We start from the raw sequence: 57,525 nt of genomic DNA, 5'->3' as shown, positions 1-57,525 counted from the left end.
CGGTGGCCTCCATGCTCTACCTCGACTACTCGCGCAAGGAGAACCAGTGGCACCCCAACCAGTTCGGCGGGCGTGAGAACCTGGAGGCCATCAGCTTCCTGCAGGAGGCGACCGCCACCGCCTACCGCAAGAACCCTGGCATCGTCATGGTGGCCGAGGAGTCAACGGCGTGGCCGGGGGTGACCACCCCCACCGAGTACGGCGGCCTCGGCTTCGGGCTCAAGTGGAACATGGGCTGGATGAACGACACCCTGCGCTACATGCAGGAGGAGCCGATCAACCGGCGCTACCACCATGGCGAGCTCACCTTCTCGCTCGTGTACGCCTTCTCCGAGCAGTTCGCCCTGCCGCTGAGCCACGACGAGGTCGTGCACGGCAAGGGCTCCCTGCTGTCCAAGATGCCGGGCGACCCCTGGCAGGAGCTGGCGAACCTGCGTGCCCTGTACGCCTACCAGTGGTCGCACCCGGGCAAGCAGCTGCTGTTCATGGGCCAGGAGTTCGGTCAGGGCTCGGAGTGGAACGCGGACGTCTCCCTGGACTGGTGGATCCTGGATGACCCGGGCCACCAGGGCCTGCTGCGCCTGGTGAGCGACCTCAACTCCGTCTACACCTCCTCGCCCGCGCTGTGGGCGGACGACTTCTCCCACCGCGGCTTCGAGTGGATCGAGGCGGGCGACGGCGACCACAACGTCCTGTCCTACCTGCGCAAGGGCGTGGGGCCTGACGGACGCAACGACCTCATCGTCGTCGTCGTCAACTTCGCCGGGACCCCGCACGAGGGCTACCGGGTGGGTCTGCCCTTCGCGGGAGGCTGGGACGAGGTCATCAACACTGACGCCCCCGAGTACGGCGGCTCCGGTGTGGGCAACCTGGGTCATGTGGAGGCCGAGGAGCTGCCGTGGAACGGTCGTCCCGCCTCGGTGCGCCTGCGCGTGCCCCCGCTGGGCGCCGTGTTCCTGCGCCCGAGCAGGGACTGAGCACCATCACGGTTGGGTGGGGGCGGCTGCCTGTGGCAGCCGCCCCCACCGTCGTCCCCGCGCCGTCAGGCGCCCGGCCCGGCCGCACCGCCCCCGGTCCGCTGACCCGCCCGAGCGGGCCGCCGCATCGGCGTCCTCACACGAGCCGCCTGCCACTCACCACGCGGTTATCGGACCTGATTCGGTACGCTGGTTGTTGGACGGGGACGCCATCCGCGCGTCGCCGCCCTTGCCCCGAACGCTCTGCACGCCGCTGTCCCACCAGGCAGCAGCGGACCCGTCGTCTGACAAGGGAAGAACTAATGACGCAGAACCTGGCCAGCACCGTGCCCTCGCAGGTGCGTGCGGTCTCCGGCCGACCCGCCGAGGCCTCCACCCCCATGGAGGTCTGGCAGGGCCTGTCCGCCGCCGCCGTCGACGCCATCGCCGACCACTGGCACGCCACGGACGAGCGCTACCGCGCCGGACGCATGGAGCACTACTTCTCCGCCGAGTTCCTCATGGGCCGCGCCCTGCTCAACAACCTCACCAACCTCGGGCTGGTCGAGGAGGCTGACAAGGCCGTGGGCGCCTTCGGGCAGAACCTCACCGACGTCCTCGAGCAGGAGCCCGACGCCGCCCTGGGCAACGGAGGCCTGGGGCGCCTGGCCGCCTGCTTCCTCGACTCCTGCGCCACCCTCGACCTGCCGGTCAACGGCTACGGCATCCTCTACCGCTACGGCCTGTTCAAGCAGCTCTTCGACGACGGCTTCCAGACCGAGCACCCCGACGCCTGGATGGAGGAGGGGTACCCCTTCGTCATCCGCCGTGAGGAGGCCCAGCGCATCGTCCGCTACCAGGACCTCACCGTGCGCGCTGTCCCCCACGACATGCCCATCACCGGCTACGGCACGCGCAACGTCAACACGCTGCGCCTGTGGAAGGCCGAGCCGATGGAGGAGTTCGACTACGAGGCCTTCAACTCCCAGCGCTTCACCGACGCCATCGTCGAGCGCGAGCGCACCGCGGACATCTCCCGGGTCCTCTACCCCAACGACACGACCTACGAGGGCAAGGTCCTGCGTGTGCGCCAGCAGTACTTCTTCTGCTCGGCCTCCCTGCAGGAGATCATCGACACCTACGTCGCCCACCACGGCGAGGACCTGCGCGGCTTCTCCACCTACAACGCCATCCAGCTCAACGACACCCACCCCGTCCTCGCCATCCCCGAGCTCATGCGCCTGCTCATGGACGAGCACGGCCTGGGCTGGGACGAGGCCTGGGCCGAGGTCACCAAGACCTTCGCCTACACCAACCACACCGTGCTCGCCGAGGCCCTGGAGACCTGGGAGGTCTCCATCTTCGAGCGGCTCTTCCCGCGCGTGCTCGAGATCGTCTACGAGATCGACCGCCGCTTCCGTGCGCAGATGCGCGAGCGCGGCCTCGACGAGGCCACCATCGCCTACATGGCGCCCGTCCAGGACGGCGTCGTGCGCATGGCCTGGATCGCCTGCTACGCCGCCTACTCCATCAACGGCGTGGCCGCCATCCACACCGAGATCATCAAGCGCGACACCCTCAAGGAGTGGCACGCCGTCTGGCCCGAGCGCTTCAACAACAAGACCAACGGCGTGACCCCGCGCCGCTGGCTGCGCCAGTGCAACCCGCGCCTGTCCGCCGTCCTGGACGACGTCGTCGGCGACGACTCCTGGGTGCGTGACCTGTCCGTGCTGTCCCGGTACACCGCGGACGTCAGTGACGAGGTCCTCGACCGCCTCACCGAGGTCAAGCGCGCCAACAAGGCGGACTTCGCCGCCTGGGTCCTCGAGCGCGAGGGTGTCGAGATCGACCCCGAGGCCGTCTTCGACGTCCAGATCAAGCGCCTGCACGAGTACAAGCGCCAGCTGCTCAACGCCCTGTACATCCTGGACCTGTACTTCCGCATGAAGGAGGACCCGTCCCTGGTGGTGCCCAAGCGCGTCTTCGTCTTCGGTGCGAAGGCCGCCGCGGGCTACGTGCGAGCCAAGGCGATCATCAAGCTCATCAACACCATCGCCGAGCTGGTCAACAACGACCCGGTCGTCTCGCGCACCCTCAAGGTCGTCTTCATCCACAACTACAACGTCTCCCCCGCCGAGCACATCATCCCGGCCGCTGACGTCTCCGAGCAGATCTCGATGGCCGGCAAGGAGGCCTCGGGCACCTCGAACATGAAGTTCATGATGAACGGCGCCCTCACCCTGGGCACCCTCGACGGCGCCAACGTCGAGATCCTCGACCAGGTCGGCGAGGACAACGCCTACATCTTCGGTGCCACCGAGGACGAGCTGCCCGTGCTGCGCGAGTCCTACGACCCGCGCCAGGCCTATGAGACCGTCCCCGGTCTCAAGCGCGTGCTCGACGCCCTCATCGACGGCACCCTCGACGACCGCGGCACGGGAGGCTTCGCGGACATCCGCCGCTCCCTGCTCGAGGCGGGCTACGAGAGCGCCGACGTCTACTACGTCCTGGGTGACTTCGCCGCCTACCGCGAGGCCAAGGACCGCATGGCCGCCGACTACGCCGACCAGCGCGCCTGGCAGCGCAAGGTGTGGGTCAACATCACCGGCTCCGGGCGCTTCTCCTCCGACCGCACGATCAGCGACTACGCCCGCGAGGTGTGGAGGATCGAGCCCGAGTCCGTGTGACCTGGAGTCCGGGGACAAAGAGGAGGAAAGGGGGGGGCTCTTGCGGGGGGGGTGGGGAAGGGGCCCCACCGCCTCATCGCACAGCACCGCTCCCCCACAGCCCGGGTGCGGTCCCACCGCGGCCCCGGGGAGCGGTTCCACCGCAGCCCCGCACGGCCCCGCGCCCGCCCGGGAGCGGCGGCGCGCTCAGAACAGGAGCGTGGCCAGCTGGCGCCGGGCGCGGGCGACCTCGGGGGACCCGGAGCCGATGACCTCGAAGAGCTCGAGCAGGCGCAGGCGCGCCCTGTCACGCTCCTCGCCCGTGTGGCTGCGCACGGCCTCCAGGGCACGGCCCAGGGCGGCGCTGACGTCCCCCAGGGCCAGGGCGGCGTCGGCGGCCGCCAGCGCGGCCTCGACGTCGTCGGGAGCGGCCTGCGCCGCCGCCAGCAGCGCACGCGGGTCCTTGCCGTCCATGCGGGCGAGCACGCGCACCTGGCTGCGCGCCACCCGGAGTGCGTCGTCCCCCGGGTTCTGTGCCACTGCGTGGTCGTAGACCTCGATGGCGGCCTCGTAGTCGCCGCGCTCGATCGCCTCTCGGGCGGCACGCTCGACCTCCGTCTCCTCCGGCTCGCTGGGGCCCTGGTCAGTGCCGAGGGCGACGCGTCCGCGCACGCCGTTGGCGGCAGCGAGCTCGAGGAGCTGGTCGAGGATCTGGCGCAGCTGCTCGTGGGGGACAGCCCCCTGGAACATGGCCACCGGCTGCCCCGCGAGCAGCGCCAGGACCGTGGGCACGGCAGTGACCTGTAGGGCCTGGGCGACCTCGGGGGCGGCGTCGGCGTCCAGGCGCGCAAGCTCGAAGCGCCCACCCATGTCCGCGGCCAGGCGCTCGAGCTGGGCCGCGACCTCGGTGGACACCTGGGACCGGGGCGTGAAGGCGACGACGACCACCGGCACCTCGGTGGAGACCTGGGCGACGTCACGCAGGTTGTCGGCGGTGAGCTCAACGACGAGCGGCGCCGGGTAGGTCGGGGGCTGCCCACCCTCCCCCGGCGCCCCGGTGGAGGCAGCCGTCTTGTCCTGGCGCTGCGCGAGGCCGGACAGGTCCACGGCTCCAAACATGCTCATGTGTGTCTCCTTCCCGGGCACGGTGGCCCGACGTGGTCTGCTGGCACGCCAGGCGGCGTGCGCAGGGGCCCCGCGGCGGCGCCGTGGGGCCCCTCGTGTCCTTAAGGTCAGACGGGCGCCTGGGAGTCGTCCCGCTCGACCGCGGCCAGCACGGCGTCCGTCCCCAGGACGGTGCTGCGGCCCCCGGCGCTGGCGGAGGGCACCGCGAAGGACACCATGGCGTCGTAACGGGCGAGGACGGTTCCGATGATCTCGGTGCTGGCGCCGAGCATCCGTCCGACGTTGCCACCGAGCCGGAGGGTGGATCCGGCGACCGTCTTGCGGTACTCGGTGGTCCAGGTCAGGGCTGCGGTGAAGATGGCTCCGCCGTCGGCGGTGCGCAGACCACGCAGGCCGTCTTCGTGGGCGGCGGCCGTGACGGTGACGGTGCCCATGCCGGACAGGTCGATCGCCCGGTCCGAGGCGATGCGCTGGCGCAGGGCGTCATCGGCGAAGGCGGAGGCGCTGTCCCCGTCGGGGTTGTTGAGGGCGTCGAGGTAGGCCTCAACGACGTCGCGGGGCTGGGCCAGCAGTGAGGAGGACGGCTCCCCGGCCTCGGGATTGCCCTCCGGGGTGACCTCGACGGCACCGACGGAGGAGCTGGGCGTCGCGGGGACCTCGACGTCGCCGAGCCGGGTCCAGGACCACAGCGCGTAGTCCTCGCGGGCCGCGTCCTGAGTGAGGGTGAGGTAGTAGGTGGGCTCGCCGTCAGCCGGCTTGGTGATGACGACGGCGGTGCGCGGGAAGCCGCTGGTGAGCCCGACGACGCCGGCCTGCACCTCGGTGGTGAAGCGGTGGATGTGGGTGTCGTCCCCGGCCAGGGTGGCCAGGGCGTACTCCTGCGCGCGCACGCGCTCGGCGGGGCCGGTGAGGTAGCCAGCTAAGAGGGTGGCGTCCTTGGCCTCGTCCGCGGCCTCCAGACCCGTCTGCACACGTGCGAGGACGGTGGCCAGGCGCGTGGCGTCCAGAACGGGGTGCGAGGGCGTGGCGGTGGGAGGAGTGGCCGTCGGCAGGCCGTGGGAGCAGGCGCCCAGGGCCGCGGCCGCGGCGGCGGCTGCGGCGCCGGTGATGAAGGTGCGACGGGTGCTCGTCATCAGTTGTCCTCCTCGTCGTTGTGGTCCGTGAGGTCGTCGGCGGTCCCGTCGCCCCGGCCCTGCGTGCCGGTGACGGCGAAGGCGGTGTCGTCCGCGAGCGCGCGGGCACTGCGGTGGGCCGCGGTGGCCTGGAGGTCCAGCCCCGGCACCACGGCCGAGCCGCGCGAGGCCCCGGCCTGCTGGACGGTGTCCTGTGCGGGGCCCACCGGCGGGGCGGCGACGCCGTCGAGGAGCACGGCGCCGGTGCGCGGATCCACCCACTCCTCCCCGGCGGCCTCGGCACGCTCCTTGTCCCTCTTCTCGCGGCGGGTGAGCGGACGGTCGGGGTCGCCCACACGCGGGATGGTGACGGTCTGCACGGAGTCGGCTGCGGCGAGGCGGGCGGCGCGCTCGGCGGCACGGCGGCGGCGCTCCTCGTCGGCGCGACGCATCTGCAGGTCGAACAGCACGCCCCCGACGCCCCCGAGGATGAGGAGGGCCCCCAGGACGAGCCCCGGGATGAAGAACGGCGTGTCCACCGGTCGTAGCCAGGACAGGGTGAGCACGGGCGCGGCGGAGGAGCCGTCGGTGGCGGCCAGCACGACGAGGTCGGAGTCCGTGGCGTCCAGGTCGAGCGTGGCGCTGTCACGGCCGGTGACGACGCTCTGCCACAGGACCGAGCCTGCGGGGTCCGCACCCGATGCCCTCAGGGGCGTGCAGCCCGAGGTGGGCGCGCTGGCACTCGGCTGGGCGCTGGCACTCGGCTGGGCGCTCGCACTCGGCTGGGCGCTGGCCGTCCCAGAGGCCTGCGCCGTCGCCCCGGCTGTGTCCCCGGCCTCCTCGGCGCAGCGCTCGGTCACGTTCCGGGAGGACAGGACGTTCCAGTCCGTCAGGCCGGTGACCGAGACGTAGGGGTCGTCGGCGAGCCAGGCACGCGCGTCGGCGGAGTAGGCGACGGCGATGCGCACGTTGTGGCCCTCGGCCGTGGCCGTGACCGTCACGTCGGAGCCGGCCATGCCCAGCACACCGGGCTCGACGAGCACGTAGGGCTGGTCGGGCGCCTGCGCGAGCGACGCCGTCGCCGTCGCGCTGGGGCGCCACACGGTGGCGGAGCAGACGGCGAGCACGATGACGACGAGGCCGAGGAACGCGGTGACCGCACTCACGATTCGTCGGTTCACGACGTGGACTCCTTGCTGTCGGTGACGAGGTGTCCGGCTCCATACCCGGCTCAGGCGGCTGCCCGAGCCCGCCGCACGGGCCTGACGCCTCAGAATCCCACGGTCCTGGCGCGCTGCGCAGTGCTCCCGGGCAATCTCACAGCAGCCTGCGCCCTGAGCGGACAGCAGGACAGGGACCTGACAGGAACCGGTGCGACAGGCACGGCAAGCGGCCGGAGGCCGACGTCGTGGAACTGACGACGTCGGCGGACACCTACTCGTCGCACCGCCCGCCCGTGGCTACCCTGGGCTCAGACGGCCCGACGCCGTCCCGACGCATCACCACCGACTGGAGGCACCACCATGGCCGAGGCGACCGAGGACTTCGCCATCACCATGCGCGGCTACGACCGCGCGCAGGTTGACCAGCGCATCGAGCTCCTCAGCCGCGGCCTCGCCGAGGCGCGCCGCGAGGTCGACAGCCTCGACCGCCGCGCCATGACGCTCGCCGGTGAGCTCGCCGAGGCGCAGCGGCGCCTGCGGGAGACCGACAAGCCCACCTACTCGGGGCTCGGCTCGCGCATCGAGCAGCTGCTGCGCAGCGCCGAGGAGCAGTCGGCCTCCGTCCTGTCCAAGGCGACCTCCGAGGCGGACACCCTCGCCGCGCGGGCCTCCGCCAACGCCAGCCGCGTGACCGAGCGGGCCTCGAGCGAGGCGGCGGTGCTCCTGGCGGACGCCCGCCGGGAGGCTGGCGAGCTGCGCTCGAATGCCGAGGCCGAGGCCTCCACCGTCCTGTCCAACGCCCGCTCCCGCGCGGACGAGCTTGTGGGCTCGGCCGAGCGCCGGGCCGCCCAGGTGGCCTCCGACGCCGCCGCACAGGCGACGACGACCACTGCCGGGGCCGAGCGCGAGGCCGGGCTCGTGCTCGCCCAGGCCCGCAAGAGCGCCACGGAGATCACGGTCTCCGCCGAGCGTGAGGCCACCAGGACCCGGGAGGAGGCCGCGGCGGAGGCCGACGCGCTGCGGGCCTCGAGCACCGCTGAGGCCACGGCCCTGCTCGAGCGCGCCCGCGCCGAGGCGGACGCCCTGCTGGACGGTGCCCGCGCCGAGGCACAGACCCTGCGCCGCCAGGCCCAGGACGAGGCCACCGCCGCCCGTGCGGAGGCCACTGAGCTGCGTCACCAGGCCTCCCTCGAGATCGCCGCGGCCCACGAGGCGGCTGCCGCGGAGGACTCGCGGGCCCACGAGGAGGCCGCTGCCCGCGTGCGTGCGATGAACGAGGAGGCCAGGGCGCAGGCCGCTGAGGCCGAGGCCCGCCTGCAGGAGGCGGTGGACCGCGCCGAGGCCGTGCGCGCGCAGACCGACGCAGCCGCTCGTGCGCGTCAGGAGGAGGCCGAGCACCAGGCGGAGGAGCTGCTGCGCCAGGCCCGTGCCGAGGCCGAGGCGATGGTGGAGGACGCGCGGCTGAGCGCGGAGTCCCGTATCGGCGCAGCGACCCGCCAGGTCGAGGAGCTCGAGCGCCAGCGCGACTCGGTGGCCGGCTACCTGGAGGAGATGCGCGGGGTCCTGGGCGCTGCCGGGGCCCAGGGGCCGGTGTACTCCGGGGTCATCACCGAGGCCCTTGACGGCTCCGGGCAGCCAGAGGAGGCCGAGGAGACCTCCTCGGCCCAGGAGACCGAGGACTGAGCCGCCCAGTCTCCCCTCATCACCGCGGTCCCGCAGTCCCCCAGGCGGCGTGCAGGAGGGACTGGGCCTGCGCGAGCGTCAGGCCGGCGCCCTTCATGGCGCGGGCGAAGCGCAGGGCCTCGCGCTGCCCGGCCCCGGGCTCGACGACGAAGGTCCCCAGACGGCCCCTGCCCTCGATGACGCCCTCCTCCTCAAGTGCCCGGTAGGCCTTGGCCACGGTGTTGACGGCCACGCCCAGCGCCTGAGCCAGCGAACGGGTGGTCGGCATCCGGGTCCCCGCGCCCAGGGCGCCGTCCTCGACGCGCTGGCGCACGACGTCACAGATCTGTGTGAAGACGGGGACCGTTGACTGCGTGTCGAGGACGATGCCCAGGTCCTGGCTGCTGCTCATACCACTAGTGTGCGCCCCGGCGGCCGGGCCGGCACCTGGACGTAGGCTGGCTCCATGCCCATCAGTGCCGCCCCGGTCCCCTCCCCCTCCGGCCCTCGGGAGGGCTCCGGCCCCCGCGCCCAGGACGCGGACTGGGCCACGCAGCGACGTCAGGCAGCGGCCGAGCGGGCCCGGATGCTGCAGGCGCGTGCGGACGCCGAGCACGCCCGCGCCGCCAGGATCGTGTCGCTCTTCGTCCAGGTGGCACGCGCCCAGGACCTCGCGGCCCAGCCGCTCGTGGTGCAGGGCTACGGCTCCGGCACGGCGCGCACCCCGCTCAAGGGCTGGTACCTGCGTGCGGACCGGACGGTGGCCATCGACGTCGATGGCCGCTTCTACGTCCTGTCGAAGCCCCTGAGCCTGAGGGAGCGGCTCCTGGGGACCGTGCCGGTGGCCGAGCCGGTGCCGATGACCATCGGGGAGGGTGGGCGCGACGGGGACATTGTGCCGCTGCGCTTCGCGCTCGAACGCCTGTTGCCGGGGTGGGAGGCCCTGTCCCCCGAGCCGCTGGCCTGACGCAGGAGCCTCAACGGTGCCGGGGCCTCCCGGGCCCCAGCGTCCTCGGCGGCTCGCCTGCGCCGTGCGGCAGCCGGGCCGGTCACCACAGGTGGCGCTCCCAGCAGGAGGTGTGCCAGTGACGGCGCTCCTCGAGGCCGCGGTCTGCCCCGAAGAGGTGGTCGTTGCTCCAGGCGACGACGTGTGGCGTCCCCGGAGGGATCTGCCGGTGGCAGGCGGGGCAGGTGTAGGACTTGGCTCCCCCGCGCAGGTGACGGACGGTGAAGCTGGCTCCGCCAGGGCCGGTCTGCGTGCGCGGCAGCGAGGCGAGGTGCTTGGTGTCCAGCGGGACGTGTGGCGCCCCGTAGGGCCGCTTGGAGCTGCGCCGTGCCATGTCTAGACCCTATCGCCGCGGCCACGCGGGCGGCACCGGGGCTCCCAAGCCGGCACCGCCCCCCCTTGAGCTTGTCCTGCCCCCTGTGGCGGCACTGAGCCCTGAGTCCTCACGTCGGCTTCTGCCCCGTGTGGTCAGGTCCCGGCGTGAGGACTCAGGGCTCAGCGCGGTAGGCCGTGGTCGTCTCAGGCCCGGATGAGGAGAGTCGCTCAGATGAGGCCCATCGAGGCGACGGTGTTCTTCTCCTCGAGGAGCTCGGCGGCGGAGGCGTCGATCTTCGCACGGGAGAAGTCGTCGATCTCCAGGCCCTCGACAACCTTCCACTCACCGTTGACCGAGGTGCACGGGAAGGAGGAGATGATGCCCTCCGGGACGCCGTACTGTCCCTCGCTCATGATGGAGGAGGAGGTCCAGGAGTAGCCCTTGACGCCCAGGCACCAGTCGCGCACGTGGTCGATGGCGGCCGAGGCGGCCGAGGCGGCCGAGGACGCGCCCCGGGCCTCGATGATGGCGGCGCCGCGCTTGGCGACGGTCGGGATGAAGTCGTCCTCGACCCAGGCGCGGTCGGCCAGGAGCTCAGGGATGGCCTGGCCCTTGACCGTGGCGTGGGTGAGGTCCGGGTACTGGGTGGTGGAGTGGTTGCCCCACACCGTGACCTTGTCGAGCTCGGAGACGTGGGCGCCGGTCTTGGCGGCCAGCTGGGCCAGGGCGCGGTTGTGGTCCAGGCGGGTCATCGCGGTGAAGCGGGAGGCCGGGATGTCCTTGGCGTGCGAGGCGGCGATGAGGGCGTTGGTGTTGGCGGGGTTGCCGACGACGAGCACCTTGATGTCGTCAGCGGCGCCGGCGTTGAGGGCCTCGCCCTGGGGGCCGAAGATGCCGCCGTTGGCGGACAGCAGGTCCGCGCGCTCCATGCCGGCCTTGCGGGGCATCGAGCCGACGAGGAAGGCGATGTTGGCACCCTCGAAGGCCTGCTTCGGGTCGTCGAAGATGTCGATGGAGCCCAGGGTCGGGAAGGCGGCGTCGAAGAGCTCCATGGCAGTGCCCTCGGCAGCCTTGATGGCCGGCGGGATCTCCAGCAGGCGCAGGTTGACGCGCTGGTCGGGGCCGAGGAGGGCACCGGAGGCAATGCGGAACAACAGGGCGTAACCGATGTTGCCGGCGGCACCGGTGATGGTGACGTTGACGGGGGCGTTGGCCATGAAGGACTCCTTCTAGGACGTTGGCGGCGGGCCGCAGGTGCCTGCAGCCGCTGAGAGGAGCCTACGGCCCGCAGCCACCGCACGCCCAGGACGATGGCCGCCCGTCGCCCCCGCCCAGCACGTCATCCGGGTCACACCCGGCACCCCTCAACCACGCCGGCGGCTCCCACCCTCACGGCACGAGGCAAACCCCGTCCCCCGGGGACGCTCACAGGCGCCGCCGGCGGACGGGGTCCACCTCGTCAGGAGGCCAGGGGCTCAGCTCACGGCGTTGGGACCGGCCGCGGCGGCCGAGGCGGCCAGCTCCTCGGGGGAGACGACGCCCTCGACACTCACGCGGTCGAGGTACTTCATGCCGTCGAAGGACAGCTCGCGGGCGTTCTCGACGTCGCCGTCGGCGTTGAAGGTCCCACCCGCCATCGTGTCGATGACGATGGCGATGGCGCCGTCGCCCGTGACGTTGGTGGCGGTGCCGAAGGAGTCGAGGGCGATGTAGGTGGCGATCATGAGCGCGACCTGCGCGTCGTTGAAGCCGAGCATCGAGGACAGCAGACCGGTGGCCGCCATGATGGCGCCGCCGGGCACGCCCGGGGCCGCCACCATCGTGATGCCGAGCATGAAGATGAAGCCGACCCACTGGGCGGCGGAGACCGTCATGCCCTGGGTCAGGACGATGGCGAAGGCGAAGGCGAAGATCTTCGAGGTGGAGCCGGCCAGGTGGATCGTGGCGCACAGCGGCACGGTGAAGGAGGCGACGGCGCTGGACACGCCGTTCTTCTTCGTCTGGGCGAGGGTCACGGGGATGGTCGCCGCAGAGGAGGAGGTGCCCAGGGCCGTGAGGTAGGCGGGCAGCATGGTCGCCAGCGCCTTGACGGGGTTGCGGCGGCCGATGGCACCGGCGACAAGGTACTGCACCCCGAGGATGACGACCTCCAGCAGCAGGACGACGATGACCACCCGCACGAGCGTGCGCATGATCGACCAGGCCTCACCGGTGTACGTGAGGTTGAGGAAGATGCCGAAGATGTGCAGGGGCAGCAGCGGGATGATGATCTTCTCGATGAGCGAGGTGATGATGGCGCGGAACTCGATGAAGCCCTTGCGCAGGACGCCGCGCGGGACCATCGACAGGCCGATGCCGAGCACGAAGCTCAGCAGCAGGGCCGTCATGACGCCGACCGCGGCGGGCATCTCGACAGTGAAGTACGAGGTCAGGGCGCTGCCGGGCTCGGCGACCTCGGACAGGGCACCCGCACCCAGCAGGCGGGGGAAGACGCTCGCGCACACGAGGTAGGTGAGGAAGCCCGAGAAGAGCGTCGAGCCGTAGGCGATGGCTGCGGTGACGCCGAGCCACTTGCCCGCGCCGCGGCCCAGGTCCGCGATGGCGGGCGTCACCAGGCCGATGATGATGAGCGGGATGGAGAAGCTGAGGAACTGGCTGAAGAGGTCGGAGAAGGTCGCGAAGACGCGGCCCACAGTCATGGGGACGAGGTGGGTGCCGCCGACCTTGACACTTCCGAGGAGCAGGGCGAGGACGATCGCGGTGAGGACCCAGACGAGGATCCCGCCCTTGGCGAGGAATCCGCGCTGGTCAGCGGGGCTGTTCGTGGTCGCGGTGGACATGTCCGGCCTTCCGAGGGATGAGGTGCCGGGAGCGGGGATGCTGCCCGGTGCGTCGGCAGCATGCCACACGTGCCAGCCCCGCACCGACTCGGGCACACATCGCGGGCGCGGCGTGCCGGCCGGCGGCCCTGTGGCTGCCGCGCCCTGGGGCCTCAGCGGTGAGAGACCTCACGTCTCACGGCGGTCACAACACGCGCGGCAGCTCGACGTAGGCGCTCAGCGCCAGGAGCCCGAGCGCGAGGAGCAGGCCGAAGAGCGCGTCGAACACGCGGCCCCGGGCGGCGATCCACGTGCCGTCAGGACGCAGCACCCTCACCACGGACAGCCCCAGGACCAGGCAGGCGAGCCACAGCACCGAGAGCCGGTGGTGGCCGGTGAGCGCCAGGGCGGGCACGCCCGCGAGCGCGACGGTGGTGACCACGACGCTCAGCGTCGAGTAGGGCTCGTGGTGCACGGCCCCCCAGCTGGGGCGCCGCCCGCTACGCGTCGGGGCGGTGCGCGCCCCAGGCTCCTCCTGGCTCACAGCCGCATCGTAGCGAGGCAGCCCCGGGCCGTGGTGCGGCCCGCGCGGGCGCCGGGGGAAGGCCGCGGCAGGAAGCCTGTGCTGCCTGCCCGCCCCGGCGCCCGCCGCTGAGGGCGGCTCCGTGCCGCCGCGCGCCGTCCTCAGTGCGCGAAGTGGCGGCTTCCGGTGAGGTACATGGTGACGCCGGCGGCCTGGGCCGCGGCGATGACCTCCTCGTCACGGATGGAGCCGCCCGGCTGGACGACGGCCCTGACACCCGCGTCGATGAGCACCTGGAGGCCGTCCGCGAAGGGGAAGAAGGCGTCGGAGGCGGCCACGGCGCCACGGGCCCGCTCAGGCGCCTGCGCCTGGAGGAGCCTGGAGGCGTCAGCGCCGCCGACGGCGCCCGTCTCCTGCTGGCCGGCCTGGTCCTTGGCGGCGTCCCCGGTCGAGCGCAGGCCCAGGGTGTTGGCGCGCTCGACGGCGAGGCGGCAGGAGTCAACACGGTTGACCTGCCCCATACCCACGCCGACGGTGGCGCCGTCGCGGGCGAGGAGGATCGCGTTGGAGCGCACCGCCCGCACCGCGCGCCAGGCGAAGCGCAGGTCTGCCAGGGTGCCCTCGTCAGCGGCCGGGCCGCTGACGAGCTGCCAGGTCGAGGGGTTGTCGTCGTGGGCCTGGTAGGTGTCGCGCTGCTGGACCACCGCGCCACCGGAGACGGGCTTGATCTCGTAGCCCTCGCGCGCGGGGGGCTCGACCAGCAGCAGGCGCAGGTTCTTCTTGGCGGACAGGATCGTCACAGCCTCGTCCTCGAAGGCGGGCGCGGCGACGACCTCGGTGAAGACGGGGGCGACCTGGCGGGCCATCTCGGCGGTGACGGTGGTGTTGGTGGCGATGACGCCGCCGTAGGCGGAGACGGGGTCGCAGCCGTGTGCCTTGCGGTGGGCCTCCGCGACGTCGCCGCTGGCGGACACGGCGATGCCGCACGGGTTGGCGTGCTTGACGACGGCGACGGCGACGTCGGCGTGGTCGTAAGCGGCGCGCAGGGCGGCGTCGGTGTCCGTGTAGTTGTTGAAGCTCATGGCCTTGCCGTGCAGCTGGGTGGCGTGGGCGACCCCTCCGGTGGTGCCGGGCTGGGTGTAGACGGCGGCCGCCTGGTGCGGGTTCTCACCGTAGCGCAGGGTCTCAAGGCGCTCGAGGCCCAGGCCGACGTAGGCGGGCGGCGCAGGAGCTGCCTGGGGCTCGCCGTCCTCGACCTGCTGGGCGAACCAGGTGGCGACGGCGGCGTCGTAGGCGGCGGTGTGGGCGTAGGCCCTGGCCGCGAGCCGATGGCGCTCGGCGAGCTGGAAGCCTCCGGCCGCGACCGCGGCGGCGACGCGAGGGTAGTCGGCCGGGTCGGTGACGACGGCGACTGCGGGGTGGTTCTTGGCGGCGGCACGCACCATCGAGGGCCCGCCGATGTCGATCTGCTCGACGCAGGCGTTGAAGGGGGCGCCGGAGGCGACGGTGTCGGTGAAGGGGTAGAGGTTGACGACGACGAGGTCGATGGGGGCGACCCCGAGCTCGTCGAGCTGGGCCATGTGCTCCGCCTTGCGGCGGTCGGCGAGGATGCCGGCGTGGATGCGCGGGTGCAGGGTCTTGACCCTGCCCTCAAGGCACTCGGGGAAGCCGGTGACGTCCTCGACGGGGGTGACGGGAAGACCGGCGGCCGCGATCGTGGCGGCGGTGGACCCGGTGGAGAGGATCTCGACGCCGGCGTCGGCCAGAGCGGTGGCGAGCTCGACGAGGCCGGTCTTGTCGTAGACGGACACGAGGGCGCGGCGCACAGGCACCTGCTCGGGGTCGGTCAGGCCCTCGGTGGGGACGTGGGTGGTGGGGACGGGCGTGCTCATACGCGCTCCTGGTGCGATCGGTCGGCCGGGGCGCCCAGGCGGGCGACGCCCCTGCTCATCCATCGTGCGGCCGCTCCCCGGTGGTGGCCCACCCTCGCCAGTCGCGGCCGGCCCCAGCCTAGCGCCGCGCTGGCCCGGCACGCCGGGCGGCCGGTCGTGAGCCTGACGACGACCCGGCCGGCACGGGCGCTCAGCCGGCCTGCGTGCCAGCGGTGTCCCCGTCGCCGCCCGTGGCGGCGCCGGTGGCGTCCTCGTCAGTGGTGGCGCCGGCGTCGCCGCCGCGACCTGAGCGCTCGCGAGCCGTCTCACGGGTGGCGGCGATCCCGGCACCGACGCGCGAGCGCGCCCCGCCGGCGGCGCCGCGGGCCGCCAGCGCCGCCGAGCGGACCCCGTGCTCGGTGAGCACCCGAGCCCGTGGGTGGACGATGACGCTTCCCGCCACGAGGCCCACTCCCACCTCCATCGCCACGAGCAGGACCGTCAGACCCGTGACGGGCCCGACCTCGGCCAGCCTCCCGGGACCGATGGGGCCGCGGGCCGCCAGGCAGGCGAGCCAGGCCCCGGCGGCGACGGTGACGGCGCCAGCCGCCCCGGCGAGGGCGGACTGTCCGAGCGCCAACCCTGCCAGCGCACGGCGGCTGCGCCATGTGGCCGCCAGGGAGGCCAGGGTCAGCACGAGGGGCACGTACAGGCCGGCGCCTGAGCCCTCGCCGCCCAGCGGGCCGGTGGGCAGGAGGCCAAGCACGGGCAGCGTCGGGACGGGGCCGGCGATGACGGCGTCGGGTGAGAACAGGCTTCCCTGCCCCACCCGGAAGCCCGGGCCGACCAGCCAGGACAGCGCCCAGACGAGGGCGTCGGGCAGCCAGGCCGCCTGGATCGCCAGCAGTCCGAGCACCGCGACGGGCCCTGAGCTGCTGAGCGCGTCGTGCAGCCGGGACACGCGCGGCGCGCCGTCAACGGCGGCCGCCACGAGCACCACCGCTGACAGCGTCGCCGCCGCGAGCGCCGTCGTGCGCGCCAGGTGCAGGGCCGGGTCCACCCAGGCTGGCCGGCGCGACCACCAGCCGGACAGTGCCGGGGAGCCGGCGCCGCGCCGCTGGAGGTCAGCGAGGGCCACGAGCGCCACGAGGCCGGGCAGGACGAGCGCCGTCGGCCAAGTCCGCGACCCCGCGGGGGTGGCGAGGACGAGCAGGACAACGGTGGCCAGGGCGCTGGCCGCCACGGCGCAGGCGGCGGAGGACAGCCCGAGCAGCCGGGAGCGGCGCACGGCCGAGCGTGCCAGGAGCAGGACGACGAGGCTCAGGCCCAGCAGCGGCAGTCCGAGGACGCCGTCGGGACCGTCCGGTGTGCCGTAGGAGCCGCCCAGCGACAGGCTCCACAGGGCTGTTGCGGTGCGCAGCGCACCGCCCGCTGACAGCGCCGCGGCGGCGTCAAGGGAGGAGGTGGCGACGTAGACCGCGAGCGTGGGCACGGCGGCGACGGCCCACCCTGCGGCCACCGCCTCGAGCCCGGCGCGCACGGCGAGGGGCCAGTCCCGCGGCAGGCGACGGGCGGCGCTCACTGCTCGCCGCCGTCGTGCGCAGCCTCGAGGGTGCGCAGCAGCTCGCGGGCGATCTGGGCCGCCTGCGAGGGAGTGCGCCCCACACGCACGCCCACGGCCTCCAGAGCGCGCTTCTTCGCCTCGGCGGTGCCCGTGGAGCCGGAGACGATGGCCCCGGCGTGGCCCATCGTCCTGCCCTCGGGGGCGGTGAAGCCGGCCACGTAGGCGACCACCGGCGTGGTCATCGAGGAGGCGATGTAGGCGGACGCCTGCTCCTCCGCGTCACCGCCGATCTCACCGATCATGACGACCAGGCGGGTGTCCTCGTCGGCCTCGAAGGCCTCGAGGGCGTCGATGAGGGTGGTGCCGACCACGGGGTCCCCACCGATGCCGACGCAGGTGGTGAAGCCGATGTCGCCCAGCTCGTGCATGAGCTGGTAGGTCAGGGTGCCTGACCTGGACACGAGGCCGATGGGGCCCGGTCCGGTGATGTCCGGCGGCGTGATGCCGACGTTGGAGCGTCCCGGGCTGATGATGCCGGGGCAGTTGGGGCCGATGACCCGGGTGCCGTGGGCCGCGGCGTAGGCGATGGCCCAGGTGGCGTCCGCGACGGGTACCCCCTCGGTGATGACGACGACGAGGCGCGCCCCGGCGTCAACGGCCTCGGCGACGGCGCTGCGCACGTGGGCCGGGGGCACGAAGACGACGCAGACCTCGGCGCCGGTGGCGGCGCGCGCCTCGGCCACCGTGCCGTGGACGGGGAGCTCGACGGTGCCGGCGGTGACGCCTGCGGCGGCGGGGCCCAGGGGCTCGACGTCGAAGGCGACGGTCGTGCCGGCCTTGCGCGGGTTGACGCCGGCGACGACGCGGGTGCCGGCGCTGAGCATGCGGCGGGTGTGGCGCCGGCCCTCGGAGCCGGTCATGCCCTGGACGATGACGAGGTCGTCCTCGGTGAGGAAGATGCTCATGGCTCAGGCCTCCTGCGGTGTGTCGGGACGGGGGTCGGACGCACCGGCCTGGCGCTCACCGGCCTCGTGCGCGAGGCGGGCGACGACGTCGGCGGCAGCGTCCATCGTCCCGACGACGGTGACGCCGGGCAGGGCGGCCTGGTCCAGCATGCGCAGGCCCTCCTCGGCCCGGTTGCCGTCCAGGCGGACGACGACGGGCTTGCCCAGCCCCCCCAGGCGCCCGAGGGCGGCGATGATGCCGCCGGCCACGGTGTCACAGGAGGTGATGCCGCCGAAGACGTTGACGAGGACGGAGAGCACCTGGGGGTCGGAGGCGACGAGCTCGAGCCCGGTGGCCATCGCCTCGGTGGAGGAGCCGCCTCCCAGGTCGAGGAAGTTGGCGGGACGCACACCTCCGTGGCGGGTGCCGGCTGCGGCGACGACGTCGAGGGTGGACATCACGAGACCGGCACCGTTGCCCAGCACACCCACCTGCCCCTCCAGGCGCACGTAGTTGAGGCCGAGCCCGTGGGCGCGCTCCTCAAGGGGGTCGGCAGCTACGTCCTGCCCGGTGCCGGCGAGCGGCTCATGGCGGAAGGCGGCGTTGTCGTCGAGGCTGACCTTGGCGTCCAGGGCGAGGACGGTGCCGTCGGGGGTGACGGCCAGGGGGTTGACCTCGACGAGGGTGGCGTCCTCGGCCACGAGGGCCCGCCACAGCAGGACGAGGACCTCTGCGACGCGTCCGGCCAGGGGCTCGGCGATCCCGGCGGCGGCGGTGATGCGGGCGGCGACCTCAGGCGTGACACCCTCGAGGGGGTCGATGCCGACGCGGGCCAGCGCCTCGGGCCGCTCCTGGGCGAGCGACTCGATGTCCATGCCTCCCGCGGCAGAGCACAGGGCCAGCCAGCGGCGCCCGGCACGGTCCAGGAGGAAGGAGGCGTAGAGCTCTTGGGCGATGTCGGCGCCCTCGGAGACGAGGACCTGCTCGACGGTGTGGCCCTTGATGTCCAGGCCGAGGATGGCCTGGGCCGCCTCGCGCGCCTGGGCGGGGGTGCGGGCCAGGCGCACACCGCCCGCCTTGCCGCGCCCACCGGTGCGGACCTGGGCCTTGACGACGACGAGGGGGCAATGGCCGCTCAGCAGCCGCTGGGCGATGCGCTCGGCGGCGAGGGGGTCCGCGGTGACCTCTGCCTGGAGCACGGGCACGCCGTGGCGCCTCAGGAGGTCCCTGGCCTGGTACTCGTACAGGTCCATCGAGCGTCGAGTCCTTCCCGGTTGGTCCCGTCGTCGGGTGGTGCGGCCCGCCACGTGCTGAGCGGGTCCAGCCAGTCGAGGGTAGCGCGGCCAACCTCCGCCATGAGGGCGGTTCACCTCAGTGTTGGGACCTTGGTCCGCCCCGCTCTCCCCATCGCGGTGCTGACGGGACGGCGGCGTGCCCGATCCTGCGCCCCCCGGGCCGGGCCCGTCCCCGATCGCGTGACGCCCCGGCGCCGAACGACCACAATGGGGCACGGACCTGTCCCCTCACAGAAGGACGCCCGCATGAGCCCCGTCGCCCTCGAGCACAACCCCTCTCCCGTCATGACTCCCGACAGCGCGAAGGTACGCGTCGGCGTGCTCACCTCCGGTGGTGACGCACAGGGCATGAACGCGGCCGTGCGCGCCGTCGTGCGCGCCACCCTGCGCATGGGCGCCCAGCCCTACGCCGTCATGGAGGGCTGGGCCGGAGCCGTGGCCGGCGGCGACGGCATCCGCCCCCTCGAGTGGGACTCTGTCAGCGCGGTCCTCCACCGCGGCGGCACCGTCATCGGCACCGCCCGCTCGGACGAGTTCCGCACGTGGGAGGGGCAGATGGACGCCGCGGAGCACCTGCTGCTCCACGGCATCGACCGCCTCGTCGTCATCGGCGGTGACGGCTCGCTGACGGGCACGAACGAGTTCCGCACCAACTGGCCGAGGCTGCTGAGCGACCTCGTGGCCGCGGGCCGCCTGAGCCCGGAGACAGCACAGGCCCATCCGGCGCTCATGGTCACCGGCATCGTCGGCTCCATCGACAATGACTTCGTGGGTGCGGACATGACCATCGGCACGGACTCCGCCCTGCACCGCATCCTCGAGGCCATCGACGACATCTCCTCCACGGCCGCCTCGCACCAGCGCACCTTCGTCGTCGAGGTCATGGGGCGCCACTGCGGCTACCTGGCCCTCATGAGCGCCGTCGCCGGTGGCTGCGACTACGTCCTCATCCCGGAGATGCCACCCGCCGAGGGCTGGGAGGACGACATGTGCCTCAAGCTCACCAAGGGCCGTGAGGCCGGGCGCCGCGAGTCCATGGTCATCGTGGCCGAGGGCGCGACCGACCGGGACGGCAACCGCATCACCGCCGACGACGTCAGCCGGGCCATCAAGGAGCGCACCGGGGAGACGCCGCGGGTGACGATCCTCGGCCACGTCCAGCGCGGTGGCCAGCCCTCGGCCTACGACCGGTGGATGTCCACGCTGCTGGGCTGCGCGGCGGCCCGCGAGGCCGTCCTGGCCACGACCGGCTCGGAGCCGGTCATCATCGCCGAGCACCACAACCGTATCCACCGCCTGCCGATGATGGAGCAGGTCGAGGCCACCCGTGCCATCAAGGACATGGTGGCCTCGAGGGACTACGAGGCGGCCGTCCGCTCACGCGGCGGCTCCTTTGCCGAGATGATCTCGGTCTTCGAGACGATGTCCACCCCGCCCGAGCTCTCCCCCGCCGTCCCGGGCGGCCTCCACCACGAGTCCGAGGCCCTCACAGGTGACGGCCGCGCCGCCAAGCGCGTCGCCGTCGTCCACGCCGGAGGGCTGGCCCCGGGGATGAACACGGCGGCCCGTGCGGCCGTGCGCCTGGGGCTCGACCACGGGATGACGATGCTCGGCGTGAACGGCGGATTCCCCGGCCTGCTGGACGGCAACGTCACGGAGCTGAGCTGGGACGACGTCGAGGGATGGGTCGGCGACGGCGGGGCCGAGCTCGGCACCCGCCGCGAGGTCCCGCGGATCGAGCAGCTCTACGCGCTCGGTCGCGCCATCGAGTCCGCCCGGATCGACGCGCTGCTCGTCATCGGCGGCTACAACGCCTACCTCGCCGCCCACCTGCTGGTCACCGAGCGCGACCGCTACCCCGCCTTCAACATCCCCATCGTGTGCGTGCCGGCCAGCGTGGACAACAACCTTCCAGGCTCGGAGCTGAGCATCGGCGCGGACACGGCGCTCAACGCCTCGGTGCACGCCCTCGACGCGATCAAGCTCTCCGCCGCCGCCTCGCACCGCTGCTTCGTCACCGAGACCATGGGGCGCCGCTGCGGCTACCTCACGCTGATGAGCGGCATCGCCACAGGGGCCGAGCGCGTCTATCTCAATGAGGACGGCATCACGCTCAAGGAGCTGGCCGCTGACTCCGAGCGCATGGTGGAGTCCTTCCGCTCGGGCCGCAAGCTCTACCTCGTGGTGCGCAATGAGAAGGCGAGTGAGAACTACACGACCGACGTCCTGGCGAAGATCTTCGCCGAGGAGGCCCACGGGCTCTACGACGTGCGCGAGGCGATCATCGGCCACATCCAGCAGGGCGGGAGCCCGACGGCCTTCGACCGCATCATGGCCACCAAGCTCGTCTACCACGCGCTGCGCCTGCTGTCGGCCGAGCTGGAGGCGGGGACCTTCGCGGCCTCCTACGTGGGGCTCGTGCGGGGCCAGCTCGTCAGCCACCCGCTCGCGCGGATGAACGAGGAGCTGGACCTGGACAAGCGCCGTCCACGCTCACAGTGGTGGATGAGCATGCGCGACGCCATCGGCCTGGTCAACGAGAACGACGGCCCGGTCCCGCCCAGCTCCCTGTCGGCCTTCATCCCCGACGCCGAGTAACCCGCCTGCACCGCCCAGGAGGGCATCCCGTTGCACCGCACGAGACCTCTCCCCGCGCTCCCGTCCACGCCCGGCCCCGACGCCCAGGACACGTCGTCGGTTCCTGCACCGGCCCCGCCCAGGGCTGAGGGGGCCCGCACCCGCCGCAGCGCCTGGGCGGCCCTGGTGCTGCTCGGCGGGGCGCTGTCGGTCGGTGTCGTCCTGGCCCTGGTCGGCGGTCCCTGGCAGGTCTTCGTCCTGCTGCACCTGGGAGCGCTGGCCATCTGGTTCCTCGTCTGGCGCCGCGGCTGGCGCGACCTGGTCGCGTCACGGGGGCCACGCAGCGGGTGGCTGCTGTTCGCCGTCGGTGCGCTCCCGTGTGCCCTGAGCACCGCGGTCAGCTACCCGATCCAGCACCCGGGTGCCGTCCTCGCCCCTGTAACCCTCAGTGGGCTCCTCAGTGCCCTGGCCGGCGCGGTGGGCGTCGGTGTGCTCATGAATGCCGTCCCGTAGGGGCTCCATGAGACGCTGCCTCATGGAGCCCCTACGGGCGCACTTCGGGGACGGGTTCGCCCTGTGGACCACTGCCCTGGCCTTCGTCGCCCTCCACCTGCCCACCTGGATCTCCTCGGGCAGCACTGCCTCCGTCTACGCCGCCCAGGTGCCCGCCAAGCTCCTCTTCGGGCTGGTGGCTGGATGGTCCGTCCTGCGTCTGGACTCCCTGGGCTTCGCCCTGGGCATGCACGTGGGCGGCAACCTGACCGGGGTCCTGCTCAACGGGCTTTACCAGTCGGAGACCGTGAGCGGGTGGTACCGGTTCAACGGGCCCTTCGTCATGCTCCTTCTCGCCGAGACGGCCGTGACGGCGGCCGCGGTCTGGTACCTGGGGCGCGAGCGCCCGCTGCGCGCGCCGCGTCAGTCGTGACGCCGCACCCGCCCGGGCGCCCCGGCGCCGTCGTCCGGTTGGTGCTCGCCGTCGTCCTGGCGGGTGTGGCGGCCGGGCTCGTGGGCATCGCGATGGCCCTGCTCCTGGAGGGCTTCGAGACGCTGTTCTACGGTGTCGGCGAGGGGTCGCTGCCTGAGCGCGTGGAGGCGGCCCCGTTGCTTCGCCGGGTCCTGGCACCCGCCGCGGGAGGTGTGCTGGCCGGGGCCCTGTGGTGGTGGCAGCGCGCCACCGGGGGCGTCATCGGTGTTGAGCGCGTCGTGGCCGACCCCGGCGGGGACTCGGCCCGGCGCATGGGGCTGCTGCGTCCCTTTGGGGACGCGGTCCTCCAGGTCCTCACGGTTGGCTCAGGCAACTCGGTGGGCCGTGAGGGCGCACCGCGGCTGGCGGCGGGTGCGGTCGCCGCGCGGGTGTCGAGGTGGCTGGGGCTGGAGCGCTCCTGGAGCGCCCTGCTCGTGGCCTCGGCCTCCGGTGCGGGTCTGGCGGCCATGTACAACGCGCCTGTCGGGGGCTGCGCCTACGCCGTCGAGATCGTCATGCTGGCCGGGACCCGGCGACGGGGGGGGCGCTTGTCGCCCTGCCGGTGAGCGTCATCGCCACGCTCGTGTCGTGGCTTCACTCGGGTGGGCACCCCAGCCTGCTCATGCCGCAGGCCTCCCCCAGCGGGGCTGCACTGCTCGGCTGCCTCGCCACCGTCCCGGCGGCGGCGGGAGCGGGGTGGGCGGCGCGCGCCCTGTGGGCCTGGGTGAGGAGCCACCCACTGGAGGGCCGGTGGACGCTTCCGCTGGCGATCGGGGCGGCGGGTCTGCTCACGGGCACGGCCTCCCTGTGGCTGTCGGTGCTGCCCGGCAACGGGCGTGACGCCATGCAGGCCGCTCTGATCTCCCCCACCGGGGCCGCCGCTGCAGCGGCCCTGCTCGGTGTCGTCGCGCTCAAGCCGCTGCTGACGGCGGTGACGCTCGGGGCGGGGGCGACGGGAGGTCTGCTCGCCCCCTCCTTCTGCCTGGGCGGCAGTGTGGGGGCCGTCCTCGCCGTGGGTCTGGGCGCGCTCGGGCTGCCGGTGAGCGTGGGCGCGGCCGCCCTCACGGGAGCGGGCGTCACCCTGGGCGTGACCCAGCGAGCGCCGGTCTTCGCCGCGCTCTTCGTGTGGGAGCTGGCCCGTGGGCCCGTGTGGACGCTGTCGCTGCTGCTGGTGGCGTGCTGGGCCGCGAGCGCCTGCACCGGTCGCCGGGGCCGGTCTCAGCCCTAGGTCACCGGTACCGATACGGGCGGTGGCACGCTCGTGGTCACCACGTTGCGGCGGCGACCCGGGTCTGTCGTTGAAATCCTGCGGTTCGCTCTTAGACCGCGAAGATGACCGCCGCAGCTCCCATGTGCGCGCGTGTCCCGCACGCACATGGGAGCTAAGCGACCCACAACACTCATGCCGGAAACCACTGGAATCTTGCGGATCGAGCGCGGCACCGACTCACATGAGCGTGCGTCCCTGTCTCAGGCGTAGGCCTCCAGCGCGGTGTCAAGCGTCCAGATCCTCACGCGCTTAGGCGTCAGTCCCGTGCGCGCAGTACTGGTCGCGCTCAACGAGGAGAGTCAGGTCTCCCCCACCCAGGCCGTTCTTGCCCTGTGTAGCGAGATCGATCCAAGGCTGTCCGGTGCTACCCCCGTCGAGGAACTGCTGAAGAAAGGTCCCGTCCCACTGGACCTCGTCAAGGACCCAGGGCGCTCTGCCGTCGACGACAAGCTGAAGGATCTTGCCCAGCTTCTCAGCAGCGTCTCGACGCTCATCACCGTTGTTGACCTGGCAGATGTGGTTTCCCGTCTCGATGACGGCGGTGATCGGCAGGACAAACCCATCCTTGTTCTGGGAACGTTCGTTCATGAGCGTCTGAATCCTTGCGCGGTCCTCCGAGCCGGGCTTAGACCATCCCGGGACGTGGACGAGATGGTCGAGCACCGAGGAGTCGATGAACCAGACGTTCATGCATCCACTCCGATGAGACGCATGAACTCGCTGTAGTCGGGATGGGAGCCCTGTTCATCGGAGACAAGCTCGCCCTTGGAGACCACTCTGCCAAGTGTTCCGCCGGCCATGGCCGTGGCGTATCCCGGTAGGTCCTACAGCCGTGAGATCCGGCCAGCGTGGCAGACGACGACGCTGCTCAGGAGGTCCCCACTCAGAACGTCCAGCAAGGCTGGGCTGTGGGTGGTCAGTAGCACCGACACACCAGGCTGCTTCGCTGACTCCTCCACGAGCTCAAGCAGACGCGCCGCATGCGAGGGGTGGAGCCCGTTCTCGATCTCCTCGATGGCGAGCAGGACCCCGGGGACATGCCCATCCCGGGAGGATCCGACAGCGTCCGGCTCACCGACTTCAAGCGAGGTGGACGCGGTCATGAGCGCTGTCGCCACCGCAAGGAATCGCAGCAGTCCGTCGCTCATGAGTCGGGCGGAGGTCTTGGGCACGCGTCTCTCATCGAGGGCGAGCATGATCTGACGGTCGTCAGTGTGCGAGAAGTCAAGCGCGCGAACGTCGCAGTCGGCGACCGTACGCACTATGTCCTCCAGCCGGCTGAACAGTGCCGGGTCCCTGCCTCTGAGGTCCGCAACCGCCGAGGCGATGTTCTCCCCGTTCCTGCGCAGCCGGGACTCGCGCGGGGAGACGTAGTCCCGCATGAGCGGTGGCACCGGATCAAGGTGGAAGGTGTTGCCCAGGACCGCGCTCACGATCGCTGTCCGGTCGAAGAGCTCCCGGGTTGTCTTAGTTTCGGCAATGATCACCGTCTTCAGCTGCCCCAGCACACTGCGGTCGTCCCGCACGCTCACCTGAGGGTTCTGGCCTCGCTTGCCGTTGGCGTAGGCGACCTGAAGACTGCCCGCCCGCTCATGTCGGACCTCGAACCACACGCGCGATGTCGCCCCCCCCGTTCCTCCAGGCGCTCGCGGCGTACCCTCAGGACCGGCTCGACCTCAACCTCGATGTGGTAGTCGAGGATGCTGTCCCCACCCAGGTCGATCTGGCACCCCAGGCCGAAGGCGTCCTCACCGAAGGGTGCACAACCACGAGAGCCCCCACGCACGGGTGCACGCTCCCGGCCCGCGCCGTCCAGAGCCTGAGCAAGTGACTCGCCGCCGGACAGCCGCGCGAGGACCTCAATGGCGTCGAGGATGTTCGACTTGCCGCTGGAGTTGCGTCCGGTCACGATCGTCAGGCGGCCGAGTGCCACCTCGGCATCGCGGTAGGACTTGAAGCGATCGAGCCGCACCTGTGTCAGTCGCGCGTGGACCATGGACCAGACCCTAACCGGTCCTCACAGGCTGCGGCGCAGGATGACCGAGTCCCACCCCTCCAGCCGCTCCGGGGCACCGGTGCCCGATGCCGCCGCGTCCTCGGCGGGCAGGGAGGCGAGGAGCAGGCGCTCAGCACCGGCCCACTGGGCCAGGTCGACACCGTTCTCGGCGAGCAGGGCGCACAGCGCCGAGCCCTCCGTCAGGGCGATCCCCTCGCGGGTCAGGCTCGCCAGCAGCAGGACCTGCTCGCGCGTCCCGTCAGCACCGACGTGCTCGCGCAGCACGCACCAGGAGCCGGCCTCACCGGCATCGAGCAGGCGGAAGGTGCCCAGGGCGACGGCCTCGTCCTCGTGGCGCAGGGCGATGAGGGCCCGGTAGTGCTCGAAGACGCTGCCGGGCACACCCACCTGGGCGGCGGCGTTGAGCACGGGGTAGTTCGGGTTGACGTCGATCCAGGGCGCGCCGGTGGTGAAGCCGGCCTGGGGGCTGTCGTCCCACTGGACGGGGGTGCGGGCGTTGTCGCGCGAGTTCGTCGGCAGGGAGGCGAGCACGCGCTCGGGGTCGTCGCCGTGGGCGACGCGCTCGTGGTAGTGGTTGACGGACTCCAGGTCCCGGTAGGACTCCAGGCCGGTGAAGACGGCATTGGTCATGCCGATCTCCTCACCCTGGTAGACGTACGGGGTGCCGCGGTGCAGGTGCAGGATGCTGGCGAGGGTCTTGGCGCTGGTCTCGCGCCAGGCGGGGTCGTCGTCCCCGAAGCGGGAGACGGCCCGGGGCTGGTCGTGGTTGTCCCAGTAGCTCGATCCCCAACCGAGCTCGCCGGTGACGCGGCCGCTCTCATCAACGGCGGGTGCGAGGGCGGCCTGCCAGGCGGCGAGGTTGTCCTTGAGGGCGCTCATGTCCACGCGCCTGGGGTCGAACTTGCCGCCGGGGCCCTCGGCCAGGCCCACGTGCTCGAACTGGAAGACCATGTCGACCTCGCCGCGGGCGGGGTCGGTGTACAGCGGTGCGTCCGCCAGGGTGACGCCCGGCATCTCCCCGACGGTGAGGACGTGGCGGCCGCGCGGGGCGAAGACGGTCTCGTTCATCTCGTGCAGGAACTGGTGGATGCGCGGGCCGTTGGCCACGGCGGCGAATCCCGAGCCGTAGAGGTCGCCCTCCCCCTGGGGGCCGTCGGCCAGCGGGTAGGTCTTGGAGATGAGGTTGATGACGTCCATGCGGAAGCCGTCGACGCCGCGGTCGAGCCAGCGGCCCATCATGTCGTAGACCGCGGTGCGCACCTCGGGGTTCTCCCAGTTGAGGTCGGGCTGCTTGACGGAGAAGAGGTGGAGGTAGAACTCGCCGGTGGTCTCGTCCCACTGCCATGCCGAGCCGGAGAAGGCGGATCCCCAGTTGGTGGGCTCGGTCCCCGGCTCCCCCGGTGCCAGGCCCTCGACCTGGCGCGCCGGGCGCCAGATGTACCAGTCGCGCCTGGGGTTGTCCCGGCAGGCGCGGGACTGAGTGAACCAGGGGTGCTCGTCGCTCGTGTGGTTGACCACGAGGTCCATGACCAGGCGCATGCCGCGCGCGTGCAGGCCCGCGATGAGGTCGTCGAGGTCCTCCAGGCTGCCGAAGAGGGGGTCGATGTCCTCGTAGTCGCTGATGTCGTAGCCGTTGTCGTCCTGGGGGGAGCGGTAGACGGGGCTGAGCCAGACGACGTCGACGCCCAGGGTGTCGAGGTGGTCGAGGCGGCGGGTGATGCCGGGGACGTCGCCGTAGCCGTCACCGTCGGTGTCCTGGAAGGAGCGGGGGTAGACCTGGTAGACGACGGCGCGCCGCCACCAGTCGGCGTCCTGGCCGACGTGGCGGGGGCTGGTGACGAGGGCGGGGTAGCTCATGGGTCCTCCTGGGGCGGTGCGGGTAGTCGACGGCGGTGTCGCGGCGTTCGCAGGGTAGGCGTCCGGGCTCCGGGTACCCCGGACGGTTCGACGGTCGGCGAGTCGGGCAGCGAAGGTGCTGCGGCACACGGCCGTGCCGGTGGCAGGAGCGTACGCCTCAGCGGGTGGAGCGATAAACCACTTGGGGTGGTGGATGCCGGAGGTGAGGGCGGCCGCCGGGCTCCCGGTCCCGGCGGCCGGCGACCTCACTTCTGCGAGCCGCGCATGACGCCGGAGATGACCCAGCGCTGGGCGAAGACGTACACGACGAACATCGGGGTGATCGCCAGCAGGTAGGAGGCGAAGGACACCGGGTAGTTCGTGTTGAACTGCCCCTGGAAGACGTACTGCGCCAGCGGCAGCGTCGCCTTCGACTGGTCGGTGAGGATGACCAGGGGCAGAAGGAAGTCGTTCCACGCCCACAGGCAGGTGAGGATGCCGACGGTGGCGTTCATCGGCGACAGCAGCGGGAAGATGACCCGCCAGAAGATGCCCCACCGCGAGGCACCGTCGATGGCGGCCGCCTCCTCCAGCTCCTCCGGGATCGACTTGATGAAGGAGGTGTACATGAGGATGTTGAAGGCCAGGCCGTAGACGACGTACAGCAGGATGAGCCCGGCCTCGTTGTCCAGGTGCAGCATGGCGGTCTCCTTGACCACCGGCAGCATGATGATCGGGAAGGGGACGAACAGGGCCGCCACGAAGTAGTAGTAGAGCATCTTGACCCAGCGCCGGTGCATGTTGCGGCCCAGCGCGTAGGCGACCATCGAGTTCGTCAGGATGGTGAAGAGCGTCGCCCCGACGGTGATGATGGTCGAGGTCAGCACGCGCCGCGGGTAGGCGGTCATCTCCCAGGCCTCGGCGAAGTTGTCGAGGTGCCACCGCTCGGGCAGGGCCCAGCCGGAGGCGGCGAGCTCGGCCGGGGTCTTGAAGGCGGTGACGACCGTGAAGTACAGCGGCACCAGGACGGTTAGGCTCAGGACGGCCACGAGCAGCGTGGTCCACCAGTTGGTGCCGCCGAAGGCACCGCGGTCGCCGCGGCGGATCCTGTAGGCGGAGGCGGGTCCGGCGCCGATCTGCGTGGCGCCCGTCGTGGAGGAGGTTGTCGTGCTCATGGCGGATCAGACCCTTTCCTGGCTCTGCGTGAAACGCAGCTGGGCGAAGGACAGCAGCACCACGATGAGGAAGTAGATGATGCCGTTCGCCGTCTGGTAGGCGTACTCGCCGCCCTGGAAGCCGTTCTTGAAGATGAGGTAGGAGATGGACTGGGTGGCGGTGCCGGGGCCTCCGCTGGTCAGGGCGACGATCTGGTCGAAGACGCCCAGGAACCCCTTGAAGGACAGGACCATGTTGATGCCGAGGTAGGGGATGATCAGCGGCAGCGTCATCGACCAGAAGCGGCGGGCGGGACCGGCGCCGTCGAGGGCGGAGGCCTCGTAGATCTCCTCGGGGACGGTCTGGAGCCCGGCGAGGTAGATGATGGTGTTGTAGGCGACCGTCTGCCACACGCCGACGACGACGATGGCGAGCCAGGCGAGGTCCTCGTTGGCCAGCAGGGAGGTGCTCAGCCACTCCCAGCCCAGTGCCTGCCCGATCTGCGGCAGGTTGTTGGTGAACAGGTAGCTGAAGATGTAGGAGACGACGAGGACCGGCAGGATGTAGGGCACGAAGAACACGCCGCGGAACAGGCTCTGCGCCTTGAGCTTGGAGTTGAGCAGCAGCGCCAGCCCCAGGGCGATGACATTGGTCAGCACCGAGGCGACGATGGCGTACTTGAAGGTGAACAGGTACGAGCCCCAGATGATGTCGTCCTGGAACAGGTTCTTGTAGTTCGTCAGGCCCACTAAGTGCCACTCGCCGTAGCCGTGGTAGCTGGTGAAGGTGTAGAAGAACCCGGTCAGCAGCGGGATGGTGAGCAGGACGGTGAAGACGAGGGCGGCGGGCACGATCATCCACACGAAGGCGCGGTCGATCGGCTTGGGCTTGTTGGGGGCGGGTGCCGTGCGGGCGCGCGCGGCGGTGGTGGTGCTGGTGGTCATGGTTGTCCTCGGTCTCAGGCCGTCTCGTTGATGCGTCGGATGACCTTGTCCCACTGGGTGTCCAGGGTCGAGATGAGCGCCTCGAGGTCGCCGTCGAAGAAGTACTTCTGGATGTAGGCGTTGAGGGTGATGGCCTGCGGGAAGTTGTGGTCGGAGTAGGTGGCCAGGCGCTCGTCGTCGAAGTAGGGCTGCAGGCCCTCCAGCGCCGGGTCGTCGGCCGTCAGGCTGGTCAGTGTCGGGTAGGCGGTCTGCTCATCGCAGTAGGCGGACATGCTCGCCTCGCTCATGACGTGCCGGAGGAAGCGCAGGCTCTCCTCGGGGTGGGCCGGGTCCTTGCCCATGGTGAAGGCGACGTCGACGCCGGAGACGACCTTGGTGTCGGCCGGGTCCTCGGCGGGGGTGGCGAAGGTGCCGAGGTTGATGTCCGGGTTGTAGGAGCGGATCGCGGGGATGGCGTAGGTGCCGTGCCAGTACATGGCGCCCTTGCCCTGGGCGAAGCCCTGGTTGCCGTCGTTGTAGCCCAGGGCGGCCTTGTCGGCGTTGCCGTACTGGTAGGCCCGGAGCATCTTCTCGAAGACGGGGGTCAGCTCCCTGAAGGAGGTCCTGCCGTCGATGACGCGGCGCCGCTCGTACCAGGCGGCGACGCCGTCGGTGAGGAAGGAGCCGGACAGGGAGGAGAAGGCGGGGGCGCCCGTCCAGTTGTCCTTGGTGGCCCAGTAGAAGGGGTTGATGCCCTGGGCCTGGAGCTCGTCGCAGACCTCGATGAGCTCGGCCCAGGTGGTCGGCGGCTCGAGGCCGGCGGTGTCGAAGATGTCCTTGTTGTAGATGATGCCCGAGCCGTTGTCGGCGAAGGCGACTCCGTTGGTCTCCCCCTCGGCGCCGGTGCCCAGGGTGTTGAGGATGCCGCCGACGGTGGGGTTGACGCCGTCGAGCAGCCCGGTGGCGGAGAAGTCGGCGAAGACACCGGTGCGGGCCAGGGCCCCGTAGTTGTAGTCGCCGTTGATGGTCACGAGGTCGGGCATGTCGCCCTTGACGAGCCGGGCGCGCAAGGAGGTGACGTTGTCCGCCTGGAAGTTCTGGGTGACGAGGATGTCGGGGTTGGCGGCGTTGAACTCGTCGCAGATGCGGTCGAAGAGGCCGATCGCCTCGCTCTTGAACTGGAAGAGCTCGAGGTGGACCTTGCCGTCGTCGGCGGCGGAGCAGCCCGCGAGCGCTCCGCCCGCGGCCGCGAGCGCCGTCGTCCCCGCCGCGGCGAGGAAGGAGCGCCTGCTCAGTGGTGTCATAAAGGGACCTCCATGCGTCCTTGCGAAGGGAGTGGGTGTCGAGGTGGTCGGGGCGTCGGCGCGCCCGCGGGAATATTTTGTTCCAAAATAAACGCGTGCGCAACCCCTCGTCGTCCGTGTCCGCCGTCGGGCAGGATGGTGCCGTGAGCCCCCATGACCACGGCATGCCGCCGGCCGCCGACACCGCCATCACGCCCGACGCGTCCATCTGGGCGGGCCTGAGCGACTCCCAGCGCCGGATCGTGCTCGAGCTCCTGCGCCGCGGACGCATGTCACGCGCCGGGCTCATGGAGCGCGTGGGCATCTCGGCGGGCTCGGTCACCCGGCTCAGCACCCCACTGCTGGACGCCGGCGTGCTGCAGGCCATCACCGAGCAGGTCCGCGCCACCGGCCGGCCGCAGTCCCACCTCACGGTCGACGCGAACCTCGAGCACCTCATCGGCGTCGCCCTCTCCGGCGACCGTCTCATCGCCGTGCTCACCGACCTGCGCCTGACGGTGCTGACGACCACCCGCCGCGAGGTCACCGACCACCGTCCCGACGCCGTCGTCGCGCTGCTGGCGCAGGCCGTGGAGGACCTGCGCTCCCAGGCCCACGACGGGCACGGCACACCGGTGCCGGTCACCGGCCTGGGACTGACGCTGGGAGGATCCAGCCGCGACGGGCGCGTTGTTGACGAGGCCATCTTCCTGGGCTGGCACGGCGTGCCCCTGGCCGCGGCGGTCCAGGCGCGCACCGGTGTGTCCACCCTCGTCGGCAACGACCTGGTGGCGATGAGCGAGCAGGAGCTGTGGTTCGGGGCCGGGCGCGAGCACGAGCGCTTCTGCCTCGTGACGGTCGGCGCCGGCATCGGCTACGGCCTCGTCGTCAACGGCGAGGTCATCTCCTCTCCCGACTCCGAGCTGGGACTCATGGGCCTGGTCCCCGTCCCCGACGGCGCCCGCCCCCCGGTCTCCTCCCCCGCGATGTCCTGCCTGACCGACGCCGCGCTCGAGCGCGCCTGGGCCGAGCGCCTGGCCGCCGCCGGCCGCAGCCGGGACCCGAACCGGCAGGCGGGCGCCCGCCGCATCGTGGAGCTGGCGGAGGCCGGCGACGCCGAGGCCGTGGCCGTGTGCACTTCATTCGCGCGACGCCTGGGTCGCTTCATCGGCATCACCGCCGCCTTCACCCTGCCGCAGCAGGTGGTCGTGGCCGGCGAGCGCGCCGGCATCGCCGCGCTCTTCGAGGAGCAGGTCATGGTGGGCATCGCGGCGGTGCGGCGGGCCAGCGCCCAGCCGCTGGACATCGTCGTGCGCGAGCACGACCGCACCCAGTGGGCCCGTGGCGCGGCAGTGCTCGCCCTGCGCTCGCGCATCGCCGGGACGCTGTGAGCCGTCGGCCTCAGCGCACCGTCGGCCTCAGCGCGGGGCCACCGCCAGCGTGCCGCCCTCGCGCCAGTCCACCGGCAGCGTCACGACCTGCGCCGGCTGGGACGGGGTCTTGCCCTCGTTCTGGACGCCGCCCTCCCTCGATGCGCAGCCGTCGCGCTCGAGCGCGGCGACGAGCAGCCTCACCGCCTCGGCAGCCTTGCGCTCGACCGGCTGGCGCACCGTGCTCAGAGGGGGCTCGCAGTACAGGGAGACCTCGAAGCCGTCCATGCCGACGACGGAGACCTGCCCGGGCACGTCCACGCCGTGACGGCGCAGCCCGGCGACCACCCCCATCGCCAGCACGTCGCCGGAGGCGAAGACCGCCGTCGCCCGCTCCCCCTCGGCCAGGCGCGCCGCGAGCCCGCCTCCGACGGCAAGGCCGTCGTCGTAGGCCTGGCCCGACACGATGTGCTCGACAACCGCGTCGCCACCCGCGCCGTCACCGCCCTGCCCCTCCACCCGGGCGCCCAGGCCCTGGCACAGGCCGGCCAGGCGGTCGGCGTCGATAGGCCCGACCGCCGGGTCCGGGCCCACCATGATGACGCGTCGGTGCCCGGCCTCGCGCAGCCGCTGCCCCGCCTGGCGCCCGCCTCCGACGTCGTCAATGCCGACGACGAGGGCGCCGGGCCGCTCAGCGGCGGCGGCGTGGTCCACCTCCACCACCGCCAGGCCCAGGGTGGCCAGGCGTCGGCGCGAGGCGTCGGGAAGGGTGCCCAGGCAGATGACGCCGTCCACCGACCAGCCGCGCAGCCGGGCGGCAAGGGCCTCGGCGGGCTCCTCGCCGTCGGCCGCGGCGCACAGCATGAGCGCCAGGCCCCGGTCCTGGCAGGCCTGCTCGCAGGCGCCGACGAACAGCGACTCGTGGCTCATCGACAGCGGCGGGCGCCCTGCCAGGACCGCGCCGTAGACGAGGGCGACGAGCCGGGAGGAGGAGCCTGCCAGCGCGCGAGCCTGGGCGTTGGGCACGTAGCCCAGCTCGTCGATGACCGTCCGCACGCGCGCGAGGGTGGCGGCGGAGACCTTGCCCGTGCGGCCGTTGACGACGTTCGACACCGTCATGGCGCTCACACCGGCGCGCTCAGCGACGTCACGCAGGGTCGTCATGGGCTCCTCGCTGCTCGGGCGGCCGGGGCCGGGCGGCCGGCGGCTCTCCAGCAGGCTACCCAACCGCCGCCTCCTGAGCCGCCCCCGGGCCGTGTCCCAGTCCCGCCCCCTGGGTGATTGACCGCGCCCGAGGAGGCCGCGTACCGTGAAAGTAGTTTAACGGAAAACCCCCGGCCGTGGTCCCCGCCCCGGCCCCGGCCACAGGAACAACGATGCCCTCACCTCTGTCCGACGCGCCCGCCGACCTGCGTCTGGCGCCGGCGCGCCCCGAGGCCGTCGTCACGGTCGGCGACGACGTCCGCCTCACCGTCCTCACCGACCGCCTCATCCGCATGGAGCGCTCGGCCAGCGGCACCTTCACCGACGCCGCCACCCAGCTCGTCGTCTGCCGGGACCTGGGGCCCGTGCCCGACTTCGAGGTGCGCCGCGGCGCCGACCGCGTCGAGGTCCTCACCGAGCACCTGCACCTGACCTACCAGCCCTCGCGCGGCTTCTCCCGCTCGGGTCTCAAGGTCTCCCTGCGCACCGGGGTCCTCAACCTCCACGGCGGCACCTGGTACCACGGTGACACCTGGGACCCGGACGAGGCCTTCCCCACCAACCTCGGCGGCACCTGCCGCACCCTGGACGAGGCTGACGGCCGGGTGCGCGTGGAGCCCGGCCTGCTCGCCCTGCACGGCCTGAGCGTCATCGACGACTCGCGCTCCCTGCTCGTGCAGCAGGACGAGTGGGTCCGTCCACGCCCCGGCGCCAGTTCCGTGGACGGCTCCACCGGCGACGAGGACCTCTACCTCTTCGGCTACGGCCAGGAGTACAGGCGCGCCCTTGCCGACTTCTTCACCCTCACTGGCCCCACCCCGCTCGTGCCGCGCACCCTGCTGGGCAACTGGTGGAGCAGGTACCACGCGTACACCGGGCAGTCCTACCTCGACCTCATGGACCGCTTCGCGGCCGAGGGCCTGCCCTTCTCCGTGGCCGTCATCGACATGGACTGGCACTGGGTGGACATCGACCCCGCCATCGGCAACGGCTGGACCGGCTACACCTGGAACACCGACCTCTTCCCCGACCCGAGGGGCTTCCTCCAGGCCCTGCACGAGCGGGGCATGCAGGTGACCCTCAACCTCCACCCGGCCGCCGGCGTGCGCCGCCACGAGGCCGCCTACGAGCCCATGATGCGGGCGATGGGCAAGGACCCCGCCAGCGGCGAGGACATCGCCTTCAACGTGGGAGACCAGGACTTCGTGGCCGCCTACCTCACCCACGCCCACCACCCCCTGGAGGACGAGGGCGTCGACTTCTGGTGGCTCGACTGGCAGCAGGGCGGCGTCACCGACGTCCCGGGCCTGGACCCGCTGTGGATGCTCAACCACGTGCACTACCTCGACTCCGGCCGCGAGCGCACCCGCACGCTGAGCGACGGCAGCACCGAGACCTACCGGCGTCGTCCCGTCACCTTCTCGCGCTTCGCCGACGCCTCGAGCCACCGCACCCCGGTCGGTTTCTCCGGGGACACCTACGCCACCTGGGACTCCCTGCGCTTCCAGCCCGAGTTCACCGCCACCGCCGCCAACATCGGCTACTACTGGTGGTCCAACGACATCGGTGGCCACATGCTCGGCCAGAAGGACTCCGAGATGGCCGCCCGCTGGGTCCAGCTCGGCTGCTTCTCACCCATCAACCGTCTGCACTCGACTGACTCGGTGTTCAACTCCAAGGAGCCGTGGCGCTACTCGCGCGACGCCCGCGCCACCATGGACGCCTACCTGCGCCTGCGCCACCGCCTCGTGCCCTACCTGTACACGTGGGCCCGGCGTGCCCACACCGAGGGCGTCGGCCCCGTCCGACCCGTCTTCCACGACCACCCCTGGCGCCTGGGCGCCTACGACAACCGCCGCGAGTTCCTCTTCGGCGACCTGCTCGTCATCCCGGTCACCACACGCGCCGACGCGGTGAGCACCCTGGCGAGCGAGTCCGCCTGGGTGCCCGAGGGGGTCTGGTTCGACCTGCCCACCGGCCGACGCTACGAGGTGGTCGGCGCCGAGGGCCACGGCCTGACCTTCCACCGAGACCTCGCCCAGGTCCCGGTCCTGGCCCGCGCCGGCGCCATCGTGCCCCTGGCCGACGACCTCACCGAGGCGGCCGGCTCCAACCCGCGCGCCCTGGGGCTCCTCCTCGTGCCCGGGGCCGACGGCGAGCTCGTCATGGAGGAGGACGACGGCTCGCCCTCACCCGGCCAGGACGCCGTCGTGCGCACCCGCGTCCGCCTGTCCTGGGACGCGGCGGCGGGCACCGCCCGCGTGGAGCTGTCCCAGGAGGGGCCCGAGGGCGTCGCGCCCGTCGAGCGCGAGGTGGTCCTGCACCTGCTGAGCACGGCGGTGGGCCGTGCCACCGTCGTCGGCCGCCCGGCCGAGGTGCGCGAGCGCGAGGCTGACGGATTCACCCTGGGCGCCGGGGTGGACGTCCCCCTGGGAACCGTGCGGCCCGCCGAGGGCGTGAGAGTGGAGCTGGAGGGCGTGTCGGTGCGCACCCCGGCTGTGGCGCAGGAGGTCTTCCGTCTGCTGGAGCCCGCCGAGATCGACTACCTCGTCAAGGACCGGGCCTGGGTCGCCGTCGAGGCGGGGGCCACGGGAACCACCCTGCTGTCGGCGATGCGCGCGGCCGGGGTCCCCGAGGACGTCATCGCGGCGGTCTCCGAGGTCGTCTGAGGCCTGCGACCCCAGGCGACAGGGCCGGGCACCGGAAGGTCGGCCGGTGCCCGGCCCACACACATCCTCCGCGGACGTGGGCCGCGGCCCCACCCTCGCACCCCCGCCCGCCCGCCCGCAGGCGGCCCGACGGCGGCAGCCACCCTGGGCCAGCACCTGCCTGCCCGCACGTGCACGCCCCGCCGCCCGGGCCGGTGTGCGACGATCGCCGCATGAGTCAGCTGCCCTCCGCTCCCCTGGCCGGACGTCGTGTCGTCGTCACCGGCGTCAGCCGCCGTGCCGGCATCGGCCACGCCATCGCCTGCCTGGCCGCCGACATGGGCGCCTCCCTGCTCCTGCACCACTACTCGCCCCACGACGCCGAGCAGCCCTGGGGCGCGGACAGCATCGAGGCCACGATGAACTCCGTGCGCAGCCACCTGGCGCCCGGCGCGGTGCTGGAGCACCTGAGCGAGGACCTGCGCGACGCGCAGGCGCCCGCCCGTGTCATCGAGCGGGCGCACCAGGCCCTGGGCGGCGTCGACGCCCTCGTGTGCAACCAGGCCTCGTCCGGCCACGACGGGCGTCTGGAGGACATCACGGCCGCGGACCTCGACCACCACTGGCAGGTCGGCGCCCGCGCCTCGCTCCTCCTGCTCCAGGCGATGGCCGCGCTGCCCGACGACCGTCCCGGTGACGCCCCCGCCCAGGGCCGGGCGCGCCGCAGCGCCGTCCTCATGAGCTCGGGCCAGATCCTGGGGCCGATGGCGGAGGAGATCGCCTACATCACCTCCAAGGCGGCGCTGGTGGGCGCCACGTCCTCACTGGCCGACGGCCTGGCCGACCGTGGCATCCGCCTCAACACCGTCAACCCCGGGCCGGTCAACACCGGCTACATGGACGCCGAGCTGGAGCAGGCTCTGGCACCCGCCTTCCCCGGGGGCGTGCCCGCCAGGCCCGAGGACCCCGCCCGGCTCATCTGCTGGCTGCTGACCGACGACGCCGCCTGGGTCACCGGACAGGTCATCTCGGCGGAGGGCGGGTTCCGCCGCTGGGGGCTGTGAGCCCCGACCGTCCCGGTCAGTGACGGGCCAGCGCCCCGGCACCGCGGTGAGCACCGGGGCCGGTCCCGGGGTCAGTGCACGGTGGGCCGCTCCCGCGGGCCAGTCCCGGAGCCGGTGCACGGCTCAGTGCGCGGCTCAGTGCCGGGGCTGTGCCGTCGTCCCGCGCTCGTACAGCCTGGGGGCGTGCAGCAGGTGCTCCTCCAGACCCGGCCGCGCGATGAGACGCAGCAGCAGGTTCCCCGCCTCGTAGCCCATGGCGTGGGCGTCAATGGTCGAGGCGGTCACCAGCCGGTTGTCCACTCCCAGCGCCGTGTCGACGCCCATGGAGACGACCGACAGGTCCTCAGGCACCCGCAGGCCCAGGACCGCGGCCCCCGCCAGGATCCCCGACAGCGCCGCGGGGTTGTTGCTCACGACGGCGGTGCAGCCCTGCACGAGACCGCTGCGGCCCACGAGCCGCGCCCCGTGCACGGGGCTGGAGGGCAGGCAGCGCAGGACGCCGGTGATGCCCAGGTTCTGCGAGCCGCTCAGCAGGGCGCCACGCTGCAGCACGTAGGCGCGGGCGCGGTCGTCGTCGTCCACCCGGGTGAGCAGCATGACGCGCCGGTGGCCGAGCTCGGCCAGGTGGCTGAGGGCCAGGACAGCGCTCTGGACGAAGTCGGCGTCGATGCTCGGGGCACCACCCAGCCTTCCGGAGCGTCCGATGAGGACGGTGGGGACCCGTTCCTTGAGCAGGACCTCCTCGCGCTCGTCGTCGGAGGACACGTCCATGAGGATCGCCGAGCCGATCGACTGGGAGCGGATGAGGGCCCTCACGCCGCCAACGGGGTCCTCACGCAGACCCATGGGCACGACCACCTGGATGCCCTCGGGCTCCACGCGCGAGCGCACGCCGTCGACGTAGAGAAGGTCTCCGGCCTCGACGGCGGCGCGTCGCATGCGCAGCAGGACGCCGACGCTGCGCACCCGGTGGGAGGCCAGGGCGGCCGCCGAGGCGTTGGGGCGGTAGCCGAGCCTCTCCACAGCCCTCAGCACGCGTTCCTGCGTACCCCGGGACACCGAGCGGTCACCGGTGAGGACGTAGGTGACGGTTGACGGCGATACTCCCGCCAGCTGGGCGACGTCCGCGCGCGTCACCGGCATCGCAGGTCCTCCTCAGGTCAGGGCCCCAGGGGCCGTTGTCGCACTGTGTCTGCGGCGGGGCGGGCCCGCCACGGCGAGGGTCCCAGAGCCGACGGCGTGTGTACAGCGGCGTCAGATCGCCATCCACACGCAGGCGTTGGGCGCCAGCACGCCCCCGGCCGCGGTCGAGGCTGAGGAGCGCACGAGCACCTCGCCCTCGACCGGCATCCTGACCGGCTCCGCTGTGGTGTTGAGCACGATCACGGTCGCGCCGTTGCGCAGGGCGAGGGCGCCCTCGGGGGCGTCGAGCCACTCGATGGCGCCGCGGCCCAGATGCCGTTCGCGACGCGTCCGGAGCGCGGACCGGTACATCTCGAGGGTCGATCCGGGCACGCCGTCCTGACCGCCAGGGGCGAAGCGTCCCCAGCCCGGCGGCTGGGGCAGCCAGCTCGCGCCGGTGTCGTTGAAGCCGTAGGAGGGACCCTCCGCGGACCACGGCAGGGGCACCCGGCAGCCGTCGCGGCCGCGCACCTGGTGGCCCGTACGCAGCCACGTCGGGTCCTGGCGGGCCTCGTCGGCCATCGTCGTGTGCTCGGGCAGCCCGAGCTCTTCGCCCTGGTAGAGGTAGGCGCTGCCCGGCAGCCCCAGCGCGAAGAGGGTGAGCGCACGGGCGCGCTCAAGCCCCAGGGCCTCGTCCGGCTGGGGGTCGTCGGCGCCGATGCCGCGCTCGGTGCTCGTGCCCGGCGGGTAGCCGAAGCGGCTCGTGTGGCGCACGACGTCGTGGTTGGACAGCACCCAGGTGGTGGGTGCCCCGACGGCGTCGTTGTACCCCGTGGTGGTGTCGATGACCTGGCGCAGGTGCCCGGCGTCCCAGGGGGACTTGAGGAAGTCGAAGTTGAAGGCCTGGCTCATCTCGTCGTGGCGCACGTACATGGACGTGTGGGAGGGCGGCTGCACCCAGGCCTCGGCGACGAGGAGGATCTCGGGGCGGATGGCGTCCAGGACGCCGCGCCACTGCCGGTAGACGTCGTGCACACCGGGCTGGTCGAACATGGGGCCGATGTCGGGGGCCTTGGGCTTGCCGGGCTCCTCGTCGTCGGAGCCCCAGCGGTCGGGGCCGACCTCGTCGTCGGGCAGCCCCTCGGCCTTGACCAGGCCGTGGGCGACGTCGACCCGGAAGCCGTCCACACCGTGCTCGACCGCCCAGAAGCGCAGGACGTCGTTGAACATCTCGTGGACCTCGGGGTTGGTCCAGTCGAAGTCGGGCTGCTCGGGGGCGAACAGGTGCAGGTACCACCAGCCGCGGTCCTCGTCCTTGCCGGTCAGGGGCTGGACCGGCTCCCACGCGGGTCCGCCGAAGAGGCTGCCCCAGTTGTTCGGGGGCGTGTCCGGGCTGTGGCGGAAGAGGTAGCGGGCGCGCTCGGCGGAGCCCGGGCCGGCGGACAGGGCCGCCTGGAACCAGGCGTGCTGGTCCGAGGAGTGGTTGGGCACGAGGTCGACCACCACCTTGAGTCCGAGCTCGTGGGCGCGGGCCACCAGCGCGTCGAAGTCGGCGAGGCTGCCGTACTCGGGGGCGACGTCGCAGTAGTCGGCGACGTCGTAGCCGGCGTCCACCTGGGGCGAGGGGTAGAAGGGTGAGAGCCACAGGGCGTCCACGCCCAGGGACGCGATGTGCTCCAGCCGGGAGGTGATGCCCTTGAGATCGCCCAGACCGTCGCCGTCTGAGTCGCAGAAGGAGCGCGGGTAGACCTGGTAGATGACGGCGTCGCGCCACCAGGCGTCGAGGTCGGTGCGGGCAGGCGGCTGTGCGTCGGTCATGCAGAACGTCCTTGTCTGGATGAGGAGAGGCTCAGGACGGCGCGGGCGGTGGGCGGCCCTGGTGCGGCGGCGTGACGGGCCCGTGCCCCGCCGCGCCGCCGGGCTCCCGGCCCGGGCGCAGTGCGCGCCCGGGCCGAGCAGGCTCAGGACTTGAGCCCGCCGGCGGCGAGGCCGGCGACGATCCGGCGCTGGAAGAGCAGCACCATGATGACCAGGGGAAGGGTCATGATGACTCCGGCCGCCATCTGGGAGCCGAAGGGCGTGTTGAACTGGGCGGCGCCCGTGAACTTCGACAGCAGCACGGTCGCGGGCTGCATGGCCGGGTCGTTGATCATCGTGACGGCGACGAGGAACTCGTTCCAGGCTCCGATGAAGATGATGATGGCGGTGGTGAAGATGCCGGGGGCTGCCAGGGGCAGGATGATCTTGCGGAAGGCCTGCCCCGGGGTGCAGCCGTCCACCATGGCGGACTGCTCAAGCTCGAGCGGCATCTGCCGGAAGAAGCTCGTGAGGTTCCACACCGCCAGCGGCAGGGAGAAGGACAGGTCCGGGATGATCATCGCCTGGTAGGTGTTGATCCACTCCCAGGCGGCGAAGTTCTTCAGCAGCGGCACGATGATCGCCACGAGGGGGAACATCGAGGTCGCCAGGACCACGAGCAGCAGGAAGCCCTTGCCGCGGAAGCTCAGGCGGGCCAGCGCGTAGGAGGCGAAGGTCGCCACCGCGAGCGCCACCACGGTGACGATGACCGAGACGATGAGCGAGTTGATCAGGCCCGAGGCGAAGTTGTTCTTGGCGGAGAAGACCGCCTCGTAGTTCTCGAAGGAGGGGTTCCTCGGCCACCAGGAGTTCTCGAAGATCTCCTTGTCCGGCCGCAGCGAGGACACGATCATCCAGTAGAAGGGGGCCAGGCAGTAGATGACGATGAGGACGATGCCGAAGGAGGAGAAGATCCCCGCCCAGTCGGTCTTCTTCTTCCTCAGCCCGGGTCCGGCCGTGGTCGCGGTGCTCATGAGCGTCCTCCTTCGGTCAGGGAGGCGACGGGCTGGGGGGAGCGACGGCGCCGGGGCAGGAACACGGAGGCGTTGAGCCTGCCTCCTGGGGACTTCTTCTTCCTCTCGACGCTGGCCCCCAGGTCGGCGCCCGTGATCTTGACGAAGGCGAAGGCGAAGATGAAGACGTAGAGGAAGAGGATGAGCGCGTAGGCCGCGGCGGAGCCGTACCTGAGGTTGGAGGCCTCGTCCTGCACGAGCATGGAGATGGTCTCGACGCTCTCCTTGCGCGGGCCGATGAGGATGTAGGGCAGGTCGAACATGCGCAGGGCGTCCAGGGTGCGGAACAGGATGGCGACGACGAGGGCGGGCTTGACCAGCGGCAGGGTGATGCGGGTGAAGCGCTTCCAGGCGTTGGCGCCGTCGATCTTGGCAGCCTCGTAGACCTCGTCGGGGATGACCTGCAGGCCCGCGAGGGTGAGCAGACCGATGTAGGGCGCGGTCTTCCACACGTCAGCGATGATGATGGTGAGCTTGGCAGCGGCGTTGCCGGAGGCCCACATGACGTGCTGGCCCAGGATGGCGTTGGCGACGCCGTTCTGGTTGAAGATCCAGCCCCACAGGATGCCGGAGACGGCGGTGGGGATCGCCCAGGGCACGAGGATGGCAGCGCGCACGAAGCCGCGCCCGCGCATGGCCTTGTGCATGATGAGCGCCATCGCGACACCCAGGACCGTCTCGAGGACGACAGTGACGACGCCGAAGAGGGTCGTGTTGTAGGCGGCGGTCCAGAACCTCGTGCCGGCGTCGGTGAAGATGTCGGTGTAGTTGCTCAGCCCGACGAAGGGCTCGGTGTCCGAGACGAAGCCGGTCTTCGGGTCGAGCCCGGCCTTGCCGAAGAGGGACTGGTAGAGGGACTGGAAGACTGGGATGATGATGACGATCAGCAGGACCGCGATCGTCGGTGTGATCAGGGTCCAGGCCAGGCGGGCCTGAGCCCTGGAGGCCTTGGACTGACGGTTGACGGCCTGTGCTGAGGACATGCTGCTCATGGGACTCCTTCGCGCACCATGCTCGGCCGGTGGTGGGGACGGCACCGCGGCCGCCCCCACCACCGGGATCGAGCAGTGGATCTCAGGCCAGCGCCTTGAGGGCGCTCTCGAGGCCCTCGATGGCCTCCTTCGCCGTCTTCTGCTGCTGGATCGCCGGGTAGAAGGCGTCCTGGATGGCGGCGGTGACGTCACCGTAGGCGACGGCCTTCGGGCGGCCGACAGCGGAGTCGAGGGACTCGCGCAGGGTCGGCAGGTAGGGGAACTTCGCGAGCATCTCGGAGTCCTCGTAGAGGGAGGCGTTGATGGGCGCGAGGGTCTGGGTGTCGAGGGCGTACTTCTCGGACTCGGGGCTGGTCCACCACTTGATGAACTTCAGGGCCGTGGCCTTGTTCTTGGAGTAGGCGGAGATACCGCAGTTGTGGCCGCCGAGGGTGGGCACGAAGGTGTGTCCGTCGAGCGAGGGCAGGGCCGCGACGCCGAACTTGTCGGTGCCCAGGGCCTCGACGTTGTTGGCGTACTGGTAGGGCCACTGGCGGTAGAAGAGGAGGTTGCCGGACTCGAAGGCGTTGCGGCCGTCCTCCTCCTTCCACTCCAGGGCCTGCTGGGGGATGTAGCCGTCCTTGAAGGCGTCCATGAGGAACTGCAGGCCCTCGATGGCCTCGGGGGTGTTGATGGAGACGTTGTTCTCGCTGTCGTAGTAGGAGCCGCCGAAGGTGTTGACGAACTCGCTGGCGCAGCAGGTCAGGCCCTCGTACTTGGCGAACTGGCCGCCGAAGCCGCCGATGCTCTCGTGGCCCGGGAGCTTGCGCACGGCGTCGATGGCGGCCTTGATGCCGTCCCAGTCAGTGGGGACCTCGGTGATGCCCGCCTCGGCCAGGAAGTCCTTGCGGTAGAACATGATGGACGAGTCCGTCGCAAAGGGCATGCCGTAGAGCCGGTCCATGTACAGGCCGGTGTCGTAGACGCTGTCGATGACGTCGTCGTAGTGGAGCTCGTCCTTGGGCAGCTCGACGATCCACTGGTTGGCGGCGAACTCGGCGACCCAGACGTTGTCGACGCTGATGACGTCGTAGGCGTCGGACTTGGTCTGGGCGTTGTTGACGAAGGACTGGCGCTGCTGGTCGGCCTCGGCGGAGAGCTCGATGAGGGTGACCTTCTCGTCAGGGTTGGCGGCGTTCCACTCGTCGATACGCGCCTGGACCTTGCCGCCGGAGTTGTCCTTGCCCTGGACCCAGGTGATGGGGCCGGTGCCCTCGAGGGCGGCGGAGCCGCCGGAGCCACCAGAGCCGCCCGATCCCTTGGAGCAGGCGGCAGCCGCGGTGAGGGTGGCGGCGATCACTGAGCCCTGGATGAACCGACGGCGAGGGAGTGCGTTTGCCATGGGGGGTTTCCTCCTTGAAACACGGGAGCCGCGACGGCGCGGAGGGTGGGGGCCCTCAAGTGACTTCGACGCGCATCGACGACGTGGCGCGCACCACGTTACATCGACGCGCGTCGATCACGAAGACCACCCGGCAGCCGATACCGAACCGTGACCTTGCGTCGGCCTGGCGGGACACCACAGCCTCCCGAGTGCCATCGACCCACATACCTACCGACCAGATAGTGACTTCCGATACGCTGTCCCCCAGGCCGGGCAACGGAGCCGGCCCCGTCCCGAGGGAGAGACATCATGACGACGAGCGAGGTCGCACAGGGCTTCACAAGCGCGGACCCGCAAGCGGACCGCTGGGTCGATCCCGACCTGGTGGCCCTCGCCCGCCGGGCCGCCGCCGAGGGCACCGTCCTGCTCACCAACAATGACGCCCTGCCCCTGCCCCCCGGGGAGGCAGTGGCCGTCCTCGGACGCGTCCAGCTCGACTGGTTCGCCGTCGGCTACGGCTCCGGGGGCGACGTCAACCCGCCCTACACCACCAACCTCCTGGACTGCCTGGCCGAGGCTGGCGTCGCCGTAGACGCCGAGCTCGCCAGCGCCTACCGCTCCTGGTGCGCCGCCCACCGTCCCCCGAGCGCCGAGTGGGGGCAGTGGCCGCGCCACCTCCAGGAGATGCCCCTGTCCGACGAGGCGATCACCGCCGCCGCCCAGCGCGCCCGCACCGGCGTCGTCGTCATCGGCCGCGCCGCCGGCGAGGACCGTGAGAACGTCCTCGAGCCCGGCTCCTACCTGCTCACCGACGCCGAGCGCTCCCTGCTGGAGCGGGCCGCAGACGCCTTCGAGCGCACCGTCGTCGTCATTGACTCCGGCAACGTCATGGACCTGTCGTGGGCCGAGGAGATCGACGTCGATGCGCTCCTGCTCGCCTGGCCCGGCGGTATGGAGGGCGCGCGGGCCGTGGCCGACGTGCTCACCGGGGCTACCGAGCCCGGCGGGCGCCTGCCCGACACCGTCGCCTACCGTTACGAGGACTACCCCTCCTCGGCCTTCTTCGGCGGTAAGGAGCACAACGACTACAGCGAGGACGTCTTCGTCGGCTACCGCTACTTCGAGACCTTCGCCCCCGAGCGGGCCCAGTTCCCCTTCGGCCACGGCCTGGGGTACACCACCTTCACCCTGAGCGCCACCGCCCCCGAGCGCCACGGCGACAGCGTGAGCCTGACCGTGAGCGCCACCAACACGGGCCCTCGCCCAGGCTCCACGGTGGTCCAGGTCTACGCCGCCCCCGCCACCCGCGCCCGGCTCGGGGTCCCGGCGCGCCAGCTCGTCGCCTTCGCCCGCACCGGCGAGGTCCTTCCCGGCGACAACGAGGAGCTCACCCTCACCCTCACCGTCGAGCGCCTGGCCTCCTTCGACGACTCCGGCGCCACCGGGCACCCCCACGCCTGGGTCCTCGAGGCCGGCGAGCACGCCCTGCACGTGGGGCTCAGCGTGCGCGAGACCACCCTGGCTGGGACCGTCACCGTCGCCGGCACCGAGGTCCTTGAGCGGCTCGAGGAGGCCCTGGCGCCAGACCCCTGCCATCCCTTCGAGCGCTGGAGCGTGGTCTACGACGCCGACGGCACGGCCCGGCGCAGCACTGAGCCCGTGCCCGTGCGCACCGTGGACCTGCGCGAGCGGATCCTCGCGCGCCTGCCCGCGCCCATCGCCGAGGCCCCCGCCACCGGCTCCACCCTGCAAGACGTGGCCGCCGGCACCGTCAGCCTCGACGCCTTCATCGCCTCCCTGGAGCCCGCGGACCTCGCCGAGCTCGCCTACGGCGACGTCACCATGAACTCCCCGCTGGGCGTGCCCGGCAACGCCGGCGCCTTCGGCGGCGTCACCGCCCGGCTGCGTGCGCGTGGCGTCCCGGCGGTGACGACGACCGACGGCCCCTCCGGCATCCGCGTGTCCGCCTTCGCCTCCCTCCTGCCTTGTGGCACCGCGCTCGCCTCCACCTGGGACCCCGCGCTCATCGAGCGCATGGAGGCGCTGCACGCCCAGGAGATGCGGCGCAAGGGCTCCGACGTCCTGCTTGCCCCGGGTATGAACATCCACCGCGACCCCCTGTGCGGACGCAACTTCGAGTACTACTCGGAGGACCCCCTGCTCACCGGGTCCTGCGCGGCGGCCTACGTGCGTGGCGTCCAGTCCCAGGGCGTGTCCGCCTGCCCCAAGCACTTCGCGGCCAACAACCAGGAGACCAACCGGTGGGCGCACGACTCGCGCGTCTCCGCCCGGGCCCTGCGCGAGATCTATCTGCGGGCATTCCGCATGGTCGTCAAGGAGGCGGCACCGCGCACCCTCATGACCTCCTACAACAAGGTCAACGGCGTGTGGTCCTACCACAACTACGACCTCGTCACCACGATCCTGCGGGGCGAGTGGGGCTACGAGGGCGTCGTCATCACCGACTGGTGGGTCCAGAGCGCCCAGGACCCGATCTTCCCGGCCCTGTCCGACTCCGCCTACCGCCTGCGCGCCCAGGACGACGTCCTCATGCCCGGGGCGCTGACCTGGGAGCAGGACAAGCGCGGGGACGGCCACGACCAGTTCATCCTCGAGGCCTTCGCCCCCGAGGACGCCAGCGGCGAGCATCTCACCCTCGGTGAGCTCCAGCGCACCGCCCGCAACGTCCTGCGCCTGGTGCTGTCCTGCCCCGCCATGGACCGCCTGGAGGAGCAGGTGGCACTCGGCCTGTCCTGAGGCCTCACGTAGAACCGATGACATCCCAAGGAGACCCGACGACGCACAAGACCTCCCCCGCCAAGACCCGGCCCGACGAGACCCAGCCCGACGAGACCCAGCCCGATGGCACTGCGCCGGCGGGTGCCGAGGCCTTCAGCGCTCTGGCAGCCTCGCGTCACTCGGTGCGCGGCTTCCGGCCCGACCCGGTCCCCCAGGAGGTCCTCGACGCGGTCCTCGACGACACCCGTCAGGCACCGAGCTGGCCCAACGCCCGGCCCTTCATGCTCGCGCTGGCCACCGGGCCGCGGGTCGAAGGCCTCAGGGCCGCCTACGTCGCCGAGCTCGACAGGGCCGTCCCCGTCATGAGCAAGCAGCGCGGCGCCCTGGCCCGGCTCGTCCTCACCGGCAAGGCCCCCGACGGCGACTACCGGCCCTGGGAGCCCTTACCCCAAGGACCTGCTCCCCCATTCCCAGAAGGTCGGTAAGGCCCTGTACGCCCATCTGGGGATCGCCCGCGGGGACCGCGCCGCCCGCGAGGAGGCCGCCAGAGCCAGCTGTCGGGCCTTCGACGCCCCGGTCATGGGCTTCGTCCTCATCCACAAGAGCTTCCTGCCCTTCTCCGCCCTCGACGCCGGGATCACACCCCAGACCCTCTTCCTGTCGGCGAAGGCGCACGGCGTCGACTCCTGCCCGCTGGGGGTCCTCGCCGCCTGGAGGCGCCCCCTGGACGCCGAGTTCGAGGCCCCGAGGAACTACCACCTCGTCACCGGTTTCGCGCTGGGCTACGCCGGCAACCACCCGGTCAACGACTTCCGCGCCGAGCGGCGGGCCGTGCCCCTCGTCAAGCCCCGCAGCTGAGGCCGGGCCCTCAGATCCTCTCCATGGGCGCCAGGCGCAGGATGAGGCGCTTGGTGGCCGGGGCGCCGTCGATCGTGAAGGTCACGTGCGCCGTCGTCGAGCGCCCCGAGCCCTCGATCCGCTCGACCGTGCCGACGCCGTAGGTCTTGTGGCGCACCCGGTCCCCGGCCCGCAGGCCCGCGACCGCCTCCGGCAGCGCCTCCTGCGCCGCCGACCTCGAGCCGTCCAGGCGGGTAGGCACCGCCGCCTCACGCCGGGCCCGGGCCGCCTCGCGCTTGGCCTGAGCCCGGTCCTGGGCGGTCTCGACGCGTCCGAGCCGTCCTGTGCGCCCGCCTGCGTGCCCGGAGCCGACGGCGGGGGCGAAGTCGTCGTCGGAGTACCCGGCATCGCCGGAGCGCCCGCCCCGGCGGTAGGAGCCCCCCCGCCCGGAGCCGAATCCCCCCTCGTCCCACGAGGCGCCCCAGCCCGTCCCGCCCCCGCGCAGCGCGTCCATGGAGGAAGCCAACCGCTTCCACTCCATGACCTCGGCGGGGATCTCGGCCAGGAACCGCGACTCCGGCATCGCCTGGGCGGCGCCCCACGCCGAGCGCACCGCCGCCCGGGTGACGTACAGGCGCTGGCGGGCGCGGGTGAGGGCCACGTAGGCCAGGCGCCGCTCCTCGGCGAGCTCGGTCTCCTCCGCCAGGGAGCGCGCGTGCGGGAAGGTGCCGTCCTCCATGCCGGTGACGAAGACGACGGGGAACTCCAGGCCCTTGGCCGTGTGGACGGTCATGAGGGTGACCTGTCCCTGCTCGGCGGCCCGGAGGGCCTCGTCGTCAGCGAGGTCGGCGGCCGGGGGCAGCTGGTCGGCGTCGGCCACGAGGCTCACCCGCTCCAGGAAGTCCGCCAGCGTGCCGTCGGGGTTGGCGGACTGGAAGTCGGAGGCGACGGCGTGCAGCTCAGCCAGGTTCTCGATGCGGCTGGCGTCCTGCGGGTCGTCGGAGGCACGCAGCTCGGCGAGGTAACCGGAGGCGTCGAGGGCCGAGTCGAGCAGGTCGGCCACGCCGTCGCCCGCGGCCAGCTGGTGTCGCAGGCCCGCGAGCAGCTCGTGGAAGCGGGTCACCTGCGTGCACGCACGGGTGGTCAGGCCCTCGACGGCGGGCGGCTCGGTGCCCGGCGCGTCAAGGTCGCCAGCCCCGGACTCGGCCGGGCGCGGCGCCCCGGCGGCGTCGGCGACCGCCTGCCCGAAGGAGACGCCGTGACGGGCGGCGTGCCCGGCCAGGGCCGCCTCCGCCTTGTCCCCCAGGCCCCGCTTGGGGACGTTGAGGACCCGGCGCACGCTCACGTCGTCGTCGGGGTTGTCCACCGCGCGCAGGTAGGCGATGGCGTCCTTGACCTCGCGGCGGTCGTAGAAGCGGGTGCCGCCGACCACCTTGTAGGGCTGCCCAGAGCGCAGGAAGGCCTCCTCCAGGGCCCGGGACTGCGCGTTGGTGCGGTAGAAGACGGCGACGTCGCGGGGCCGAACCCCCTCGGTGTCGGCGAGGCGGTCGATCTCCTGGCTGATCCAGCGGGCCTCGTCGTGCTCGGAGTCGGCGACGTAGCCGGTCACAGGGGCGCCCGCACCGGAGTCGGTGAAGAGCTCCTTCTTGCGGCGGCCGGAGTTGTGGCTGATGACGGCGTTGGCGGCGTCGAGGATGTTCTGGGTGGAGCGGTAGTTCTGCTGCAGCAGAATCGTGCGGGCGCTGGGGTAGTCCTGCTCGAACTCCTCGATGTTGCGGATCGTGGCGCCGCGGAAGGCGTAGATCGACTGGTCGGAGTCGCCGACCACCGTGAGCTCGCCCTGGGCTAGCGGGGAGGAGGCGCCCGAGGTGCCGGGCCCGCCAATGAGCTCGCGCACGAGCACGTACTGGGCGTGGTTGGTGTCCTGGTACTCGTCGACGAGGACGTGGCGGAAGCGGCGCCGGTACATCTCGGCGATGGCGGGCCGGGCGCGCAGGAGCTGGACCGTGCGCATGATGAGGTCGTCGAAGTCGAGGGCGTTGGCGGCGGCCAGGCGCGCCTGGTAGGCGCGGTAGACATCGACGAGGTGGCGCTCGAGCAGGTTGGAGGTGACGGCGCGCTCGGCGAAGGCGGCGGGGGTGACGAGCTCGTTCTTCAGGTCGGAGATCCGGTGGGCGAAGGTCTTGGGGGTGAAGCGCTTGGAGTCGATGCCGAGCTCGCGCACGATCAGCGTGATGAGGCGCTGGGAGTCGGCGGCGTCGTAGATCGAGAAGGTGGAGCGCAGCCCCAGGGCGTCGTGCTCACGGCGCAGGATGCGCACGCAGGCGGAGTGGAAGGTGGCAACCCACATGCGCTCGGCGGCAGGGCCCACGAGGGCGGCGACCCGCTCGCGCATCTCGGCGGCGGCCTTGTTGGTGAAGGTGATGGCCAGGATCTCGCCCGCCCGGGCGCGGCCGGTGGCCAGCAGGTAGGCGATGCGGTGGGTGAGGACCCGGGTCTTGCCGCTGCCGGCACCGGCGAGGATGAGCAGGGGGCTGCCGGCGTGGGTGACGGCCTCGGCCTGGGGCCCGTTGAGGCCGCGGGTGAGGGCAGTGGGGTCAGCAACGGCGAGGCCGCCGTGGGCGCCGACGGCACCGGTGCCGAGGGCGGAATCCGCGCCGGCACGGGCACGGGCCTGGGCGGCACGCGCCTGAGCGCGGGCCACGAGGGCTGCGGTCTCGGCCTGGCGCTCCTCCCAGGTGCCGGCCACCGCGGCCAGTTCCTCGGGCGAGGGGGCATCGTCGGGCTCGTAGCCGGGCTCCGCGGGGGCCTCGGCGGCGAGCAGGGAGTCGGCCCAGCCGTCGTCGGCGTCGAAGGAGGCAGGTACCAGGGCGGGCAGGGCGGCCTCCGCCGGGGGCGTGGCCCCACCCTTCTGGCCGGGCATGGGCAGGGAGCCGAAGAGGGAGTCCATCGCGTTCATCGTGGGGCCAAGACTACTGGCGCACGGCGGGTGCCTCGTGTCGCCCCGGAGGCACCCGGGCGGGACGGTCGGCACCCGGAGGCACTCGGAGACGAACGCCCCGAACCTGACGGTCCCGGCGCGGCTGAGGGCCCCGTCCCGGGGTCACAGGTGCTTGATGGCCTCCCGGCGGCTCAGCGGGGACAGCCCTGGGTGAGTGTCGACGAAACCACGGACCCAGGCGGGTGCGGTGCGGGCGCAGTCGCGCAGGGCCCAGCCGATGGCCTTGCGGATGAAGGGCTCCGGGACGTCCTCGTTGGCCTCGATGACGTCGCGCAGCAGGCGCCGGTCGGTGCGGTCCTTGTGCGGGAGCTGGCAGATGATGGCGCTGCGCCTGAGCCACAGGTCCTCCCCACCCCAGCCAGTCTCCTCGTCAGGACGAGTGTCCGCGAACATGGTCGTCACTCCCTCCAGGTCCCTGTTGGCGGGCCCCGGCGCTGACGGCGCGCGAGGAGGTGACACGGTCACCCTGGAGGAACTCGATGCCGGTGTCGCCGACGCCCTGGTGGTCGAACCAGCCGGGACGGCCAATCGCGCACGACCGCCCGCTCGCGCACAGCAGGTGCTCGGCGCGGCGCTTCCAGTCCACGACAAGGGGTAGGCGCCACCGGGACGCGAGACGCTGACCGAGGTCATGAGGCTCATGCGCGTCAGCGGGACCCTCACCGACAGCGCCGAGCAGCGCGAGAACAATGCCGCCGAAGAACTTGCCGTCCGTCCGTCATCGTCCCCGCTGTGAGCGAGGACGACGGCGTCCACGCCCATGCCGAGGCCGGCGAGGCCGGCCTGCCTGACAGGGGCGCGCCACAGCACGGAGCTGGCGCCCACTAAGGAGGTGGCACGTTCACGTGAGCGGAGCATCCGCGTGATCCGCAGGATTTCGGGGTTGTCCCCTTCGGTCGCTGAGCATCCTTCGGCTCCCATGTGCGTCAGTGATCCTCATGCACAGGGGAGCCGGCGTAACCATCTCCAGCATCAGGGTGAGTTCCTCGGAATTCCAACGAGATCCCCGGATCACCGAAATCACACCAGTCACATGAGCGTGCAACGGCTTGCTCTGCCCCCAGCGCACCAGGTCCGCAGCGCGGCCCCGGCGATGCCGACCACCCCGTTCGACGGGTCGGCACGTGCAAGGCTGGCACCATGAGCAGCCGGCCCAAGCCCACGATCCGCAAGACCGATGACTTTCCTGGAGCGACCCGTCTGGAGGCTCAGGGGCTGGAGTGGCTGGCCGAGGCCATGCCCGCAGGCGGCGCCCACGTCGTACCGGTGACCATCGGCGACGGCTGGATCGAGGAGCCGCACCTGAGCGCCGGCCGGGTGACGCCCGAGGCCGCACGGGCCTTCGGCCGGGCCCTGGCGGTGACGCACGCCGCCGGTGCCCCCGCCTTCGGTGCCGCTCCGCCCGGCTGGGACGGGCGCACCCGCATGGGGCGCTCGGACATCCGGCTGCGCCCGCACGCTCCCGAGACACCCGGGGACGAGCCCCGCCCCTGGGGCCGCTTCTACTCCGAGGACCGGATCTTGCCCTACATCGGTCCGGGGCGTGACGCGGGCTCACTCAGCCGCGGCGAGGCCGGCCTCATCGAGCGGGTGTGCGCGCGCCTGGCCGACGGCAACTTCGACACCCCGCAGCCCGAGCTCACGCGCCGCAGGGCTCAGGAGCGCGGCGAGCGCGTGGCGGTGGCCCGCAGCCACGGCGACCTGTGGACCGGCAACGTCCTGTGGGTGCCGACGGCCGAGACCGCCTCCTGGGCTCCCGAAGGAGCCGGGTGCGGGCCGGGCGGTACCGACCGAGGCGGGCGCGGCGGCGGGCCCGGCAGCGCACGCTCAGCGCCGGGAGTCGAGGTCGTCGGTGTGCTCATCGATCCGATGGCGCACGGTGCCCACGCCGAGACGGATCTGGCGGCGCTGGGGGTCTTCGGTCAGCGGTTCCTCGGGGAGGTCTACGCAGGCTACGACGAGGTGTCCGCCTTGGCCGACGGCTGGCAGGAGCGGGTGGGGCTGCACCAGCTGCACATGCTCATGATCCACGTCTTCCTCTTCGGCGGGGGCTACGGGGCCCAGGCGGCCGCGCTCGCACGCCGGTACGTCTGACAGCGTCTGTCAGGCCGACACGGGTCCGCTCCCGGCGGCACTCAGCTGGCTCACTCGGCCGCGGTCGGATCACCTCTCTCCCGACGGATCACCTCTTGGCGGCAACTAGGTGATCCGTCCGAAGGAACGTGATCCGCCGGACCGCAGGTGATCCGCCAGCAGGAACGTGATCCGCGAGGCCACGGGCGATCCGTGACCGGGCGCGCGCATCAGCGCACGGCCCGCAGGTAGCGGTCGCGACCGGTGAGGTCCCGCCCCGTGGAGACCACACGGAAGCCGACGGCCAGGGCCGCCCCGCGCAGCGCAGCCCCCTGCCGGGCGTCATGCTCCATGACAAGCACCCCGCCGCCCCGCAGCAGGGCGGCCGCCCGGCGCACGAGGGCGGTGGGCAGGGCGAGGCCGTCCTCTCCCCCGCCGAACAGTGCCAGGTGGGGGTCGTGGCACGCGGTCTCAACGTCCTCGAGCGCCCCCGCCGGCACATAGGGCGGGTTGGTGACGACGACATCCACCTGCCCGTCCAGCCCGGCCAGTGTCATGGGGTCGGCCGCGTCGGCCTGGAGCACCCGCACCCTCCCCAGCGCGTGCCGCTCACACGTGGCGACAGCGACGGCATAGGCGTCGTCGGCGAGCTCGACGGCCACCACCCGGGCAGTAGGCACCTCAGTGGCGACGGCGGCGGCGATGGCCCCACTGCCGGCGCACAGGTCGACGACGAGCGGGCCGTCGGTCACATTCGCACGCGTGCACCTCCGGGCAGCCTCAATGGCGGCGCCGGCGACGACCTCGGTCTCGGGCCGGACGATGAAGACACCGGGGCGGCAGGCGAGCTCCAGGCCGCGGAAGAACATGCGGCCGGTGACCCGTTGCAGGGGCTCGCGGGCGGCGCGCCGTCGAATGGCCTCGGCATAGGCGCTCACGAAGGTCTCGTCCGCGCCCTCGGCCAGGGGCAGGGAGCAGCCCAGCAGCCACTGGGCGAGCTCACGCGCGTCGTGCTCGGGCGAGGCCACACCGGCCTGCGCGAGCCTCTGCCCCGCCTCGTGCACGAGCCGCCGCAGCGCGTAGCGGTCCAGAGCGCCGTCCGCCGTCACGCCTGGCCGACCGCCGCGAGCCGCTCGGCCTCATCCATGGCGATCGCCGAGTCGATCACCGGGCCCAGGTCGCCGTCGAGCACGGCGTCGAGGTTGTAGGCCTTGTAGCCGGTGCGGTGGTCGGCGACCCGGTTCTCGGGGAAGTTGTAGGTGCGGATCCGCTCGGAGCGGTCCACCGTGCGCACCTGCGAGCGGCGGGCGGCGGAGGCCTCGGCGGCCGCCGCCGCGGCACGCTCGGCCAGCAGGCGCGCCCGCAGCACGCGCAGGGCGGCCTCCTTGTTCTGCAGCTGGGACTTCTCGTTCTGCATGGACACGACGATGCCGGTGGGCAGGTGCGTCAGGCGCACGGCCGAGTCGGTCGTGTTGACGCTCTGGCCGCCGGGGCCGGAGGAGCGGAAGACATCCACCCGCAGGTCGTTCGGGTCGATCTCGAGCTCACCGGGGTCGTCGGCCTCCGGCATGACGAGCACACCGGCGGCGGAGGTGTGGACACGTCCCTGGCTCTCGGTGACGGGCACGCGCTGGACGCGGTGGACGCCGCCCTCGTACTTCAGGTGCGCCCACACCCCGTCCTGGGGCTCGACGGCTGTACGCGTCTTGACCGCGAGGCGGATGTCCTTGTAGCCGCCGAGCTCGGAGCCGGTGGCGTCCAGGACCTCGACCACCCAGCCCTGGCGCTCGGCGTAGCGGGTGTACATGCGGGCCAGGTCGGAGGCGAAGAGGGCGGACTCCTCACCCCCCTCGCCGGCCTTGACCTCGATGATGACGTCGCGGGCGTCGTCGGGGTCACGGGGGACGAGGACGTCGCGCAGGTGCTCGGCCGTGGATGCGGCGGCGGTCTCCAGGGCGGGCAGCTCGGCGGCGAAGTCGGGGTCCTCGGCGGCGAGCTCGGTGGCGTCGGCGAGGTCGGCGGTGGCCTGCTGCCAGGCGCGGTAGGCGGCGACAACACGGCCAAGCTCGGCGTAGCGGCGCCCCAGGCGGCGCATGGCCCCGGGGTTGGAGGCGACGGCGGGGTCAGCCATCTCGGACTCGATGCGCGCGTGCTCCTCGGTCATCGCGGCGGCGGCGGAGAAGTCGTCGCTCATGGTGCTCCTCGTGTGCTGCTGGTCAGGCGTGGGCTGCGCTCGTCGCGTCCGGGACCGCCCTGTCCCGGTCCTGGACGCGACGACGCCGACGGCGGCTCCTCACAAGGTGCCTTCCGTCGGCGTCGTGCAGGCTGCTTACCTCGCGCGCTTGCCGTAGCGGGCCTCGAAGCGGGCCACGCGGCCACCGGTGTCGAGGATCTTCTGCTTGCCCGTGTAGAACGGGTGGCAGGCGGAGCAGACGTCGACGCGGATCTCACCGGAGGTCACGGTGGAGCGGGTCTCGAAGGTGTTGCCGCAGGTGCACGTGACCGTGGTGGCCACGTAGTCGGGGTGGATCCCCTGCTTCATGGTGTCTCCTAGCACTCAGAGGGCCCCGGGTCCCACGTGCTGACCACGCAGGTGAACCGGAAACCAGTCGCCGATTATGCCGCCGCGCCCGCCACAGCCACAACGGGACGAGGCAGGCGGGCGACGTGATATTCGACGCGCGTTGTCAAGAGCGCACGGACCGTCGCCCGTGCGCCACGACGACGCCGGGGCCAGTGCCCGCGGCGCAGCGCTCAGGCCAGCGTGGCGTCGTCGTCGGCGTCCGCCAGCGAGGTGCCCTGCGGGGTCGTCTTGGAGATGACCATGAGGAACTCCGCGTTCGAGGCCGTCTCCTTGAGCTTGCCGATGACGAGCTCGAGCGCCGACTGCTGCTCCAGCCCCGCGAACAGGCGGCGCAGACGCCACATGATCTTGAGCTGGGCCGGGTCGATAAGCAGCTCCTCACGACGCGTGGAGGAGGAGGCGACGTCAACCGCCGGGAAGATGCGCTTCTCAGCGAGCTGGCGCGACAGGCGCAGCTCCATGTTCCCGGTGCCCTTGAACTCCTCGAAGATCACCTCGTCCATCTTCGAGCCGGTCTCCACCAGCGCGGTGGCGAGGATCGTGAGCGACCCGCCGTGCTCGATGTTGCGGGCGGCGCCGAAGAAGCGCTTGGGCGGGTAGAGGGCGCTGGCGTCCACACCACCGGAGAGGATCCGCCCCGATGCCGGGGCGGCCACGTTGTAGGCCCGCCCCAGGCGCGTGATGGAGTCGAGCAGGACCACGACGTCCTGGCCCAGCTCGACCAGGCGCTTGGCGCGCTCGATCGCGAGCTCTGCGACGGTCGTGTGGTCTGAGGCCGGGCGGTCGAAGGTTGAGGCGATGACCTCACCCTTGACAGTGCGCTGCATGTCCGTGACCTCCTCGGGGCGCTCGTCAACGAGCACGACCATGAGGTGGGCCTCGGGGTTGTTGACGCTGATGGCGTTGGCGATCTGCTGCAGCACGATCGTCTTACCGGCCTTGGGCGGGGAGACGATGAGGCCACGCTGGCCCTTGCCGATGGGGGCGACGAGGTCGATGACCCGGGGGGTCAGGGCCTTCGGGGTGGTCTCCAGGCGCAGCTGCTCCTGCGGGTAGAGCGGGACGAGCTTGTTGAACTCCGGACGGCGCTTGGCGCGCTCGGGGTCCATGCCGTTGACGGCCTCGACGCTCACGAGCGGGTTGTACTTCTGGCGGCTGGCACGGTTCTGCCTGCGGCCGTTGCGCCCGCCCTGGCCGGAAAGGCCCGGCTGGGAGGTCTCGCCGCCCTCGCGGACCCAGCCGGTGACGGCGTCGCCCGCGCGCAAGCCGTTGTCCCTCATCTGCTGGCCGGAGACGTAGACGTCCTTGGCGCCGGGCAGGTACCCAGAGGTGCGCAGGTAGGCGTGCTGGGAGTCGGCGACGTCGAGGATGCCGGCCACGGGGATGAGGACCTCGTCCTCACGCGGGGCGCGCTGCTGGCCAGGCTGGCTGGCGCCCTCGCCCTGGGTGTCGCGGTCACGGTCGCGTCCGCGGCGCTTACGTCCGCGACGGCGGCTTGCGCGGCTCTCCTCGTCCCAGGAGTCGGAGTCGTCGCGGCGCTGCTTGCGCTCGGCGGGCTCGACGGCCGGGGTGCCGGTGACGTCGGCGAGGTCGCGCATGAGCGCGGCCTTGGCGTCGATGTGGTCCTCGCTCGGCGCGGGGCGCTCGCCACGCTCCTCGGGGGCGCCCGCGGAGGTCTGGGCCCGACGCCGACGGGAGGGGCGGGTTCCGTCCTGCTGGGCGCCGCGCTCGGCGCGGGGCTCCTCACGGCGCTGGCGGCGGGCCTCGCCCGGGGTCTGCTGGGTGTCCTCGGGGGCGCGGTCGCGCGCGCTCGCAGGAAGGTCGAGCTCGATCCCGGCGGTGCGGGCACCGCGCTCGGGGGCACGGCTGGGGGCGCCGGCAGCCGCGGTGACGCGGCGCCGGCGCGGGCGGACCTCGCCGTCGGACAGGGGTTGCCCGCTGCGCTCGGGGCGCTCGGCCGCTGGGGCGTCGTCAGCCCGGGAGGGGCGCTCGGCGCCGCGCGGGGCCCGGGAGGGGGTCTCATCGGGGCGGGTGGTCTGTCCCCCAGCGGTGGGGGCGTCGGTGTGAGGGGTCGCGCCACCGTCGCGGATGGCGGCGATGAGCTCGCTCTTGCGCAGCCGGGAGGTGCCCTTGAGCCCCATGGAGGCGGCGAGCTTCTGCAGCTCGGCCAGGCGCATGGTCGAGAGGGAGGCGGGGGAGGTCTCGGTCACGAGTGTCCTTCTGTGTGCTGCCGGGGATCGCCGGCAGGGCCGGTGCGGTCCGGATGCCGTCTGGTGACGGCATCGACGTGGTGGGACTCCCCCGGAGGCCTTCACGGGGGCAGTCGTGCAGCCGGGGCGACGGAGGGGCCGGTGGCCGGGGCTCCTGTCCGCCTGCGGCTGCAGGCGGCGGTGCGGTGCGATCCGCAGGGCCGTTGGCCTCACTGTAGCAGCGACTAGGGCCGCCGTGAGAGCCGGGGCCGGTGCCGTGGCCCACGCGTCCGCCGTCGCCCCCCACAGTGGTGGAGGTGCGTGCGGCGGCGTGGGCGATCGGGACGGTGCGCGGCACAGCGCCCATAAGCTGCCTCTCTTCGCGTTGAGACAACCATAGGAGCATTCTAGCTGAGTTGTGA

At 72.1% G+C, this 57,525-nt stretch carries 45 protein-coding genes, 1 pseudogene and 1 riboswitch (1 of these 47 only partly in view); of the genes and pseudogenes, 15 read left to right on the top strand and 31 right to left on the bottom strand.

The genetic code is table 11. From position 1 onward, the window contains the following. Nucleotides 1–977: the final stretch of a 1,4-alpha-glucan branching protein GlgB gene (glgB, locus tag ACSJJR_RS02495; RefSeq protein ID WP_435941969.1), read on the top strand. It extends 1,276 nt beyond the left edge of the window; the window shows 977 of its 2,253 coding nt (coding positions 1,277–2,253); its start codon lies beyond the left edge, outside the window; the stop codon is at nt 975–977. Between the two features lie 302 nt (nt 978–1,279). Further along, a complete protein-coding gene (locus tag ACSJJR_RS02490; protein WP_435941947.1) occupies nt 1,280–3,643 on the top strand; it encodes a glycogen/starch/alpha-glucan phosphorylase in 2,364 nt (787 codons plus the stop codon). A 186-nt stretch (nt 3,644–3,829) separates the two neighbouring features. Here the strand turns inward: ACSJJR_RS02490 and ACSJJR_RS02485 are convergent, their stop codons facing one another. The 3 genes from ACSJJR_RS02485 to ACSJJR_RS02475 form a co-directional block, all read right to left on the bottom strand. Next, entirely contained in the window at nt 3,830–4,747 is a 918-nt protein-coding gene (locus ACSJJR_RS02485) for a co-chaperone YbbN (RefSeq protein WP_435941946.1), read from the bottom strand. Nucleotides 4,748–4,854: 107 nt separating this feature from the next. Next, nucleotides 4,855–5,880 (bottom strand): twin-arginine translocation signal domain-containing protein, encoded by a 1,026-nt coding sequence (locus tag ACSJJR_RS02480; protein ID WP_435941944.1) that lies wholly within the window; start codon nt 5,878–5,880, stop codon nt 4,855–4,857. After that, nucleotides 5,880–7,025, bottom strand: a complete 1,146-nt coding sequence (locus ACSJJR_RS02475) for a hypothetical protein (RefSeq protein WP_435941942.1) — start codon at nt 7,023–7,025, stop codon at nt 5,880–5,882. Before ACSJJR_RS02475 ends, ACSJJR_RS02480 begins: the two co-directional genes overlap by 1 nt. A 357-nt stretch (nt 7,026–7,382) precedes the next feature. Here ACSJJR_RS02475 and ACSJJR_RS02470 point away from each other — a divergent pair, with 357 nt between their 5' ends. Further along, complete coding sequence (locus ACSJJR_RS02470) at nt 7,383–8,705, top strand: hypothetical protein (RefSeq protein WP_435941941.1); 1,323 nt, start codon at nt 7,383–7,385, stop codon at nt 8,703–8,705. Nucleotides 8,706–8,724: 19 nt separating this feature from the next. On the opposite strand, the gene ACSJJR_RS02465 is transcribed toward ACSJJR_RS02470, so the two are convergent. After that, entirely contained in the window at nt 8,725–9,096 is a 372-nt protein-coding gene (locus ACSJJR_RS02465) for a GntR family transcriptional regulator (protein ID WP_435941939.1), read from the bottom strand. Nucleotides 9,097–9,150: 54 nt separating this feature from the next. On the opposite strand from ACSJJR_RS02465, the gene ACSJJR_RS02460 reads away from it, so the two are divergent. After that, nucleotides 9,151–9,651 (top strand): hypothetical protein, encoded by a 501-nt coding sequence (locus tag ACSJJR_RS02460; RefSeq protein WP_435941938.1) that lies wholly within the window; start codon nt 9,151–9,153, stop codon nt 9,649–9,651. A gap of 82 nt (nt 9,652–9,733) precedes the next feature. Here ACSJJR_RS02460 and ACSJJR_RS02455 read toward each other — a convergent pair whose 3' ends face one another. The 8 genes from ACSJJR_RS02455 to sucC form a co-directional block, all read right to left on the bottom strand. Further along, nucleotides 9,734–10,024, bottom strand: a complete 291-nt coding sequence (locus tag ACSJJR_RS02455) for a hypothetical protein (protein ID WP_435941937.1) — start codon at nt 10,022–10,024, stop codon at nt 9,734–9,736. A 209-nt stretch (nt 10,025–10,233) separates the two neighbouring features. After that, complete coding sequence (locus ACSJJR_RS02450) at nt 10,234–11,223, bottom strand: malate dehydrogenase (protein ID WP_435941936.1); 990 nt, start codon at nt 11,221–11,223, stop codon at nt 10,234–10,236. A gap of 258 nt (nt 11,224–11,481) precedes the next feature. Further along, entirely contained in the window at nt 11,482–12,846 is a 1,365-nt protein-coding gene (locus tag ACSJJR_RS02445) for a dicarboxylate/amino acid:cation symporter (RefSeq protein ID WP_435941935.1), read from the bottom strand. Nucleotides 12,847–13,030: 184 nt separating this feature from the next. After that, nucleotides 13,031–13,369 carry a DUF3017 domain-containing protein gene (locus ACSJJR_RS02440; RefSeq protein ID WP_435941934.1) on the bottom strand — a complete coding sequence of 113 codons (339 nt, stop codon included), beginning with the start codon at nt 13,367–13,369 and terminating at the stop codon, nt 13,031–13,033. Between the two features lie 140 nt (nt 13,370–13,509). Then, on the bottom strand, nt 13,510–15,240 hold the full coding sequence (gene purH, locus ACSJJR_RS02435; protein WP_435941933.1) for a bifunctional phosphoribosylaminoimidazolecarboxamide formyltransferase/IMP cyclohydrolase: 1,731 nt from the start codon (nt 15,238–15,240) through the stop codon (nt 13,510–13,512). Between the two features lie 25 nt (nt 15,241–15,265). Beyond that, nucleotides 15,266–15,355, bottom strand: a riboswitch (ZMP/ZTP riboswitch). Between the two features lie 75 nt (nt 15,356–15,430). Beyond that, nucleotides 15,431–16,801 carry a cell division protein PerM gene (locus tag ACSJJR_RS02430; RefSeq protein WP_435941932.1) on the bottom strand — a complete coding sequence of 457 codons (1,371 nt, stop codon included), beginning with the start codon at nt 16,799–16,801 and terminating at the stop codon, nt 15,431–15,433. After that, complete coding sequence (gene sucD, locus ACSJJR_RS02425; RefSeq protein WP_435941931.1) at nt 16,798–17,748, bottom strand: succinate--CoA ligase subunit alpha; 951 nt, start codon at nt 17,746–17,748, stop codon at nt 16,798–16,800. The genes ACSJJR_RS02430 and sucD overlap by 4 nt, the downstream gene beginning before the upstream one ends. 3 nt (nt 17,749–17,751) lie before the next feature. Then, nucleotides 17,752–18,981, bottom strand: coding sequence for an ADP-forming succinate--CoA ligase subunit beta (gene sucC, locus ACSJJR_RS02420; RefSeq protein WP_435941930.1), 1,230 nt, complete (start codon nt 18,979–18,981; stop codon nt 17,752–17,754). 327 nt (nt 18,982–19,308) lie between these two features. Here sucC and ACSJJR_RS02415 point away from each other — a divergent pair, with 327 nt between their 5' ends. The 5 genes from ACSJJR_RS02415 to ACSJJR_RS02395 are packed head-to-tail and all read left to right on the top strand — an operon-like array spanning nt 19,309 to nt 23,792. Beyond that, nucleotides 19,309–21,621 carry a 6-phosphofructokinase gene (locus ACSJJR_RS02415; RefSeq protein ID WP_435941968.1) on the top strand — a complete coding sequence of 771 codons (2,313 nt, stop codon included), beginning with the start codon at nt 19,309–19,311 and terminating at the stop codon, nt 21,619–21,621. 30 nt (nt 21,622–21,651) lie between these two features. Next, nucleotides 21,652–22,113 (top strand): hypothetical protein, encoded by a 462-nt coding sequence (locus ACSJJR_RS02410; RefSeq protein ID WP_435941929.1) that lies wholly within the window; start codon nt 21,652–21,654, stop codon nt 22,111–22,113. Between the two features lie 7 nt (nt 22,114–22,120). Further along, nucleotides 22,121–22,525, top strand: a complete 405-nt coding sequence (locus ACSJJR_RS02405; RefSeq protein ID WP_435941928.1) for a CPBP family glutamic-type intramembrane protease — start codon at nt 22,121–22,123, stop codon at nt 22,523–22,525. After that, on the top strand, nt 22,522–23,130 hold the full coding sequence (locus tag ACSJJR_RS02400; RefSeq protein ID WP_435941927.1) for a chloride channel protein: 609 nt from the start codon (nt 22,522–22,524) through the stop codon (nt 23,128–23,130). The genes ACSJJR_RS02405 and ACSJJR_RS02400 overlap by 4 nt, the downstream gene beginning before the upstream one ends. Next, nucleotides 23,127–23,792, top strand: coding sequence for a chloride channel protein (locus tag ACSJJR_RS02395; RefSeq protein ID WP_435941926.1), 666 nt, complete (start codon nt 23,127–23,129; stop codon nt 23,790–23,792). Before ACSJJR_RS02400 ends, ACSJJR_RS02395 begins: the two co-directional genes overlap by 4 nt. Nucleotides 23,793–24,083: 291 nt before the next feature. On the opposite strand, the gene ACSJJR_RS02390 is transcribed toward ACSJJR_RS02395, so the two are convergent. From ACSJJR_RS02390 to ACSJJR_RS02360, 7 genes are all read right to left on the bottom strand, one after another. Next, on the bottom strand, nt 24,084–24,524 hold the full coding sequence (locus tag ACSJJR_RS02390) for a hypothetical protein (protein ID WP_435941925.1): 441 nt from the start codon (nt 24,522–24,524) through the stop codon (nt 24,084–24,086). A 134-nt stretch (nt 24,525–24,658) separates the two neighbouring features. After that, nucleotides 24,659–25,366: an AAA family ATPase gene (locus tag ACSJJR_RS02385; protein WP_435941924.1), complete on the bottom strand. Its 708-nt coding sequence runs from the start codon at nt 25,364–25,366 to the stop codon at nt 24,659–24,661. Then, nucleotides 25,363–25,830 carry an AAA family ATPase gene (locus tag ACSJJR_RS02380; protein ID WP_435941923.1) on the bottom strand — a complete coding sequence of 156 codons (468 nt, stop codon included), beginning with the start codon at nt 25,828–25,830 and terminating at the stop codon, nt 25,363–25,365. The genes ACSJJR_RS02385 and ACSJJR_RS02380 overlap by 4 nt, the downstream gene beginning before the upstream one ends. A 21-nt stretch (nt 25,831–25,851) precedes the next feature. Further along, nucleotides 25,852–27,708, bottom strand: a complete 1,857-nt coding sequence (locus ACSJJR_RS02375) for an alpha,alpha-phosphotrehalase (protein WP_435941922.1) — start codon at nt 27,706–27,708, stop codon at nt 25,852–25,854. A 245-nt stretch (nt 27,709–27,953) separates the two neighbouring features. Beyond that, the gene (locus ACSJJR_RS02370) at nt 27,954–28,862 is read right to left on the bottom strand and encodes a carbohydrate ABC transporter permease (RefSeq protein WP_435941921.1); all 909 of its coding nucleotides are present in this window, start codon (nt 28,860–28,862) and stop codon (nt 27,954–27,956) included. 6 nt (nt 28,863–28,868) lie between these two features. Next, nucleotides 28,869–29,786, bottom strand: a complete 918-nt coding sequence (locus ACSJJR_RS02365) for a carbohydrate ABC transporter permease (RefSeq protein WP_435941920.1) — start codon at nt 29,784–29,786, stop codon at nt 28,869–28,871. A 14-nt stretch (nt 29,787–29,800) separates the two neighbouring features. Further along, nucleotides 29,801–31,069 (bottom strand): ABC transporter substrate-binding protein, encoded by a 1,269-nt coding sequence (locus tag ACSJJR_RS02360; RefSeq protein ID WP_435941919.1) that lies wholly within the window; start codon nt 31,067–31,069, stop codon nt 29,801–29,803. Between the two features lie 143 nt (nt 31,070–31,212). On the opposite strand from ACSJJR_RS02360, the gene ACSJJR_RS02355 reads away from it, so the two are divergent. Next, nucleotides 31,213–32,439 carry an ROK family transcriptional regulator gene (locus tag ACSJJR_RS02355; protein WP_435941918.1) on the top strand — a complete coding sequence of 409 codons (1,227 nt, stop codon included), beginning with the start codon at nt 31,213–31,215 and terminating at the stop codon, nt 32,437–32,439. A gap of 27 nt (nt 32,440–32,466) precedes the next feature. On the opposite strand, the gene ACSJJR_RS02350 is transcribed toward ACSJJR_RS02355, so the two are convergent. Next, nucleotides 32,467–33,582, bottom strand: a complete 1,116-nt coding sequence (locus tag ACSJJR_RS02350) for a LacI family DNA-binding transcriptional regulator (protein WP_435941917.1) — start codon at nt 33,580–33,582, stop codon at nt 32,467–32,469. 212 nt (nt 33,583–33,794) lie between these two features. Between ACSJJR_RS02350 and ACSJJR_RS02345 the strand changes: the two genes are divergently transcribed. Both ACSJJR_RS02345 and ACSJJR_RS02340 read left to right on the top strand, forming a co-directional pair. After that, on the top strand, nt 33,795–36,290 hold the full coding sequence (locus tag ACSJJR_RS02345; RefSeq protein WP_435941916.1) for a TIM-barrel domain-containing protein: 2,496 nt from the start codon (nt 33,795–33,797) through the stop codon (nt 36,288–36,290). A gap of 212 nt (nt 36,291–36,502) precedes the next feature. Then, a complete protein-coding gene (locus tag ACSJJR_RS02340; RefSeq protein ID WP_435941915.1) occupies nt 36,503–37,333 on the top strand; it encodes an SDR family oxidoreductase in 831 nt (276 codons plus the stop codon). Between the two features lie 135 nt (nt 37,334–37,468). Here the strand turns inward: ACSJJR_RS02340 and ACSJJR_RS02335 are convergent, their stop codons facing one another. From ACSJJR_RS02335 to ACSJJR_RS02315, 5 genes are all read right to left on the bottom strand, one after another. Beyond that, nucleotides 37,469–38,476 (bottom strand): LacI family DNA-binding transcriptional regulator, encoded by a 1,008-nt coding sequence (locus ACSJJR_RS02335; RefSeq protein ID WP_435941914.1) that lies wholly within the window; start codon nt 38,474–38,476, stop codon nt 37,469–37,471. 111 nt (nt 38,477–38,587) lie between these two features. Continuing rightward, nucleotides 38,588–40,273 carry a glycoside hydrolase family 13 protein gene (locus ACSJJR_RS02330; protein ID WP_435941913.1) on the bottom strand — a complete coding sequence of 562 codons (1,686 nt, stop codon included), beginning with the start codon at nt 40,271–40,273 and terminating at the stop codon, nt 38,588–38,590. A gap of 143 nt (nt 40,274–40,416) precedes the next feature. After that, nucleotides 40,417–41,286 carry a carbohydrate ABC transporter permease gene (locus ACSJJR_RS02325; protein WP_435941912.1) on the bottom strand — a complete coding sequence of 290 codons (870 nt, stop codon included), beginning with the start codon at nt 41,284–41,286 and terminating at the stop codon, nt 40,417–40,419. After that, nucleotides 41,283–42,317 carry a carbohydrate ABC transporter permease gene (locus tag ACSJJR_RS02320; protein ID WP_435941911.1) on the bottom strand — a complete coding sequence of 345 codons (1,035 nt, stop codon included), beginning with the start codon at nt 42,315–42,317 and terminating at the stop codon, nt 41,283–41,285. Before ACSJJR_RS02320 ends, ACSJJR_RS02325 begins: the two co-directional genes overlap by 4 nt. Before the next feature lie 82 nt (nt 42,318–42,399). Beyond that, entirely contained in the window at nt 42,400–43,698 is a 1,299-nt protein-coding gene (locus tag ACSJJR_RS02315) for an ABC transporter substrate-binding protein (protein ID WP_435941910.1), read from the bottom strand. 291 nt (nt 43,699–43,989) lie between these two features. On the opposite strand from ACSJJR_RS02315, the gene ACSJJR_RS02310 reads away from it, so the two are divergent. Beyond that, a complete protein-coding gene (locus ACSJJR_RS02310) occupies nt 43,990–46,437 on the top strand; it encodes a glycoside hydrolase family 3 protein (RefSeq protein ID WP_435941909.1) in 2,448 nt (815 codons plus the stop codon). A gap of 143 nt (nt 46,438–46,580) precedes the next feature. After that, a pseudogene (locus tag ACSJJR_RS02305) lies at nt 46,581–47,277 on the top strand (nitroreductase family protein). A gap of 10 nt (nt 47,278–47,287) precedes the next feature. On the opposite strand, the gene ACSJJR_RS02300 reads toward ACSJJR_RS02305, so the two are convergent. Continuing rightward, nucleotides 47,288–50,215: a UvrD-helicase domain-containing protein gene (locus tag ACSJJR_RS02300; RefSeq protein ID WP_435941908.1), complete on the bottom strand. Its 2,928-nt coding sequence runs from the start codon at nt 50,213–50,215 to the stop codon at nt 47,288–47,290. 144 nt (nt 50,216–50,359) lie between these two features. Continuing rightward, nucleotides 50,360–50,650, bottom strand: coding sequence for a DNA alkylation repair protein (locus tag ACSJJR_RS02295; RefSeq protein ID WP_435941907.1), 291 nt, complete (start codon nt 50,648–50,650; stop codon nt 50,360–50,362). 747 nt (nt 50,651–51,397) lie between these two features. Between ACSJJR_RS02295 and ACSJJR_RS02290 the strand changes: the two genes are divergently transcribed. Next, nucleotides 51,398–52,351 carry a fructosamine kinase family protein gene (locus ACSJJR_RS02290; protein ID WP_435941906.1) on the top strand — a complete coding sequence of 318 codons (954 nt, stop codon included), beginning with the start codon at nt 51,398–51,400 and terminating at the stop codon, nt 52,349–52,351. Nucleotides 52,352–52,560: 209 nt separating this feature from the next. On the opposite strand, the gene ACSJJR_RS02285 is transcribed toward ACSJJR_RS02290, so the two are convergent. From ACSJJR_RS02285 to rho, 4 genes are all read right to left on the bottom strand, one after another. After that, nucleotides 52,561–53,439 carry a N5-glutamine methyltransferase family protein gene (locus ACSJJR_RS02285; RefSeq protein ID WP_435941905.1) on the bottom strand — a complete coding sequence of 293 codons (879 nt, stop codon included), beginning with the start codon at nt 53,437–53,439 and terminating at the stop codon, nt 52,561–52,563. Then, nucleotides 53,436–54,524 (bottom strand): peptide chain release factor 1, encoded by a 1,089-nt coding sequence (prfA, locus tag ACSJJR_RS02280; RefSeq protein WP_435941904.1) that lies wholly within the window; start codon nt 54,522–54,524, stop codon nt 53,436–53,438. The genes ACSJJR_RS02285 and prfA overlap by 4 nt, the downstream gene beginning before the upstream one ends. Before the next feature lie 135 nt (nt 54,525–54,659). After that, nucleotides 54,660–54,872 (bottom strand): 50S ribosomal protein L31, encoded by a 213-nt coding sequence (gene rpmE / locus ACSJJR_RS02275; RefSeq protein ID WP_435941903.1) that lies wholly within the window; start codon nt 54,870–54,872, stop codon nt 54,660–54,662. Between the two features lie 212 nt (nt 54,873–55,084). Further along, a complete protein-coding gene (gene rho / locus ACSJJR_RS02270) occupies nt 55,085–57,124 on the bottom strand; it encodes a transcription termination factor Rho (RefSeq protein ID WP_435941902.1) in 2,040 nt (679 codons plus the stop codon). Nucleotides 57,125–57,525 lie beyond the last annotated feature (401 nt).

The sequence above is a fragment of the Actinomyces sp. W5033 genome, assembly GCF_051303165.1.
The sequence above is the reverse complement of the archived record's forward strand: the minus strand, read 5'-3'. Positions and strand labels throughout refer to the sequence as shown.

Coding starts and splice junctions, on each gene's coding strand:
- ACSJJR_RS02490 (WP_435941947.1), top strand. CDS start 1,280: ATGACGCAGAACCTGGCCAGCACCGTGCCCTCGCAGGTGCGTGCGGTC.
- ACSJJR_RS02485 (WP_435941946.1), bottom strand. CDS start 4,747: ATGAGCATGTTTGGAGCCGTGGACCTGTCCGGCCTCGCGCAGCGCCAG.
- ACSJJR_RS02480 (WP_435941944.1), bottom strand. CDS start 5,880: ATGACGAGCACCCGTCGCACCTTCATCACCGGCGCCGCAGCCGCCGCC.
- ACSJJR_RS02470 (WP_435941941.1), top strand. CDS start 7,383: ATGGCCGAGGCGACCGAGGACTTCGCCATCACCATGCGCGGCTACGAC.
- ACSJJR_RS02465 (WP_435941939.1), bottom strand. CDS start 9,096: ATGAGCAGCAGCCAGGACCTGGGCATCGTCCTCGACACGCAGTCAACG.
- ACSJJR_RS02460 (WP_435941938.1), top strand. CDS start 9,151: ATGCCCATCAGTGCCGCCCCGGTCCCCTCCCCCTCCGGCCCTCGGGAG.
- ACSJJR_RS02455 (WP_435941937.1), bottom strand. CDS start 10,024: ATGGCACGGCGCAGCTCCAAGCGGCCCTACGGGGCGCCACACGTCCCG.
- ACSJJR_RS02450 (WP_435941936.1), bottom strand. CDS start 11,223: ATGGCCAACGCCCCCGTCAACGTCACCATCACCGGTGCCGCCGGCAAC.
- ACSJJR_RS02445 (WP_435941935.1), bottom strand. CDS start 12,846: ATGTCCACCGCGACCACGAACAGCCCCGCTGACCAGCGCGGATTCCTC.
- purH (WP_435941933.1), bottom strand. CDS start 15,240: ATGAGCACGCCCGTCCCCACCACCCACGTCCCCACCGAGGGCCTGACC.
- sucD (WP_435941931.1), bottom strand. CDS start 17,748: ATGAGCATCTTCCTCACCGAGGACGACCTCGTCATCGTCCAGGGCATG.
- sucC (WP_435941930.1), bottom strand. CDS start 18,981: ATGGACCTGTACGAGTACCAGGCCAGGGACCTCCTGAGGCGCCACGGC.
- ACSJJR_RS02415 (WP_435941968.1), top strand. CDS start 19,309: ATGACTCCCGACAGCGCGAAGGTACGCGTCGGCGTGCTCACCTCCGGT.
- ACSJJR_RS02405 (WP_435941928.1), top strand. CDS start 22,121: ATGAGACGCTGCCTCATGGAGCCCCTACGGGCGCACTTCGGGGACGGG.
- ACSJJR_RS02390 (WP_435941925.1), bottom strand. CDS start 24,524: ATGAACGTCTGGTTCATCGACTCCTCGGTGCTCGACCATCTCGTCCAC.
- ACSJJR_RS02380 (WP_435941923.1), bottom strand. CDS start 25,830: ATGGTCCACGCGCGACTGACACAGGTGCGGCTCGATCGCTTCAAGTCC.
- ACSJJR_RS02375 (WP_435941922.1), bottom strand. CDS start 27,708: ATGAGCTACCCCGCCCTCGTCACCAGCCCCCGCCACGTCGGCCAGGAC.
- ACSJJR_RS02370 (WP_435941921.1), bottom strand. CDS start 28,862: ATGAGCACGACAACCTCCTCCACGACGGGCGCCACGCAGATCGGCGCC.
- ACSJJR_RS02365 (WP_435941920.1), bottom strand. CDS start 29,786: ATGACCACCAGCACCACCACCGCCGCGCGCGCCCGCACGGCACCCGCC.
- ACSJJR_RS02360 (WP_435941919.1), bottom strand. CDS start 31,069: ATGACACCACTGAGCAGGCGCTCCTTCCTCGCCGCGGCGGGGACGACG.
- ACSJJR_RS02350 (WP_435941917.1), bottom strand. CDS start 33,582: ATGACGACCCTGCGTGACGTCGCTGAGCGCGCCGGTGTGAGCGCCATG.
- ACSJJR_RS02345 (WP_435941916.1), top strand. CDS start 33,795: ATGCCCTCACCTCTGTCCGACGCGCCCGCCGACCTGCGTCTGGCGCCG.
- ACSJJR_RS02340 (WP_435941915.1), top strand. CDS start 36,503: ATGAGTCAGCTGCCCTCCGCTCCCCTGGCCGGACGTCGTGTCGTCGTC.
- ACSJJR_RS02335 (WP_435941914.1), bottom strand. CDS start 38,476: ATGCCGGTGACGCGCGCGGACGTCGCCCAGCTGGCGGGAGTATCGCCG.
- ACSJJR_RS02330 (WP_435941913.1), bottom strand. CDS start 40,273: ATGACCGACGCACAGCCGCCTGCCCGCACCGACCTCGACGCCTGGTGG.
- ACSJJR_RS02325 (WP_435941912.1), bottom strand. CDS start 41,286: ATGAGCACCGCGACCACGGCCGGACCCGGGCTGAGGAAGAAGAAGACC.
- ACSJJR_RS02320 (WP_435941911.1), bottom strand. CDS start 42,317: ATGAGCAGCATGTCCTCAGCACAGGCCGTCAACCGTCAGTCCAAGGCC.
- ACSJJR_RS02315 (WP_435941910.1), bottom strand. CDS start 43,698: ATGGCAAACGCACTCCCTCGCCGTCGGTTCATCCAGGGCTCAGTGATC.
- ACSJJR_RS02310 (WP_435941909.1), top strand. CDS start 43,990: ATGACGACGAGCGAGGTCGCACAGGGCTTCACAAGCGCGGACCCGCAA.
- ACSJJR_RS02300 (WP_435941908.1), bottom strand. CDS start 50,215: ATGAACGCGATGGACTCCCTCTTCGGCTCCCTGCCCATGCCCGGCCAG.
- ACSJJR_RS02295 (WP_435941907.1), bottom strand. CDS start 50,650: ATGTTCGCGGACACTCGTCCTGACGAGGAGACTGGCTGGGGTGGGGAG.
- ACSJJR_RS02290 (WP_435941906.1), top strand. CDS start 51,398: ATGAGCAGCCGGCCCAAGCCCACGATCCGCAAGACCGATGACTTTCCT.
- prfA (WP_435941904.1), bottom strand. CDS start 54,524: ATGAGCGACGACTTCTCCGCCGCCGCCGCGATGACCGAGGAGCACGCG.
- rpmE (WP_435941903.1), bottom strand. CDS start 54,872: ATGAAGCAGGGGATCCACCCCGACTACGTGGCCACCACGGTCACGTGC.